The organism is Nocardioides sp. 1609 (assembly GCF_004522105.1).
Taxonomy (GTDB): Bacteria; Actinomycetota; Actinomycetes; order Propionibacteriales; family Nocardioidaceae; genus Nocardioides.
On sequence record NZ_SPUJ01000003.1, the window covers coordinates 228413 to 284524 of the forward strand.

Consider the following 56112-nt stretch of genomic DNA (forward strand, 5'->3'; position numbering starts at 1 on the left):
CGGGGGCTACGGTTCTACCGGTGGCTTCGGCCCCGACACCAGACCCTCCGAGGAGTGACGCAGTGAAGTTCCGCCGCAAGTCCGCAACCGACGTGTCCGAGGTGGGCGCCGAGGATGGCTCGACGTCGGAGCCGGTCGTCGGACCGCACGACGCCGAGCACGTCCCCGTCGACGGCATCGACCGCGTCGACCTCGGGTCGCTGCTCGTCCCGCCCTCGGCCGGCCTCGAGCTGCGGCTCCAGGTCGACGAGGCGACCAACGAGGTGAAGTCGGTGCTGCTGGCCGGCCCCGAGGGCGCCATCGAGGTCCGGGCCTTCGCGGCGCCGCGGCACGGCGACCTCTGGAGCGACGTCCGCCCCCAGATCGCGGCCGACATGGCCCAGCGCGGGGGCACCGCCACCGAGCGCGACGGTCGCTTCGGCACCGAGCTGATCTGCGAGATCCAGGTGCGTCGTCCCGAGGGCAACTCGCTGCAGCACTCGCGGATCGTGGGGATCAACGGCTCGCGCTGGCTCCTGCGGGCGACGTTCCTCGGCAAGCCCGCCCGCGACGCGGACGCCGCCGCGCAGTGGGAGGACGTCCTGACCCAGATCGCCGTCCGCCGCGGCGACGGTCCGATGCCGGTCGGCGAGCCGCTCCCGATCACCCTGCCCGAGGGCGCCCGCCGCGTGACGCCGCCCGGCAGCAGCACGAGCCCCGCACCGACCGAGGCCTGAGCGGCGGCACCGGCGCCATGGGTCACAAGAGCCGTCTGCGGCGCACCATCAGCAAGTGGGCGAACGCCGAGGAGGACTACGCCCGTGAGATGCGCGCCACCTACGTCGGCGGTGGGCACGTCGCGATCGGCGATGCGCCCGACCGCGAGCTCGTCGAGCTGCGCGGCACGGTCCGCAGCATCCTGGTGCGACCGCGCGGCGGCGTCCCGGCCCTCGAGGCAGAGCTGTACGACGGCTCGGGGGTCGTCACGATCCTCTGGCTCGGGCGGCGTCGGATCGCCGGCGTCGACCCCGGCCGCTCGCTCACGGTCCGCGGCCGGATCGGCGTGCACGACGGCGCCCGCATCATGTACAACCCGCGCTACGAGCTGATGCCGTGAGCGCGACCGACGAGCCGGGCGGCGACCACCGCCCGGAGGCTCCCGCCGCCCCCGACGCACCGCCGGCGCCGACGGTCGCGACCGTCGAGGCGATGGTGCGCCAGCAGATGTCCAAGGCGCTGGGCGGGCGGCGCGGCATGCTCGAGGCGGGCGTCCCCGGGATCCTGTTCACCGCCGTGTGGCTTCCCACCAAGGACCTGACCCTCGCACTGGTCATCAGCCTGGCCGCCGCCGGCGTCGCGCTGGTGCTGCGGCTGCTGCAGCGCAGCACCCTCCAGTTCGTCCTCAACGCGGTCTTCTCGATCGGCATCGGCTGGGTCTTCGTCCGGATCGCCGCGAGCAGCGGTGGCTCGGAGTCTGACCAGGCGCTGGCCTTCTTCCTACCCGGGATCCTGTACAGCCTGGGCTACACGATCCTGCTCTTCGGCTCCGTGGCCGCCCGGTGGCCGGCCGTCGGGTTCATGCTCGGCAGCGTCACCGGCGACCCCACCGCGTGGCACGCGGACCGTCAGGTGGTGCGCCTGTGCTCCCGGCTCACGCTGCTGCTCGGTGCCCCCGGTGCCGTCGGCGTCCTGCTGCAGGGCCCCGTCTGGCTGCTCGGCTCGCGCGACGTCATCGACGCCGACACCGCCGTCGCGATCATCGCCGGGCTCCGCTACGGACTGGGTTGGCCGCTGCGGATCGGGTCCTGGTCGGCGATGGTGTGGCTGCTGGCCCGCAACGCGACCCCGATCGAGCAGGCAGAGCCCCAGCGAGGCACGAGCTGAGGCTCGTCGGCTGCGAAGGTCGAGCGGGCCCCGCCTCGGCTGTCCCCGCCCCAGTCGGGTGGGCCGGCTGCGGTGGTCTCGACCGTCGGACGTGACGCGGGCGCGCTCGTCCCCTCGCGCTCCCGCTACGTCCTCTTCGGATGAGCGATGGGAGCGAGGAGCCGCTCGAGCTCGTCCTCACCCTCGGCCGGGACGACGAACAGCAGCTCGTCGCCGGCCTCGACCGGCTGCTCGACGTCGGGGACGTAGACCTGGCCGTCGCGCAGGATGGTGACGAGCGCGCAGTTCTCGGGGAACGGGATGAGGCCGGCCGGCTTGCCCACGTACGGCGAGTCGGCGGGCAGCGTCATCTCGACGAGGTTGGCGTTGCCCTGGCGGAACGTGAACAGCCGCACCAGGTCGCCGACGGTGACGGCCTCCTCGACGAGCGCCGACATGATCCGCGGGGTGGAGACGTTGACGTCGACGCCCCAGGCCTCGGTGAAGAGCCACTCGTTGTTGGGGTGGTTGACCCGGGCGACCGTGCGCGGGACGCCGAACTCGGTCTTGGCGAGCAGCGACGTCACCAGGTTGACCTTGTCGTCGCCGGTGGCGGCGATGACGACGTCGCACTTGTCGAGACGCGCCTCCTCGAGGGAGGAGAGCTCGCAGGAGTCGGCGAGCAGCCACTCGGCGTCCGGCACCCGCTCGGGCATCACCGAGCGCGGGCTCTTGTCGATGAGGAGGACCTCGTGGCCGTTGCCGATCAGCTCGCGCGCGATCGAGCGGCCGACGGCACCGGCTCCGGCGATGGCGACTCTCATGAGTGGTCCTCCGGGCCCTTCTTGATGACGTCCATGGCCCGTCCGGCGTTCTCCTCGCGCATCACGAGGTGGATCAGGTCGTTCTCCTGGATGACCGTGTCGCGGGTCGGGAGCATGCCCTCGCCGAGCCGGTCGATCCAGGCGATCCGGCAGCTGGTCTGCTCCTGGAAGTCGATCGTGCGCTGGCCGACCCAGACCTCGGGCACCGGCACCTGGTCGACCCGGACGGTGCCGCTGGGGTCGCGGAAGTCCGGCTCGGCGCCGGCGGGCAGGATCCGGCGCAGCACCTGGTCGGCGGTCCACTTGACCGTGGCCACGGTCGTGATGCCCAGGCGCTGGTAGACCTCGGCGCGGCCGGGGTCGTAGATCCGGGCGACGACCTGCTGGATGCCGAACTGCTCCCGGGCGACCCGCGCGGCGATGATGTTGGAGTTGTCGCCGCTGGAGACGGCGGCGAACGCGTCCGCCCGGCGGATCCCGGCCTTCTCCAGCACCTGCTGGTCGAAGCCGTAGCCGGTCACCTTCTCGCCGTTGAACGCCGGCCCCAGACGGCGGAACGCGTCCGGCTCGCTGTCGATGACGGCGACGGTGTGGTTCCGGTCCTCGAGGGAGCGCGCCAGCGTCGAACCGACGCGGCCGCAGCCCATGATCACGACGTGCACGCGCTCACCGTAGCCGCAGGCGACGCGAAGCACGCGAAAGGACCGCGCACCAGTACTGTGCGGCTCGTGGGTGTCGGTGACGTCTCCAAGCGGATTCTGCTGGGGCGCAAGCTCAGGAGCGCACAGCTGGGGGAGACGCTCCTCCCCAAGCGCATCGCCCTCCCCGTCTTCGCCAGCGACGCGCTGTCGTCGGTGGCCTACGCGCCCGACGAGGTCTTCATCATGCTGTCGCTCGCCGGCGCCTCGGCCTACGTCTGGTCGTGGAAGGTCGCGATCGCGGTCGCGGTCGTGATGGCGGCCGTGATCGCGTCGTACCGCCAGACCGTGCACGCCTACCCGAGCGGCGGCGGCGACTACGAGGTCGCGACCGTGAACCTCGGCAAGACGGCGGGCACGACCGTCGCGAGCGCCCTGCTCGTCGACTACGTGCTGACGGTCGCGGTGTCGATCTCGGCCGCGGCGCAGTACGCCGGCGCCGCCATCCCGGTGCTGCACAACCACGAGGCGACGTTCGCGTCGGTGATGGTGGTCCTGCTGACCGCGGTGAACCTGCGCGGCATCCGGGAGTCGGGCACCTTCTTCGCCGTCCCGACCTACGCCTACATGGTCGCGGTCCTCGGCATGTGCGCCTTCGGCTTCCTGCGGCTGGCCCAGGGCACGCTGCCCGACGTCGAGAGCGCGGATCTCGGCATCACGCCCGACCCGAGCTTCGACGGCTCCCTGACGACGTTCGGGCTGCTGTTCCTGCTGGCGCGGGCGTTCTCGTCGGGCTGTGCGGCACTGACGGGCGTCGAGGCGATCTCGAACGGCGTCCCGGCGTTCAAGCGGCCGAAGAGCCGCAACGCCGCCACGACGCTGCTGCTGCTCGGGCTGATCGCGATCACGATGATGGTCAGCGTCATCGTGCTGGCCAAGCAGATGGGCCTGCGGTTCGTCGACCCGGCCCAGCTCGACCGGCTCACCTACCCCGACGGCACCCCGGTCGGCGACGACTACGAGCAGAACGCCGTCATCGCCCAGATCGCCAAGGCCGTCTTCAACGACTTCCCGCCGGGCTTCTACGCCGTCGTCATCGTCACCGGGATCATCCTGGTGCTCGCCGCGAACACGGCGTTCAACGGCTTCCCGGTGCTCGGCTCGATCCTCGCCAAGGACGGCCTGGCCCCCCGGGCCCTGGGCTCGCGCGGCGACCGGCTGGCCTACTCCAACGGCATCGTGTTCCTGGCGATCATGGCGATCATCCTGATCGTCGTCTTCAACGCCGAGACGACCCGGCTGATCCAGCTCTACATCGTCGGCGTCTTCGTCTCCTTCAACCTGAGCCAGCTCGGCATGATCCGGCACTGGACCCGCCACCTGACGACGGAGCGCGACCCGGCCGCCCGGCGTCGGATGCAGCGCTCGCGGGTCATCAACACGGTCGGGCTGTCGTTCACCGCGGTCGTGCTGGTGGTCGTGCTGCTCACCAAGTTCCTGGAGGGCGCCTGGATCACCATCCTCGCGATGGTGTTCTTCTACGCCCTCATGCGCGCGATCCGCGGCCACTACGACAAGGTGACGCTCGAGCTCGAGGCCGACGAGAGCGACAACCTGCTGCCCACCCGGGTGCACGCGATCGTGCTCGTCTCCAAGCTGCACAAGCCGACCCTGCGGGCGCTGGCGTTCGCGAAGGCGTCCCGCCCGAACGTCCTCGAGGCCGTGTACGTCGCCACCGACCCGGCCGAGACCAACCTGCTCGTCGAGAACTGGGAGCGCCGCAACCTCGGTGTCCCGCTGAAGCTGCTGCACTCGCCGTACCGCGAGCTGGTGAACCCGATCGTGGCCTACGCGACCGAGATCCGCCGGGCCAACCCGCGCGGCGTCGTCGCGGTCTACATCCCCGAGTACGTCGTGGGCCGCTGGTGGGAGCAGCTCCTCCACAACCAGACCGCCCTGCGGCTCAAGGGCCGGCTGCTCTTCACCCCCGGCGTGATGGTGACCTCGGTGCCCTACCAGCTGCGGTCCTCCCAGCTCGCCGTCGAGCGCGGGGAGCGCGACCAGCAGCGGGTCCGCGCCGGCGACCTGCGGCGCGGCCAGGCCGACGACCGGTCCGACCCGCGGTCCTCCGGGCAGATCAACCGGTGAGCCCGGCCCCCCGCCGTCCGGGCGGCGCCCGCAGGGCGAGGCCGCGCAAGGCCCGCGGCGAGTCCCGGGTCGGCGAGCGCTTCGAGGTCGAGGTCGGCCCGGTCGGGCACGGCGGCTTCTGCGTCGCCCGGCACGAGGGCCGCGCGGTGTTCGTGCGGCACGCGCTGCCCGGGGAGCGGGTCGTGGTCGCCGTCACCGAGGGCACCGACGGCGACCGGTTCTGGCGTGCGGACGCCGTCGAGGTGCTGACGCCGTCGGAGCACCGGGTGCCGCCGCCGTGCCCGTACGCCGGCCCCGACGCCTGTGGCGGCTGCGACTTCCAGCACGTCGAGGTCGCCCACCAGCGTGACCTCAAGGCGACCGTCGTCGCCGAGCAGCTGCGCCGGCTCGCGGGCCTGGACGTCGAGGTGACGGTCGAGCCGGTCGCCGGCGACCTCGGCGGCCTCGGGTGGCGGACCCGCCAGCGCTACGTCTCGTTGCCGGACGGCGGCCGGGCGATGCGCAAGCACCGCTCGCACGACCTGGTCGCCGTCGACCAGTGCCTGCTGGAGTCGCCCGACCCCGCGACCCACGTCGTGCACGGCGTCCCGTTCGCCGTCGCCGACGGCGGGTTCTGGCAGGTGCACCCCGGCGCGCCCGAGACCCTCGTGGACGCCGTCCTCGACGTGCTCGCGCCGCAGCCGGGGGAGTCGGCGCTCGACCTGTACGCCGGCGTCGGGCTCTTCAGCCGCTTCCTGGCCGACCGCGTCGGTGCCACGGGCCGGGTGGCGATGGTCGAGGGCGACGTCACCGCCTCGGCCCTCTCGCTCGACAACGTCCCCGGCGCCGAGGCGACGGCCGGAGACGTCGCCCGCGTGCTGGGCGACGGTCACCCCGGCGCCTGGGACGTCGTCGTCCTCGACCCGCCGCGCGAGGGCGCGAAGCGGGCCGTCGTCGAGCAGGTCGTCGCGCGCACGCCGCGCGCGGTCGCCTACGTCGCCTGCGACCCCGCGGCCCTGGCCCGCGACGTCGCGATCTTCGCCGAGCACGGCTACCGGCTCGCGTCGCTGCGCGCCTTCGACCTCTTCCCGATGACCCACCACGTCGAGTGCGTGGCGCTCCTGCTGCCCGGGGGCGACTGACCGCCGGCGCGCGGCGCTCGTCGCGTGGGGCCGTTCCTGGTCGCGCAGTGGGGCACCTCGGCGGTGCGGTCAGCGACCGACGGCGTACACCAGCTTCTGGACGCCGTTCGCGTAGGTCTCGCTCTCGAGGACCCGCAGCGCCTGCATGTCCTTGTCGGTGTCGCTGAAGTAGCGCTTGCCGGCTCCGAGCAGGACGGGGAAGACGAGCAGGTGGAAACGGTCCACGAGGCCGGCGTCGGTGAGGTTGCGGACCAGGGTCGCGCTGCCGTGCACCGAGATCGGGCCGCCCTCGGTCTCCTTGAGTGCCGCGACGTCGTCGAGGGTGCGCAGGATCGTCGCGGGCCAGCGCGGCTCCAGGGCCGACTCGTCGAGGGTCGACGAGACGACGTACTTCGGCATCTCGTTGTAGCGGGGGAAGACGTCGCCCATGTCGGGCCAGACCGGGGCGAACGCCTGGTAGCTCACCCGGCCGAGGAGCAGGGCGGTCGCCTCCTCCTGCTCGCGGCCCTTGATCTCGAAGGCGGCGTCGTCGTGGTGGACGGCCTTGAAGGTCCAGCCGGCGCTGCGGTGGCCGGGCTCCCCGCCGGGAGCCTCGACGACGCCGTCGAGGGACATGAAGGCGGTGGCGACGAGGGTGCGCATGGTGGTGTCTCCTGGGTCGGGATCCGGTGTGGACATCCTCTCCACGAACGGGGCCGGCGCGACACGACAGCCCCCGTCGGGTTTGAGGTCACCAGTCGCCCCGCAGGATGGGAGGGTCCGCACCACCCGCCACGAAAGGGTCCCCTCGCATGCCCATCTCCCTCGACAAGGTCGAGTCCACCGCTCCCGGTCTGGTCAGCCTCGCCAAGACCGCGAAGATCAGCCTCGAGAAGCGCAACCTGTTCGGTACCCGCGCCAAGGTCGCCCTCGTCATGGACTACAGCGGCTCGATGTCGCGGGAGTACAGCTCCGGCCGGGTCCAGAACCTGACCGAGCGGATCCTGGCCCTCGCCACCCAGCTCGACGACGACGGCGCCATCGACTTCTTCGTCTTCGACTCGACCGCCGCCCACCTCGGCGAGGTCCCGCTCGACAACTACACCGGCGCCGTCAACCGGCTCACCGAGGGCCGCCGGATGGGCACCACCGACTACGCCGGTGCCTTCCGCACGGTGCGCGACCACTTCGGGTTCGCGCCGCCGAAGCTCGTGCAGCAGGCCGGCGGGGAGAAGAAGGGGCTGTTCGGTCGCAAGAAGAAGGTCGAGGGCGCGGTCGACGTCGCACTGCCCGACGGCCTGCGCCCGGCGTCCGAGCCGGTCTTCGCGATCTTCCTGACCGACGGCGCCCCGAACTCCAAGCCGCAGGCCGTCCAGGCCCTCATCGAGGTCTCCACGGCCCCGATCTTCTGGAAGTTCCTCTCCATCGGCGCGGAGTCCTTCGACTTCCTGCAGAAGCTCGACGACCTCGAGCAGCGCGTCATCGACAACGCCGACTACAAGCCGATCGGCTCGATCGACGCGCTCTCCGACGAGGCCCTCATCGACGCCCTCCTCGACGAGTACGCCGAGTACGTCACCGAGGCGAAGCGCCTCGGCCTCCTGGCCTGATCGGGGTGCGTCGGCGATAGTCCCGGCCGTTCGGGCCCTGCACAGGCCCGATCCGGGGCCCAAACGGCCGGGACTATCGCGGCGGGCGCTCAGACGTGAAAACTGCCTCGACCTCGTGTATCTTGATATCAAGAGAAACGACAGGGCCGGTTAGGTCCGCCTTACTACCGCCGGGATTCCCGGCGGCGGCAAGATGGGCGGAGGTCACACGAGCACCCACGAGGAGACGGCTGATGCCCAGCAAGGACAGCTTCGGAGCCAAGAGCACCCTCGACGTCGACGGGACGTCGTACGAGATCTTCCGGCTCGACGCGGTGAAGGGTGACGGCCTCGACGTCGACAGCCTCCCGTTCAGCCTCAAGGTGCTGCTGGAGAACCTCCTGCGCACCGAGGACGGCGCCGACATCACCGCCGACGACATCAAGGCGATCGCCGGCTGGGACGCCGACGCGGACCCCAGCAAGGAGATCCAGTTCACGCCGGCGCGCGTGATCATGCAGGACTTCACCGGCGTCCCGTGCGTCGTCGACCTCGCCACCATGCGCGAGGCGATGGCCGACCTCGGCGGCGACCCCACCAAGATCAACCCGCTCGCGCCGGCCGAGATGGTCATCGACCACTCCGTCATCGCCGACGTCTTCGGCTCCGCCGACGCCTTCCAGCGCAACGTCGAGATCGAGTACGAGCGCAACCGCGAGCGCTACCAGTTCCTGCGCTGGGGCCAGGGCGCCTTCGACGACTTCAAGGTCGTCCCCCCCGGCACCGGCATCGTGCACCAGGTCAACATCGAGCACCTGGCCCGCGTGACGATGGTCCGCGAGGTCGACGGTGAGCAGCAGGCCTACCCCGACACCTGCGTCGGCACCGACAGCCACACCACCATGGTCAACGGCATCGGCGTCGTCGGCTGGGGCGTGGGCGGCATCGAGGCCGAGGCCGCGATGCTCGGCCAGCCCGTCTCGATGCTCATCCCGCGCGTCGTCGGGTTCAAGCTCAACGGCGACCTGCCCGAGGGTGCGACCGCCACCGACCTGGTCCTCACGATCACCGAGATGCTGCGCAAGCACGGCGTCGTCGGCAAGTTCGTCGAGTTCTACGGTCCCGGCGTCTCCGCGCTGCCGCTGGCCAACCGCGCCACGATCGGCAACATGAGCCCGGAGTTCGGCTCGACGATCGCGGTCTTCCCGATCGACCAGCAGACCCTCGACTACCTCGAGCTCACCGGTCGCTCGCCCGAGCAGCTCGCGCTCGTCGAGGCCTACTCCAAGGAGCAGGGCCTCTGGCACGACCCGGCCGCCGAGCCGCGCTACTCCGAGAAGCTCGAGCTCGACGTGTCGACCGTCGTCCCCAGCCTCGCCGGGCCCAAGCGGCCCCAGGACCGCGTCGAGGTCAGCGAGGCCGGCCCGAAGTTCAAGACCGCGCTCGCCGACTACACCGACGAGCCCGACCGCACGATCGACTTCGAGATCGACGGCCAGCCGGTCACCATCGGCCACGGCGCGGTCACCATCGCGGCGATCACCTCGTGCACCAACACCTCCAACCCGTCGGTGATGATCGCGGCCGCGCTGCTCGCGAAGAACGCCGTCGACAAGGGCCTGTCCCGCAAGCCGTGGGTCAAGACGACCCTGGCGCCCGGCTCGAAGGTGGTCTCCGACTACTACGACAGGGCCGGACTCACGCCGTACCTCGACAAGCTCGGGTTCAACCTCGTCGGCTACGGCTGCACGACCTGCATCGGCAACTCCGGGCCGCTCATCCCCGAGGTCTCCGCCGCGGTCAACGAGGCCGACCTCGCGGTCACCTCGGTGCTGTCGGGCAACCGCAACTTCGAGGGTCGGATCAACCCCGACATCAAGATGAACTACCTCGCCTCGCCGCCGCTGGTGGTGGCCTACGCGCTGGCCGGCTCGATGGACCTCGACCTGTTCGGCGACGCGCTCGGCCAGGACACCGACGGCAACGACGTGTTCCTCAAGGACATCTGGCCCTCCCCGACCGAGGTCGAGCGGGTCATCGGCGAGGCGATCAGCTCGGAGATGTTCAGCGACAGCTACCAGGACGTCTTCGCCGGCGACGAGACCTGGCAGTCGCTGCCCACCCCCGAGGGCAAGACCTTCGAGTGGGACCCGGAGTCGACCTACGTCCGCAAGCCCCCGTACTTCGACGGCATGCCCGACGAGCCGACCCCGGTCACCGACATCGACGGCGCCCGGGTGCTGCTCAAGCTGGGCGACTCGGTCACCACCGACCACATCAGTCCGGCCGGTGCGATCAAGAAGGACTCGCCCGCGGGCACCTACCTCGCCGAGCACGGCGTCGCACAGCGCGACTTCAACTCCTACGGCTCGCGCCGCGGCAACCACGAGGTGATGATCCGGGGCACGTTCGCCAACATCCGGCTGCGCAACCAGATCGCTCCCGGCACCGAGGGCGGCTTCACCCGCGACTTCACCCGGGCCGACGCCCCGGTCACCTCGATCTACGAGGCGTCCGAGGCGTACGCCGCCGCGGGCACGCCCCTCGTCGTCCTGTGCGGCAAGGAGTACGGCTCGGGCTCGTCGCGCGACTGGGCTGCCAAGGGCACCTCGCTGCTCGGCGTCAAGGCCGTCATCGCCGAGTCCTACGAGCGGATCCACCGCTCCAACCTGATCGGCATGGGCGTCATCCCGCTGCAGTTCCCGGCCGGCCAGAACGCCGAGTCCCTCGGCCTGACCGGTGAGGAGACCTTCTCGATCGCGGGCATCACCGAGCTCAACGAGGGCCGCACGCCGAAGACGGTCAAGGTGACGGCGGGCGAGGTGGAGTTCGACGCCGTCGTCCGGATCGACACCCCCGGCGAGGCGAACTACTACCGCAACGGCGGCATCATGCAGTACGTCCTGCGCAACCTGCGCAAGGCCTGACCGCCGGCTCCGCCGGCTCTCTCCGCCGCCCCGACACCCCGTGGTGCCGGGGCGGTGGTGCGTCCGGATGAGAAAGTTCTCCCCGGCACCCCTCCTCCGGCCCTCGTCGTGACGTGGACGGAGGTGAGGACCGAGGAGGGCCACCCATGACGACACCGACGACGCTCGCCGACCGGCTGCGCGACCTGGCCGAGGACGCGCCCTCGCACCTGGACGGTGCGCCGCTCTGGGACGCCGGACGTCGCCACGATCGGCAGCGGCGCGTCCGCGCCCTCGCCGCGGTGGCGGCGGTCGTCGTCGCAGTGCTCGGGGTCGGCGCGACGGTGGCGTGGCCGGGTCGCGACGCGTCGCCCGAGCCCGCAGCGGCCGCGTTCAGCGATCTCCACCTCCCGCGGATGATCCACGCCCCGGACGGCTGGACCGAGGGCACCGACGAGGCCGGACCCCCCGGTGTCCTGGCCGCGGTGTCCATGAGCACCCGCATCGAGCGCGACGGGCTGCTCGGATCTCGGCGCAGCTCGAGCGTGTTCGGCGTGTCGGCGGTGGACGGGTCGACCCGGTTCCTGGACCTCCGCGGAGCGAGCGCCGACATGCTCGGCAACGGCACGGTCGTCCTGTCGCCCGACGGCACGAAGGTCGGCTACGTCCGCTACCGCGGCGAGGAGGTGGTCGGGTGGGCGGTCTACGACACCGTGACCGGCAGCACCCGCTTCCTGGACGACCCCGAGCAGGCGGTGATCCGCGGTACCGACGCCTTCGAGATCATCTTCAGCGGGGACTCCAGGTACCTGTTGACGAACTACTCGCCGTCCGGGTCCGACCGTGCCAAGGACGACGAGCTGGTCGTCTGGGACGTCGAGACGGGGGAGGCGACCAGCGCCGAGTCGCAGGGTCACTACTGGCTCCCGTCACCCGGCTCGGGTCCGTCCGGCGTCGTCTGGTCGCGCGGGCAGCGCGTGCTGCGGTTCGACCCCGAGTCGGGTGAGAGCAGCTCCGAGCGGCTGCCCCACGACGTCGTCCACGCGTCCTACGGCCCGAGCGGCGAGCTGGCCTACGTCGCCTGGGGCGAGCGGTCCCGCGACCCGTGGCGACTGGTCGCCGGTGGCCGCGACGTCGACGTCGGGTTCGAGCCGCGCACGGTGATCGGGTGGCGCGACGCCGGCCACGTCGTCGTCGGGAACCTCCGCGGGCGGGTCGCGGTCGTCGACGTCGAGACCGGGGAGGCGCGCGCCGACCGGCTCCGGACGGACACGCAGACCATGACCCCGGTCTACGCGACCGACCTGTGGGCGAACGACCTCGTGCCCGGGACCCGCCCGCCGCCGGCGGACGACCCGAGGCGCACCACCGTGGTGGCCGGTGTCGCGAGCGCCACGGTCCTCGTGCTGGCCGGTGCCTCCATCCTGTGGAGGAGGCGACGTGTCCCTCCCGCCTGACCGAGCCGGCTTCGAGGAGTTCGTGCGGGCGCGGCAGCACGCCCTGCTGCGCACGGCGTACCTGCTCACCGGCAGCCACGCCGACGCCGAGGACCTCGTGCAGGCCGCGCTGGTCAAGGCGGTGCCGCACTGGCGCAGGATCGCGGACCACCCGGAGCCGTACGTGCGCACGATCCTGGCCCGCGAGAGCGTGTCGCGGTGGCGTCGGCGGCGCTGGCGTGAGGTCGCGGCCGCCGTGCTGCCGGACCGCGGGGTGCCGGACGCGGACGTCGCCGAGCGCGAGGACCTGCGCCGCGCGCTGCTGTCGCTGGCCCCGCGTCAGCGCGCGGTCATCGTGCTGCGCTACCTCGAGGACCTCACCGAGCGCGAGACCGCCGAGACCCTCGGCATCGCCGTCGGCACGGTCAAGTCCCAGGCCCGCGACGGACTCGCCGCCCTGCGCCGGCTGCTGCCGGACCTCGACGCCGACCCGTCGGTCGACCTCCTGACGGGTCGGCCCTAGGCTCCGGAGCGGTCGCGCTGGAGCCGGTAGGCGACGGTCACCGCGTCCCGCACGGCGTCGTCGTCGCCGTGGTCGAGGACGGCCTGCACCTTCTCGTGCCGCTCCATCGACGGCGGCACCCCGAACGTGCCGGGGTGGGCGGCGACCAGCTTCTCGCGGTGCGCCAGGGTGCAGCGGATCGTCACGGTCGTGGGATCCTCGAGCCGGACGACGAGCCGGTCGGCGACGTACCAGGCCGGACGCTCGGCAGTCCCCTTGCGGCGGCAGCGCGGCAGCGACGCGCAGTGCGCGGCGAGCTCGTCCGGCGTCATCCGCCCAGCATCGCCCGCCGGGCCGCGGACGTCGAGGGGTGCAGCGCCGCGGCGCGCCGCGCGGGCCGGTTCCGCCTCGGTGGCGGCCCGACGCGCGACGATGTGGGACGTGAGCCGACTTCCCCTCGTGGCCCTGGTCGCCGTCCTCGCGCTGGGCCTCACGGCCTGTGGCGACGACGAGCCGACCGCCGACCCGACCCCCAGCGACCCGCCGACCGCGGAGACGACCACCCCGTCCGAGACGCCGTCGACGAGCGAGACGCCGTCCCAGACGCCGTCCGAGACACCGAGCGCGACGCCGTCCGAGACCCCCACGTTCACCTCGACGCCCGACCCGACACCCAGCGAGACCGTCGAGCCGTCGCAGACCACCACGCCGCCCCCGGCGCCCGGCCCCGACCCGGTGCCGACGACCTACGCCGACGCGCAGGCCAAGCTCGACGCCGCCGGCCAGGAACCGCGGACGGCGAAGCGGTTCCAGACCTCCTCGGGCATCTACTGCCTCACCCAGTCCCGCTTCGCCGTCGGCTGCGAGCTGCCCTCGGGCGGCATCCCCGACCCCGGCTACTGCGGGACCGACGGGCCGGTCCAGAGCGTGGGCCGGGTGGTCTTCGGCGAGGGCGGCGCGCCGACCGCGGAGTGCAACAGCGACACCATCCGCGAGCCCGGCGCAGCGACGGTCGCGGACGGCTCGGTCGTCGCGTCGCCGTCCGGTGCGGTCCAGTGCCTGCTCGAGGCCTCCGGCGTCACCTGCATCGACACGGTCGCCGGCAGCGGCTTCTTCCTCGGCAGCAGCTACTCCGTCTTCGGCGGCTGACCCCGGCCGGCCCGGGTGCCGGCCGTGGCGGCCCGGCCGCCGGCCGGGTGCCGGCCGGGTCGCTACCGTGGCGGGCATGATCGTGGCCTTCAGCATCAGTCCCAGCTCCGGCGACGCCGACGGGGGAGTGGCCGAGGCCGTCGCGGCCGCCGTGCGCGTCGTCCGCGACTCCGGGCTGCCGCACGAGACGAACGCGATGTTCACCAACATCGAGGGCGAGTGGGACGAGGTGATGGCGGTCGTCAAGCGGGCCGTCGACGTCGTCGCCGAGGTCTCGCCGCGGGTCGGGCTGGTGCTCAAGGCCGACATCCGCGCCGGCCGGTCCGGCGAGATGACGGCGAAGCTCGAGCGCCTGGAGACGGCGCTGGAGCGCGGCGATGCGTAGCGAGGTCCGCACCTACCGCACCGGCGGGGCGGAGCGGGTGCTCGACCTGACCGCCGACGCCGAGGCGTTCCTGGCGGACGTCGCCAGCGCCGACGACGGGCTCCTCCAGGTGTTCGTGCCCCACGCCACCGCCGGGATCGCCGTCATCGAGACCGGCGCCGGCAGCGACGACGACCTGCTGGCCGCGCTCGGCGACCTGCTGCCGGCCGACGACCGCTGGCGGCACCGGCACGGCAGTCCGGGCCACGGCCGCTCCCACGTGATGCCGGCGATCGTGCCGCCGCACGCCACGATCCCGGTCCTCGGCGGCAGCCTCGCCCTCGGGACGTGGCAGAGCATCTGCCTGGTCGACCTCAACGTCGACAATGACGTCCGCGAGGTGCGGTTCTCCTTCCTGGCGGGCTAGTCGCTCGAACAGGTGTTCGAGTAGCGTGGGGGGCATGCCCCACCCGTACGCGCCGCCCGGCTGGCCGAGCGCGGTCCGACCACCCGACGCCGAGCGCTGGGAGGGCACCGCGGAGTCGTGGCTCCTCGACGTCTGCCCGCCCGAGTACCGCACCTACCCGACCCTGCGGCGCCACGTCCTCGTGCTCGCCCGGTTCGCGGTGCTGCACGTCGAGGCGATGCAGGCCGCCTGCCGACGCGGCCTGAGCGAGGCGCGTGCCGAGCTGCGCGACGTCGCGAGCCCCGACGTCGTCGACGCCGCCGTCGACACCTGGCTCACCGAGGACGCCCGCCTCTCCGCCGTGCGCCGCGAGGTCGGGCTGGTCGAGGACGCCCTGCGCGGCACCCGGCACCGACCCCGGTTGTGACTCGCCGGTGACCCGTTCCCGAGGTGGCGGTGGCCCGAACGGGTCATGCGGTCGCCTGCGTGGGGGGTGTCGTCTGGGGACATGGCCACCGAGACCCGCTTCGCGCTCGTCCTGAACGGCGGCGTCAGCCTGGCCGTGTGGATGGGCGGCGTCGTCCACGAGCTCGACCGGCTCCGCCTGGCGTCGGTCGGTGCCGACCCTGCGGAGCCGGGCGAGCAGGCCGTCCACGACGCCTGGCGCACGATCCTCGAGCGCACCGACCGGCGCGTGGTGGTCGACGCCGTCGCCGGCACCAGCGCCGGAGGCATCAACGGCACCCTGCTCGCGACGGCGGTCGCCCGCGGCGCCGAGCTGCCGCACATGAAGGCCGTGTGGGGCGACCTCGCCGCGCTGCAGCGCGGCGCGCTGCTGCGCGACGACAACGAGGCCGCGCCGTCGGTGCTCGACGGTGACTTCTTCGCCCGCTCGGTCGCCGACGTCGTCGCCGGCATCCGCCCGCACCCGGGCGTCGAGCCGGCCGAGTGCACGCTGCTGGTCACCGCGACGGCGCTGCGACCGCAGCCCCGCCGCTACGACCTCGAGCACGGGCTCGCCGCCTGGGCGGTCGACAGCCGCCGGGTCTACCGCTTCCGCCGGCGCCACGGAGCCGACGGCGTCCTCGAGGACGACGACTTCCACCCCGATGACACCGTGGTCGCCCGGGCGGGGCGGGCCTCGGCGGGGTTCCCGGTCGCCTTCGCGCCGGTGTGGGAGAGCGCCGCCCTGCGCGAGCGTCGCCGCGACCGGCGCGACGACGACCCGCAGACGTGGCTGATCGACGGCGGCGTCCTCGACAACGCCCCGTTCGAGCCACTCCTCGACGAGCTCCGCGACCGATCCGTGGCGGCGCCGTTCGAGCGCGTCGTCCTCTACGTCACCCCGAGCACCGCCGCCGCCGGACAGCCCTGGACGAGCGGCGACCCGCCCGACGTGGCCCGGGTCATGGGCGCGGTGATCGGTGCCGTCCGCGAGCCCGACCAGCGCGCCGACATGGAGACCCTGGGGGAGTCCTTCGCCCGGGCGTCGTTCACCAGGTCGGGCCCGCACCACGTGCTGGCCGACCTGCTGTCGCCGTCGTCGGTGCCCGTGCTCGACCCGGTCGCGGGGCGCGCCGCCGCCGCGGCGTTGTTCCCGGCCTACCGCGCGCGCCGTCTCGAGGAGGCCGAGCGGTGGCTGCTCGCGCTCGGGCGGCCCGCCCAGCTGGTGCCCCCGGCGCCGCTCGAGCTCGCCGCGGAGGCCTGGCCCGTCGTCCCCGACGGGCCGGCGTTCGACCCGACCGCCTGGGCCTGGGGGTTGCCGGCCGCGGCGCGGATCCTGCGCTGGTGGGGACGCGCGCTCGTCCTCGCCGCGGCCGCCGACGCCACCCGCACCCAGGCCTTCGGCGCGGTCGACCGGGCGCAGCGGCGGGTCCGCACGCTGCGCCGGGCCGAGGAGTCGGCGCTGCTCGCCGCCGTCACCGCGACGTCGTCCCCGTCGGCCCGGTTCGCCGCGCTCACCGCCGTGCACGACGACCTGGGGGCCCGCGGGGAGGTCGCGGTGCTGCTCGCCGACGTCGTCGAGGCGATCGTCGCCACCTGGCCCGGCGCGCCGAGCGCGGCCGACCTGGCCCAGCACTCGCTCGACCTGGAGGTGGTGTCGGCGGCGCTCTCGTCGGAGTCGGGTGACCGACCGACGTTCCGCTACCGCCAGGTCACCCCGGCCGCGCCGCCCCTGGTGCCGGTCGAGGCCAGCGGCTACGGCGACTGGCCGGCCAGGAAGCTCCACGGCGAGCGGTGGAACCACTTCGGCGCGTTCGGCTCGCGCGAGGGTCGCGCCCACGACTGGCTGTGGGGCCGGCTCGACGGCGCCAGCGCGCTCTGCGAGTACCTCGTCGGTCGCGACTTCGCCGACGACCCGGCGTGCCAGGCGCTCGCGGCCGCCATCCTCGCCGCCGACGGCACGACCCCGGAGCGGCTCGAGGCGAGCGCGCTACGGGCCTACCACCAGCAGCCGGGGCAGATGCTGCGCGACATGGTGGCCGAGGACGACTCGCTCGACCTGCTGATCGACACCGTCCCGGAGGTGCTCGGCGAGATCCGGGGGGCCGGCCCGACCCTGGAGTGGGTGCTCTCGCGCCGGATCGACGACCTCGACGTCCCGCCGAACGCCGGCCTCGCCGAGCGTCTCAAGCTCCGCCTCGCCCGCGTCGTCACCACCCCCGTCCGCCTCTACCTCGACCGGGTCGTCGACCGGGCCGCCGACGACTGACGACGGGTCCGCGCGGCTGGCGTGCGGGGGCTGGCCGATCCGGTGCAATTGCCGCGATTGGCTCAGGTCTGGCTGCAGGAACTGACCAATTCGATGCAATTGCACCGAGTGAGCGGTCTCAGCGGTTGCGCGGGGTGAGAGCCGGCCAGACCAGTGCAATTGCCGCCGATTGGCCAGCTGGGGGCTGCGAGAACCGACCAATTCGATGCAATTGCACCGATGCGGGCAACTCTCAGCGGGGGAGCGGGTCGGCCGAGCCGAGGCGCCAGACGGCGAGCCCGCGGAGGTCGAGCTCCTCGGCGAGGTCGACCCGGCGGTCGTAGGAGCGGGCGTCGGACCACCAGAGCACCGTGCCGCTGGGGAGGCGGGCCGACCACTCGCCCGACCGGGCATGCCAGACCGGGTCGATGCCGGCGCGCTCGACCAGCAGCCGGGCCCGGGCGGGCGTCACCGTGTGGCCGGTGCGGCCCGGCGCCGCCGGCCAGGTGTAGCCGTAGCCGGCGACCCCGAGGTCGACCTTGCCGGCCGGGACCCGGCGCAGGACGGTCTCGACGGCGTCCCGCTGCCAGCGCAGGTCGCCGACCGGGCCGGGGCCCGACCACGTCGGCCCGTGCTGGTCGTAGGCCATCAGCTGGACGGCGTCCACGGCGCGTCCGAGCCGGGCCAGGGCGTAGCCGCGGTCGCGGTAGGAGGGCAGCGACGTCGAGGCGCTGATGTCGATGGTGACGGTCCGCTCCGCGGGCATCGCGTCCTGGAGGGCCTCGACCAGGTCGACCAGCCCGTCCGCGTCGCCACGCCGGACCAGCTCGAGGTCGACGTTGACGCCGTCCCAGCGACCGTCGGCGACGTGGGCCGCGAGCTGCCGCGCCACCCGCCGCACCGACCGGGGGTCGGAGAGGAGCCGGTGCGCGGCTCGCGGGTCGAAGTCCTCGAGCCGGTTGCTGTAGTTCGACAGCAGCAGCTCGGTGCGCAGCCCGTGCCGCCGCGCCACCCGCCCCACGCGCAGGACGTCGGCGGGCGGGCGCAGCGCCCGCCGGCCGTCGGCGGACAGGGGGGCGGCCGCGACGGTGACCGTCGTGAGCGCGTCGGCGTCGCGCGCGACCACCCGGGCGGCCAGGCTGCCGAGCGCGTACCCGGTGACCTCCGGCTCCTCGGCGCGGGCGGACGCGGGCGCGACCGGCAGGGCGAGCACGAGGGCGAGCACGAGGGCGAGCACGAGGGCGAGCACGAGGGCGAGCGCCCCACGGGCCAGGGCGGTGGGTCGGCGACCGGTCATGGCTCCAGGGTGGCACCAGCGGTGCCACTAGGTTGACGGGGTGCACCGCTTCGCCTCCGCCACCCTCGTCGACCGGCGGGGCCGGCTGCTGGTGCAGGAGCGCGACGAGCACCCGCGGATCGATCCCGAGCGCTGGGGCTTCCCCGGCGGTGGCGTCGAGGAGGGCGAGAGCTTCGAGCAGGCCGCATACCGCGAGCTGGCCGAGGAGACCGGCGTCGTCCTCGACGGCGGGCTGACGCTGTGGGGTGAACGCACCTTCTTCAGCGAGCCGTGCGGCGGGGACGACACGTTCCGCCTGTACGTCGGTCGCACCGAGCTGACCGAGGTCGAGTGCCACGAGGGCCGCCAGATGGTCTTCCTCGAGCCCGACCTGCTCCGCACCCTGCCGCTCACGACCTCGTGCGCGCTCGTCCTGGACGAGCTGCTCGCCTCCGACCTCTACCGAGAGCTGCTCCCATGACGACCGGCACGAACCGCACCCTCACCGTCCACCCCGTCCCCGGCCCGGGCGCCGAGGACGTCGTCGTGGGGCGCTCGGGCGCCGACGAGGGCGCCGTCTTCACCGGCACCGAGGACGGCTCGGTGTTCCGTGTGAGTCCCGACGGCACCAAGGTCGACCGGGTCGCGCAGACCCGGGGACGCCCCCTCGGCCTCGAGATCGACCTCGACGGGCGCCTCCTGGTCTGCGACGCGCACCGGGGACTGCTCCGCGTCGACACCCGCAACGGCGCCGTCGAGGCGGTGACCGGCGAGGTCGACGGGCGGCCGATGCGGTTCTGCAACAACGCCGCGATCGCCGCCGACGGCACGGTCTGGTTCTCCGACTCCTCCACCCGCTTCGGCATCGAGGACTGGAAGGCCGACTTCGTCCAGAACACCCGGACCGGACGGCTCCTGCGCCTCGACACCGACGGCACCGTCACCGTCGTCCTCGACGGGCTCGCCTTCGCCAACGGCGTCGCGTTGTCGCGGGACGAGGACTTCGTCGCCGTGGCGGAGACCGGCGCCCGCACCGTCGTCCGGCGCTGGCTCACCGGCCCGAACGCCGGCATGCGCGACCTCCTGTGCAGCAACCTGCCCGGCTACCCCGACAACATCGCCCGCGGCAGCGACGGCCTGGTCTGGGTCACCATCGCGAGCCCGCGCGACCCGGTCGTCGAGCGCCTGCAGACGGCACCGATGGCGCTGCGCCGGCTCGCCACGAGGCTGCCCGAGCGCCTCCAGCCGGCACCCCGGCGGACCGTGCGGGTCCAGGCCTACGACGACGACGGCCGGCTGGTCCACGACCTCGACATCGACCCGACGACCCAGCGCACGGCGTACCACATGGTCACCGGGGTCCGGGAGCACGACGGCCGGGTCTGGCTCGGCAGCCTCCACGAGCCCGCGATCGCCGTCGTCGACCTCTGAGACGACGACGCGGTCGACGCGGCGACGCGGGCGACGTGGGGGTCCTGCCGATCCCGGGGGAGGGGCTACGAGCAGGTAACCTCGACAGCATGTCCTTGCTGGAGTCCATCACCGGGCCGCGCGACCTGCGGGCCCTCGACGACGACCAGCTGGCGGCGCTGGCCGCCGAGATCCGCGACCTCCTCATCCGCACGGTCGCGACCAACACCGGTCACCTCGGCCCCAACCTCGGCGTGGTGGAGCTGACCCTGGCGATCCACCGGGTCTTCGACTCCCCGCGCGACCGCGTGGTCTTCGACACCGGTCACCAGGCCTACGTGCACAAGCTCGTCACCGGCCGCGCCGCGACGTTCGGCACCCTGCGCCGCGAGGGCGGCATGAGCGGCTACCCGAGCCAGGCGGAGTCCCCGCACGACATCGTCGAGAACTCCCACGCCTCCACCGCCCTGAGCTACGCCGACGGCCTGGCCAAGGCCTACCGGATCCGCGGCGAGGACCGGCACGTCGTCGCCGTGATCGGTGACGGCGCCCTCACCGGCGGCATGGCCTGGGAGGCGCTCAACAACATCTCGATCGCCAAGGACAGCCGGCTGGTCATCGTCGTCAACGACAACGGGCGCTCCTACACCCCGACCATCGGCGGGCTCGCCACGGCGCTCACCTCGCTCCGCACCAACCCGCGCTACGAGAACGTGCTGGACCTGGTCAAGCGGCGCCTCACCGCGGTGCCCGGGGTCGGTCCCGCGGCCTACGACGCGCTGCACGCGATGAAGAAGGGCGTCAAGGACGCGCTGGCGCCCCAGGGCCTCTTCGAGGACCTCGGCCTCAAGTACGTCGGCCCCGTCGACGGTCACGACCGCGCCGCGGTGGAGCAGGTGCTGGCCCAGGCCAAGAAGTTCAACGGGCCGGTGATCGTGCACGCCATCACGCGCAAGGGCTACGGCTACGACCCCGCCGAGCGCCACGAGGCCGACCAGTTCCACGCGCCCGGACCCTTCGACGTGCAGACCGGCGCCGAGAAGCCCAAGGGCCGGATCTGGACCGACCACTTCTCCGACGCGATCGTGGAGGTCGGGCACCGCCGCGAGGACGTCGTCGCGATCACCGCGGCCATGACCCACCCGGTCGGGCTCGACGTCTTCCAGCAGCACTTCCCGGAGCGCACCTTCGACGTCGGCATCGCCGAGCAGCACGCGGCCACGTCCGCGGCGGGCCTGGCGCTCGGCGGGCTGCACCCGGTGTTCGCGGTCTACGCCACCTTCCTCAACCGGGCCTTCGACCAGGTGCTGATGGACGTCGCCCTGCACCGGTGCGGCGTCACGTTCGTCCTCGACCGCTCCGGCGTCACCGGTGACGACGGTGCCAGCCACAACGGCATGTGGGACATGTCGATCCTCCAGGTGGTGCCGGGCCTGCGGCTCGCCGCCCCGCGCGACGTCACCCGGATGCGCGAGCTGCTCGACGAGGCCGTCGACGTCGACGACGCCCCCACCGTGGTCCGCTTCCCCAAGGGTCCGCCGCCGGCCGACATCGAGGCGGTCGGCAGGGCCGGCGGGGCCGACGTGCTGGTGCGCACCGGCGACCAGGACGTCCTGGTCGTCGCGGTCGGCTCGATGGCCGAGGTCGCCGTCGACGTGGCCGACCGCCTGGTGGCCCAGGGCATCGGTGTCACGGTCGTCGACCCGCGCTGGGTCAAACCGGTCGACCCCGCGATCGTCGAGCTCGCCCGCGACCACCGGCTGGTGGTGAGCATCGAGGACAACGGCGAGGTCGGCGGCTGTGGCGCCGTCCTGCTGCAGACCCTCAACGCCGCCGGCGTCCACACGCCCTTCCGCCTCCACGGCATCCCGCAGGAGTTCCTCGACCACGCCAAGCGGGCCGCGATCCTCGAGCGGATCGGCCTCACGCCGCAGGCCCTGGCCCTCGGCATCGTCGAGGCGATGTCGGCGCTCGGCGATCCCGCCGGGGGGACGGGCGGCATCCGGCCCGACGTCGATGCCGACCGCACGCGCTGACGTCCGGTCCCGGGCCGCGGCCGGCGCCCGCACCACTGCCCGCTCGACCGTCCGCTCGGCTGCCCGCACCACCGGTGTCGCGCTGCTGGTCCTGGCGCTCGGCGCCTGCGGTGGGGAGCCCGGCGACACGTCGCCGCCGCCGACCGACCCGGTAGCCGCCCCGACCACCCCGGCCCCGGCCCCGGCCACCACCGCGGCGCCCCCGACGCCGGGTCCCGAGCCGACGAGCGGGCCGCCCCAGGTGGTCCCGGCCGACGTCGCCACCACGCTCCAGGGCGTCCTGGACGCGCGGGCGACCGCGGTCCTGACCGGGGACCGCGAGGGCTTCCGCGCCGGTCTCGCCCAGGACGGCGACCTGCTCGCCTCCGAGGACCGCTACTTCGTCAGCATCACCCAGCTCCCCCTCACCCGGTTCTCCTACCGGCTGGCCCCCGAGAGCCTGGTCCGCACCGGCGACGGCTACTGGGGTGTCGTCGAGGTGACCACCCGGCTCGGCGCGTTCGACCAGCGCGCCGTCCACACGCTCGACCGCGTCCGGTTCGCCCGGGCCGGCACCCGGTTCGTCGTCGACTCGACCACCGACCCCGCGTGGGAGGCCGCCCACCTCGGCCTGCGCGAGCCGTGGGAGACCGGGACGGTCACGGCGGTGCGGGCCGGCGGCGTCCTCGGGGTGCTCGACGACGGCACCGCCGAGCGCGGCCCCGAGCTCGTGGCGGCCGTCGCGGCCGGCGTCGACGACGTCTCCGCCCGGGTCCCCTACGACTGGTCGCGGACCGTCGTCTTCTACGCCCTGTCCGACCCGGCGTTCCTCGCCGGGCTGGACGAGGTCCCCGGCGGCGACCCGCAGGCGCTCGACGCCGTCGCCTTCACCGTGCCCGTGGGCCCGGAGGCGGGCGACGACGCGATCGCCTCGACCCGCTTCGCCCTCAACCGGGGCGCCCTCGACCGGCTCGGCCGTCGCCGGTCGGGCGACCTGGCCCGGCTGGTGCGGCACGAGCTCACCCACGTCGCCGTCGGCGCCCACGACGACGAGGCCCCGGTCTGGCTGAGCGAGGGCGTCGCGGAGTGGTTGTCGGTCCAGGCGATCGCCCCGGAGGACCGCCGGGTGCCGGCCCGCACCCTGGCGGCTGCTCGGGCCGGCGCCCTGCGCCTGCCCGCCGAGGACGCCTTCAACGACGAGGACGCCGCCGAGCACTACGCGCTCGCGTGGTGGATCGTGGAGTGGCTCGTGCAGGCTCGCGGCGAGCAGGGCGTCTGGGACCTCCTCGACGCCTTCACCGACCGTCCCGACGAGGACGACGCCCGGGTGGTGCGCCAGGTCCTGAACCTCCCGCTGGCCGAGGTCGCCCGGCGCGGCGCCGACCTGATGGCCCGCACGTACGCGCCCGCGGTGGCCGAGCCCACCGACGGGGCCCCGCCCACCGGCCCGGCGGAGTCGTCGCCGCCCACCGGCCCCTAGGGTTGACCCCGTGAGCTCCGAGCGTTTGGTCCACATCGTCGACGAGGTCCCCGGCCTCGATGCCGTCAGCGAGGTGACCATGGTCGTCGCCCTCGACGGGTTCCTGGATGCCGGCACCTCGGCCGCGCTGGCCGCGCAGCACCTCGCGGCACTGTCCGACGGCGGCACCGTGGTGGCGACGTTCGACGTCGACCAGTTCCACGACTACCGGGCCCGGCGTCCGGCGGTGTCGTTCGTCCGCGACCACTACGAGCAGTACGACGCGCCGCGGCTCGTCGTCCGGCTGCTGCAGGACGCCGGCGGTACGCCGTACCTGCTGCTCCAGGGTCCGGAGCCCGACAACCGGTGGGAGGCCTTCGCCCGCGCCGTGCTCGAGGTCGTCGACCGCCTGGGGGTGACGCTGGTGGTCAGCATGGGTTCGGTGCCGATGGCGGTGCCGCACACCCGTCCGATCGCGGTGACCCACCACGCCAACAACCCCGACCTCGTCACCTCCGACAACCCCTGGGCCGGAGAGCTGCGGGTGCCCAGCAGCGCGCAGGGTCTGCTCGAGCTGCGGCTGGGGGAGTGGGGCCACGACGCGCTCGGCTTCGTCGCCCACATCCCGCACTACCTCGCCCAGCTGGAGTACCCGCAGGCCGCCGCCGTCCTGCTCGAGCAGGTGGAGCGCGCCGGGCGGCTGACGCTCGACCTGTCGGCGCTGCACGTCGCGGCCAGCGACCGCGAGGCCGAGATCGCCCGCTACCTCTCGGCCAACGAGGAGGTCGGCGAGGTCGTCGCCTCGCTGGAGCGGCAGTACGACTCGTTCGCCCAGGCCGAGGAGCGCGGCGCGAACCTGCTCGCCGACGACCAGCCGCTGCCCACGGGCGACGAGATCGGCCTGCAGTTCGAGCAGTTCCTCGCCGACCTCGAGGACCCCGACCCCAAGGAAGAGCAGTGAGCGACCCCGCCCCGGCGTCCCAGGACCCGGCCCGTGACCTGGTGGCGCTGCTCGACCTCGAGTACCTCGACGTCGACCTGTTCCGCGGCAAGCAGCCCGACACGACCCGCCAGCGGGTCTACGGCGGCCAGGTGGCCGCGCAGTCGCTGATCGCTGCGGCGCGGACCGTCGAGCCCGACCTCCACGTGCACTCGCTGCACTCGTACTTCCTGCTGCCGGGCGACTACTCGGTGCCGATCATCTACGACGTCGAGCGGATCCGCGACGGACGCTCGTTCGTCACCCGCCGGGTGGTCGCGCGCCAGCACGGCCGCGCGATCTACTACCAGACGCTCAGCTTCCAGCGGACCGAGGAGGGACTCGAGCACCAGGACGTGATGCCCCGGGTGAAGCCACCCGAGGAGGGCCTGGACCTCATGGACCTGATGCGCAGGCGCGGCAACGAGGAGTCCGACGCGCTCGGCAAGGAGTGGGCCGCGCTCGACGCCCGGTGGCTCGGCAGCTCGCGGCGCGGTCTCGACCCCGACCCGGACCACCCGTCGCAGTCGCGGATGTGGATCCGGATCCGTGGCGAGATGGGTGACGACCCGCTCGAGCACCTCGCGGCGTTCACCTTCGCCAGCGACGTCTCGCTGCTCGGCGCCTCGCTGGCCGCCCACGACGGCGCCGACCCGACGACGGTGCAGATGGCCTCGCTCGACCACACGGTGTGGTTCCACCGGCCGTTCCGCGTCGACGAGTGGTGGCTCTACGACCAGTGGTCCCCCTCGGCCGGCGGCGCCCGTGGCCTCTCGATCGGTCGCGTCTTCCGCCAGGACGGCGTCCTGGTCGCCACCGTCGCCCAGGAGGGCCTGATCCGCCCCAAGACCCGCTGACCGACCCGGCCCGACCCCGACCTGTCGCGGGCCGTCCCCGACCTGTCGCGGGCTGTCGGTGGGGTGTCGGTGGGATAGTCCCGGCCGTTCGGGCCCCGAGACGGCCGGTTCCGGGGCCCAAACCCCCGGGACTACCGCTCCGGAGGGTCAGGCCGGGCGGGTGCGGCCGATGAGGTGGGTGGTGCCGGTGGGGCTGGTGAGGCTGAACGCCCAGCCCGGTCCGGCGTCGTCGTCCACGCCGTCGGTGCGCTCGGTGCGCTCGAGCCGCTCGGTGCCGAGGACGACGGTGCCGGGGAGCAGGACGGGACGCTTGAAGGCGACGTCGACGCGGACGGCGTCCGGGAGCCGGTTCTCGAGCGCGGCGACGCTCCGGGCCAGGGTCCACATGCCGTGGGCGATCTGGCGCGGGAAGCCGAGCGCCCGGGCGGTCAGCGGGTAGAGGTGGATCGGGTTGCGGTCGCCGGACACCGCGGCGTACCGGCGGCCGAGGTCGGCGGGCAGCCGCCACGGGATCCCGCCGGGTCCGACCGGGGGCAGGACCGTCCCGTACGTCGCCGCAGAGTCGCCGCGGCCACGGCGCAGGTAGGCCGAGACCTCCTCCCACACGAGTTCGTCGCCGGCACGGACCTCGGTGACGAACTCGTGCACGGTGCCCCGCGGGTGTGCGACCGGCACCCCGACCCGCGCCGTGACGGTCACCGACTCGCCGACCGCGACCGGCCGGTGCTGGGTGATCGTGTTCGCCACGTGCACCATGCCGATCACCGGGGACGGGAACGCCCGGTCGCTCATCATCGCCATCTGCATCCCGAAGGCGAGCAGGTGCGGGTAGGGGAGCGGGACGACGTCCTTGGTCGGGAAGCCGCAGACGCGGGCGTACCGCTCGACGTGCGCACGGTCGATCGTGACGGGCGGGGCCGTCCGCGCGAGACCGGTAAAGGTGGACGCCGGGGCCTTGCGGACGCCGGGCAGCCGGTTGACGACCGGGAGCGACGGCAGCGCGGCCCGGAGCAGGACGGGGACGACGCTCATGCCTAGGCCCCCAGCATCATCTGGCCGCAGACCCGCACGACGTTGCCGTTGACCAGGCTGGAGGCGGGGTGGGCGTACCAGGCGATCGTCTCGGCGACGTCGACCGGCAGGCCGCCCTGGGCCATCGCGTTGAGGCGCTGACCGACCTCGCGGGTCGCGAACGGCACCGCGGCGGTCATCTGGGTGATGATGAAGCCCGGGGCGACGGCGTTGACGGTGATGCCGCGCCCCTGCTCGGCGAGCTCGTCGGCCAGGGAGTCGACCAGGCCGATCACGCCGGCCTTCGACGCGGCGTAGTTGGTCTGGCCGACGTTGCCGGCGATGCCGGCGATCGAGGCGACGCCGACGATCGAGCCGTGGTCGCGCACGAGGTCCTGGTCGAGCAGCTCGCGCGTGATCAGCTCGGGCGCGGTCAGGTTGACCGCGATGACCGACTCCCAGCGGGCGTCGTCCATGTTGGCGAGCTTCCTGTCGCGCGTGATGCCGGCGTTGTGGACGACGACGTCGACGCCGCCGTGGTGGGTGCGCAGGTGGTGGGCGATCCGCTGCGGGGCGTCCTGGCCGGTGATGTCGAGGGTCAGCCAGTCGCCGTCCAGCTCCGTCATCAGGACCTGCAGCTCGCTGGCCGCCTGGGGGACGTCGACGCCGACGACGGTCGCGCCGTCGCGGTGCAGCACGCGGGCGATCTGCTCGCCGATGCCGCGGCTGGCGCCGGTGACGAGGGCGACCCTGCCGGCCAGCGGCGCGACCAGGTCGTCGGGCGAGGCGACCGCGGGCACGTCCACGACGCCGTGCGCGCCGATCCGGACCACCTGGCCGGAGACGTAGGCCGACTTCGGCGACAGCAGGAACGCCAGGGTGCTGGCGAGGCCGGCCTCGGCCCCGTCGGCGACGTAGACGAGCTGGACGGTGCTCCCGTGCCCGATCTCCTTACCGAGGCTGCGGGTGAAGCCCTCGAGCGCGCGCTGGGCGACCCGCTCCCCGCCGCGGACCTGCTCGGGCGGCGTCCCGAGGACGACGACGCGCGCGCACGACGCCAGGCTGCGGAGCACGGGGGTGAAGAACTCGCGCAGCGCGACCAGGTCGGACGACGCCGTCAGTCCGGTGGCGTCGAGGACGAGGCCCTTGAGGCGACCCTCCTCCGGCCTGACGACGGTCACGGTGACGCCGAGCGAGCCGAGCAGGCCGGGAAGGGACTCGGCCAGGCGACCGGTGCCGCCGACGAGCACGGTGCCGTCGACGAGGGGTGCGCCCTCGGTCCAGCGCTCGAGGCGGGTGGGGTCGGGGAGTCCCAGGTTCTTGACCAGGATCTTCCCGACCGGGGTCGACGTGAAGCCCCGGTACTTGTCGCTCATGGCGGCTGCTGCCTCGCTCTCGGTGATGGTCTGACCAGGTGATGCAACTACGGGTGTAACTCGGAGTCCACCTTTCGTGACGTGGCCCTCACCGGCTTCCGTGACGCGGTGTTACCGGCCAGTATGGTCCCATGAACGAACGTACCCGCCGGGTCGCCGTCATCGGTGGCAACCGGATCCCCTTCGCCCGGTCCAGCTCCGTCTACGCCGACGCGTCCAACCAGGAGATGCTCACCGCCGCGATCGACGGGCTGGTCACGCGGTTCGGGCTCGAGGGCGAGCGGCTCGGTGAGGTCGTGGCCGGCGCGGTGCTCAAGCACGCCCGCGACTTCAACCTCGTGCGCGAGTCGGTCCTCGGGTCGAGGCTGTCGCCGGAGACGCCCGCGACCGACATCCAGCAGGCGTGCGGCACCGGCCTGCAGGCCGCGATCCAGGTCGCCAACAAGATCGCCCTCGGGCAGATCGACGTCGGCATCGCCGGCGGCACGGACACCACGTCCGACGCGCCGGTGGCGATCAGCGACAAGCTCCGCAGGAAGCTGATGAAGGTCAACGCCGCCCGCGACACCGCCTCGCGGCTCAGGGCGCTGGGTGCCATCCGGCCCGGCGACATCGGCCTGGAGGTCCCGCAGAACGGCGAGCCGCGGACCCGGTTGTCGATGGGCGAGCACGCCGCGCTGACCGCGCTGGAGTGGCAGGTCACCCGCGAGGCGCAGGACGAGCTCGCGGCGTCCTCGCACCAGAAGCTGGCGGCGGCGTACCACGCGGGGTTCCTCGACGACCAGGTGACGCCGTTCCGCGGCGTCGAGCGCGACACCAACCTGCGCGGCGACTCCACCGTCGAGAAGCTCGCGAAGCTCCAGCCGGTCTTCGGCCGGGGCGCGGCGGCGACGATGACCGCCGGCAACTCGACCCCGCTGACCGACGGTGCGTCCGTCGTGCTGCTGGCCTCGGAGGAGTGGGCGGCCGAGCGCGGCCTGCCGGTCCTCGCCTACCTGTCGGACTTCGAGACCGCGGCCGTCGACTACGTCAACGGCAGCGAGGGCCTGCTGATGGCGCCGGCGTACGCGATGCCGCGGATGCTGGCCCGCAACGGCCTGACGCTGCAGGACTTCGACTACTACGAGATCCACGAGGCCTTCGCCTCGCAGGTGCTGGCGACGCTCGCCGCCTGGGAGGACCCGGTCTTCTGCGAGCGGCGGCTCGGACTCGACGGCCCGCTCGGTCCGATCGACCGCAGCCGGCTCAACGTGCACGGCTCCTCGCTCGCTGCCGGGCACCCGTTCGCGGCGACCGGCGGACGGATCGTCAACGTGCTCGCCAAGCTGCTCGCGACGTCCGAGGGCGGCACCGGCCGCGGCGTCATCTCGATCTGCGCCGCGGGCGGGCAGGGCGTCGTGGCGCTGCTCGAGCGGGCCTGACCGGACCGGTCGCTACGGCCGGGTCAGGCCCAGCGCCGAGGCGACCAGGTGCGCCCGCACCTGGTCGGCGGTGATCGTGCCCACGGTGGGGATGCCGGGCGCGGCCTCCGCGACGAGGATGCCGACGTGGGCGAGCTGCAGGGCGCCGAGGCCGGAGGCGTAGAGCGTGTTCGCCACCAGGACGGGGTCGATCGAGTCGGCGAAGTCACCGGCGCGGACGCCGTCCTCGAGCGTCGTGGAGAGGATCGTCAGGCACGACGAGATCGCGCGGCCGAGGCGGAACAGCGCGCCCTCCGAGATCTCGTCGAGCAGCTCGTCGCCGCGGCGGCGCATGAGCGACTGCGCACAGTCGACGAACGCCGGGTGGGCGACGCCGTAGTCGACGAAGGCGCCGACGATGCCGGTCAACCGCCCCGACGGCGTGGCGGCGTCGTCGGCCGCGTCGGCGAGCGCGTCGCGCAGCTCGTCGAGGTAGCTCACCAGCGTCAGGGCGAAGAGCTCCTCCTTGCCCGTGAAGACGCGGTAGACGATCGCGCGGTTGATGCCGACGGCCGCCGCGATGTCCTCGATCTGGGCCTCGCCGGCGCCGCGGCTGTCGAAGTGGCGCCGGGTGGCGGCGATGATCTCCGCCTCGCGCACCCGGCGCCGCGCCGCCGCCGCACGCCGGCGTCCGTCGGTCTCGGGGACGCGCCTGGTGCCGGTGCTCACCACGCGATCGTAGGACAGGTGTCACACCCAGTTGCACGAGTGTGACGCGAAGGAGCCCCACCCCGCGTCGCCCGGCCGGGCACCTCGGGCCTCAGCCGAGGAACGCGCGCACGTCGTCGATCGTGTCGGCCTCGCCCGCCGTCTTGTCGTCGCGGTAGCGCAGCACCCGGGCGAAGCGGAGCGCGACGCCCCCGGGGTAGCGCGACGAGCGCTGGACGCCGTCGAAGGCGATCTCGACGACCTGCACCGGCGCGACGCGGACGACGTGCCCCTCGCGCGCGGTCTCCAGCCCGAGGAACCGCTCGGTCTGCCACGCGAGGATCTCGTCGGTCATCCCCTTGAACGTCTTGCCGAGCATCACGAAGCCGTCGGGACCGCCCTGCCGGTCGGGGTCGCGGGCGCCGAGGTGGAGGTTGGACAGCCATCCCTGGCGCCGTCCGGAGCCCCACTCGACGCCCAGCACGACGAGGTCGAGGGTGTGGACCGGCTTCACCTTCACCCACGCCGCCCCGCGCCGGCCGGCGGCGTACGGCGCCGCGAGGTCTTTGACGACGACCCCCTCGTGCCCGGCGGCCAGCACCTCGGCGACGAACGCGCCGGCCTCGTCGACGTCGGCGGTGACCAGCCGCGGCACCCGGTGCCGGGCCGGCACCAGCGCCTCCAGCGCGGCTGCCCGCTCGGACCCGGGGGCGTCGAGGAGGTCGCGGCCGTCGACGTGCAGCACGTCGAAGAAGAACGGCGTCACCACCACCCCGTCGCCCATGGCGGTCCGGGACGCGGTCTCCTGGAACGGCCGCGGTCTCCCGGCGTCGTCGAGGGCGAGCACCTCGCCGTCGAGCACGACGCGCTCGACGGGCAGCGCGCGGACCACCGCCACCACCTCGGGCAGCCGGGCGGTGATGTCGTCGAGGCTGCGGGTCACCACCACGACGTCGTCGCCGTCGCGGTGCACCTGGATCCGGATGCCGTCGAGCTTGGTGTCGATCGCCCCGGGGGCCTCCGGGGTGGCGCCGACCTTGGCCAGCGCGTCGGCCACGGACGTCGCCGACGACGCCAGCATCGGCAGGACCGGTCGGCCGACCTCGAGCCCGACCGCGGCGAGCGCCTCCTCGCCGCCGTCGAACGCCGCGGCCACGACGGCCGTGGTGGAGCCGGCCAGCATCGCCGCCCGCCGGACCGCCGCCAGCGGCACCCCGGCCGCGGCCGCGACCGCCTCCTGGACGACGGCGTCGAGCGCGCCCTGGCGCACCGCGCCGGTCACCACCGCACGCAACCAGGCCTGCTCGGCCGCCGTCGCGGCGCCGAGGAGCCGCGCCACCGCGTCCTTGCGTGCGGCCTGCGACCCGGCCCCCGCCAGCGCCGAGACCGCCTCGAACGCCGCGTCGACCCCGACCACGGTCAAGGACGGCGTGTCGGCCGGCGCCGGTGGCGTGCCGATGCCGCGCCAGCCCACGCCCGTGCGGCGCTGCCGCAGGGCGCCCCCGACGTACGCCGCGACGAGCTCGACCTCGTCGCGTCCGCAGCGGGCCAGCAGGTCGGCGATCGCGGCGGCCTTGGCCTTGCGCGACCGGGTGGCGGCGACGGCCGCCGAGGTCTCCACCACGTCATGAAGCAGCATCTCGTCATCCAACACCGCGCCACCCCCGGACGCGCCCACCCGTCGAGGTCGAACCGGCGGAACCGGGTGTCCCCGTCGCGCCCTACCCTCGACGACATGACGCAGGCGGGAGCGACGCGGGTGTGGCGACCCGACTGGCCGTGCCCGGCCGGCGCCGTCCTCGGCCAGCAGCGCCGCGGCGGCGGAGACCCCACGATGCGCCGCGACGACGCCGGTCGCACCTGGCGCGGATCCCGGACGCCGCTCGGTCCGGCCACCCTGGTGGTCGAGCCCCGGCCCGCCGACGGCGCGATCCACGCCGAGGCGTGGGGCCCCGGCGCCGACTGGGCCCTCGAGACGCTGCCCGCGCTGCTGGGCGCCGCCGACAGCTGGGAGGGCTTCGAGCCGCGACACCCGGTCCTCGCCGACGCGTGGCGTCGGCACCCGCACGCCCGGCTCGGGCGCACGGGGTTGCTGATGGAGTCGCTGGTGCCGACGATCATCGAGCAGAAGGTGACCGGGCAGGAGGCGTTCGCGGGGTTCCGTATGCTCGTCCACCGCTTCGGGGAGCGGGCGCCCGGACCGGGTGCCGACCGCCACCTGTGGGTGCAGCCGGCCGCCGACGTGCTGCGCACCATCCCGTCGTGGGAGTGGTTGCGCCTGCACGTCGACCCGGCCCGCTCCCGGGCCATCGTCACCGCCTCCCGCGTGGCCGACTCGCTCGAGCGGCTCGTCGACCTCGCGCCCGACGACGCCGACCGCCGGCTCCGGTCGCTGCCCGGCATCGGGGTGTGGACCAGCGCCGAGGTCCGCCAGCGCGCCCTCGGCGACCCCGACGCGGTCTCGTTCGGCGACTACCACGTCGCCAAGGACGTCGGCTGGGCGCTGACCGGGACGCCGTTCGACGACGACGAGCTCGCGGCCTACCTCGAGCCGTGGCGGCCGCAGCGCGGCCGGGTGCCCGCGCTCGTCGCCCTGGCCAGGCTGCACCGCCCCCGCCACGGCGCCCGGATGGCGCCGCGCGGGCACCTTCCCGGGGGCTCGGTGTCGCCCGGGCAGCGCCGCGGCGGAACCTGAGGCCAGGTTGTTACCAAGGTCTGCACCAGACGTGACCTGCGTGTGGACCGCGCGTGCCGTGAGCGGCCGTAATGTTCTTCTTGTCGCGAGGTTCCGGGGGGAGCCGAAGCGACGACGCCGGGCCAGAAGGTGCGCTGATCTCGATCTGGGGGGATCGCAGCGCACCAGGCCCGCGCCGATGAAGCACCGAGGACGACCCGCTCATTGCTCCTGGGGAGGAGCAGATCGAGTGGGTCGTCCTGTTTTTCGTGCCTCTCGCCGCGACGCCCGGCCCGGACGGCGGGCCCTCAGCCCAGCGCCCGTTCGCCGCGCACCGGCACCAGCGCGACGGCGACCACCGGGAACAGCGCGGCCAGCGCGAACGTCGTGGCGTACCCCGCGTGGGTGACCGCGAGCCCGCCCAGCGGCGGCACCAGCGCCGCGGTGAGGAACTGGGCGGTGTTCTGCAGCCCGAGCGCCCGTCCCGACCAGTGAGGGCCGGCCCGCTCGGCGACCGCCGTGAACGCGAGTCCGTTGTCGGCGACGGTGAGCGCGGTCGCGACGACCAGCAGGGGCACCGCGACCCCGGAGTCCAGCCCGGCGGCCAGCCCCAGCAGCGCCATCGCGGCCGCCGCCGCGACCGCGACCCACCGCAGCGGGCGGGTGCGCGAGCCGACGACGTCCGAGAGCTGGCCGGCCGCGATCCGGCCGAACGCGGCGACCACCTGGGCGACGGCCACGAGGGCACCGGCCGCGGCGGGTGACCAGTCGCGGTCCTGCACCAGCCAGACCAGCGCGAAGGTCCACACCACGAACTGCGGGACGACGAGCAGCATCGAGACGCCGTGCACCCGGGCGAGGAAGCCGTCCTCGCGGTAGGGGTTCGGGGCCGGGCCGTCCTTCGCGGGCGGCCGGGGTGGGTCGAGCACGACGAGGACGACGACGACCGCGGCGACGGCGGTGGCGATCGTCGGGACCCACAGCGCGGCGCTGACGCCGTGCCGGTCCGCGACGGTCGCGATGCTGACGGCGGCGACGCCGACGCCCACCGGCTGCGCCATCTGCCGGATCCCCATCGCCAGCCCCCGCCGGTGCGGCGGGAACCAGCCCACGACCACCCGGCCCGACGCCGCGGCGCTGCACGCCGAGGCGGCCCCGCCGAGGAAGAGGGCGAGCGTCAGCGGCACCAGCCCGTCGACCAGGACGGCGGCGAGCCCGGCGAGCGTGGTCAGGACGAGGCCGCCGACCAGGACCAGGCGCTCGCCGCGGCGGTCGGTCAGCAGTCCCCAGGCGACCAGGGTGAGCATCACCCCGACCGTCGGCGCCGCGGCGACGACGCCGGCCTCGGTGAGGCTCAGGCCACGCTGGTCGTGCAGCGCGGGGATGAGGAACGCCGGCCCGTGCGCCATCACCGCGCACGCCGCCTGCGCGAGCGTGCTCGCCGCGAGCATGGCCCAGCGCCGGGCGGTGCCCACTCCTGCGGGGCGGACGGCGACGGTCACCCGGGAGATTCAACGGGGTCGGCGGCGCCCGCGCCCCGTCGGTCCGCACCGTGACCTGTGCCGTGACCTGTGCCGTGGCCCGTGAGGTGTCCCGTGAGGCGTCCCGCGTGGGCCGCCGGCCGGTCGTCCGGCTCAGGCTAGGTTGACGTCGTGCGGATCGACGTGGAGCGGCTGATGAGGCAGGCCCGGCGCACCCTGCTGACGATCCTCGGCCTGCAGCTCGCGATCGCGGTGACGATGTCGCTCGTCGACTCCTACCGCCGCCGCGGCAAGACGCCGAAGGCGTTCCCGACGACCCCGCCGCGGACGGTCGACATCGACGAGAGCGCGGTGACGACGTACACCTTCGGGCGAGACCTGTACGACGACATGCTCGCCGCGATCGAGGGCGCCCAGCGTCAGGTGCTCTTCGAGACCTACATCTGGAAGGGCGACGCGACCGGCGAGCGGTTCAAGAAGGCGCTGGCCGACGCCGCCGACCGGGGCGTCGAGGTCTACTGCATCTACGACGGCTTCGCCAACCTCGTCGTCTCGCCGGTCTTCAAGCACTTCCCGGCCAACATGAAGGTGCTGAAGTACCCCGTCTGGTCGGCCGGCTGGCGGTTCTTCGACCTCCGCCGCTACGGCCGCGACCACCGTAAGATCCTCGTCGTCGACGACACGGTCGGGTTCGTCGGCGGCTACAACATCGGCGACGCCTACGAGACCGAGTGGCGCGACACCCACGTGCGGATCAGCGGCCCCGGTGTCTGGGACCTCAAGCGGGCCTTCGCGGACTTCTGGAACCTGCACCGCCGGCGCCGCGTGCGCCACAGCGAGCGCCCCCTGCTGCTCGAGACGGCCTCGACGTGGGAGCCGCGGATCCGGGTGCAGCGCAACGTGCCCCGGCTGTGGATGTTCCCGATCCGCTCGATGTACCTCGAGGCGATCAACCGCGCCAGCACCAACGTCTGGATCACCACCGCCTACTTCATCCCCGACCAGGACTTCGTCGACGCCATGAAGGACGCCGCCCGCCGCGGCGTCGACGTCCGGCTGCTGATCCCGCTGAAGTCCAACCACATCGTCGCCGACTGGATCTCGCGCGGGTACTTCTCCCAGCTGCTCGAGGCCGGCGTCAAGGTGCTGCGGTTCCGCGGCGCCATGGTGCACGCGAAGACCGCCACGGTCGACGGCACCTGGTCGACCGTCGGCACCGCCAACATCGACCGGCTCAGCCTGACCGGCAACTACGAGATCAACGTCGAGATCATCGACGCCGGCCTCGCGGCCCAGCTCGAGGAGATCTTCCGCACCGACGAGTCCAACACCGTCGAGCTGACGCAGGGGGAGTGGGAGGCCCGCGACCTCCACCGCAAGTTCACCGAGGCCTTCCTGGCCCCGCTGCGCCCGCTGCTCTGACGGCGTGCCCCGACCGGTCCCCGACCGGTCGGCCGACCGGTCGCTCGACCGTTCGTCGGGAGGTTGTCGGTGGCCGGTCGTAGGCTCGTCGCATGCGCCCTGTCACCGACCTCCAGCGCCGCCTGGCCCCGTTCAAGGTCATCTCCGACTACTCCCCGTCCGGCGACCAGCCGGCCGCCATCAAGGAGATCACCCGCCGGGTCGAGGGCGGCGTCAAGGACGTCGTCCTCCTCGGCGCCACCGGCACCGGCAAGACGGCCACGATCGCGTGGGTCGCCGAGCAGGTGCAGCGCCCGATGCTCGTCCTGCAGCCCAACAAGACGCTGGCCGCGCAGTTCGCCAACGAGCTGCGCCAGCTGTTCCCGGAGAACGCGATCGAGTACTTCGTCTCCTACTACGACTACTACCAGCCCGAGGCCTACGTCCCGCAGACCGACACCTACATCGAGAAGGACTCCTCGGTCAACGAGGAGGTCGAGCGGCTGCGGCACTCGGCGACCAACTCGCTGCTGACCCGGCGCGACGTCATCGTGGTCTCGACGGTGTCGTGCATCTACGGCCTCGGCACCCCCCAGGAGTACGTCGACCGGATGCTGCGGCTGCGCGTCGGCGAGGAGCGCGACCGCGACTCGATCCTGCGCCAGCTCGTCGAGATCCAGTACACGCGCAACGACATGTCGTTCACGCGGGGCACGTTCCGCGTCCGTGGCGACACCCTCGAGATCTTCCCGGTCTACGAGGAGCACGCGGTGCGCATCGAGTTCTTCGGCGACGAGATCGAGCGGCTGATGACGCTGCACGCCGTCACCGGCGAGGTCCTCACCGAGGACAAGGAGCTCTACGTCTTCCCGGCCACCCACTACGTCGCCGGTCCCGAGCGGATGGAGCGCGCGATCCGCGGCATCGAGGAGGAGCTGGTCGAGCAGTTGGCCTCCTTCGAGCGGCAGGGGAAGCTGCTCGAGGCCCAGCGGCTGCGGATGCGCACGACCTACGACGTGGAGATGATGCGGCAGGTCGGCTCGTGCGCCGGCATCGAGAACTACTCGATGCACATGGACGGCCGCACCCGCGGCAGCGCGCCCAACTGCCTGCTCGACTACTTCCCCGAGGACTACCTCGTGGTGGTCGACGAGTCCCACGTCGCCGTCCCGCAGATCGGCGGCATGTACGAGGGCGACATGTCCCGCAAGCGCAACCTCGTCGACCACGGGTTCCGGCTCCCGAGCGCGATGGACAACCGGCCGCTGCGCTGGGAGGAGTTCCTCGACCGCGTCGACCAGTCCATCTACCTCTCGGCGACCCCGGGCAACTACGAGCTCGACAAGGTCGGCGGCGACGTCGTGGAGCAGATCATCCGTCCCACCGGCCTGATCGACCCCGAGGTGGTCGTCAAGCCGACCAAGGGCCAGATCGACGACCTGATCCACGAGATCCGCACCCGCACCGAGAAGGACGAGCGGGTCCTGGTCACGACGCTGACCAAGAAAATGTCCGAGGACCTCACCGACTACCTGCTCGACGCCGGCATCCGCACCCGCTACCTGCACTCCGAGGTCGACACGCTGCGCCGCATCGAGCTGCTCCGCGAGCTGCGGATGGGCGAGTACGACGTCCTGGTCGGCATCAACCTGCTCCGCGAGGGCCTCGACCTGCCCGAGGTGTCGCTGGTGGCGATCCTCGACGCCGACAAGGAGGGCTTCCTGCGCTCCGACAAGTCGTTGATCCAGACGATCGGCCGCGCGGCCCGCAACGTGTCGGGCCAGGTCCACATGTACGCCGACAAGATCACCGCGTCCATGGAGTCGGCGATCGAGGAGACCAACCGGCGCCGCGAGAAGCAGGTCGCCTACAACAAGGCCGCCGGCGTCGATCCGCAGCCGCTGCGCAAGAAGATCGCCGACATCACCGAGATGCTCAACCGCGACAGCGAGGACACCGAGGCGCTGCTCCAGACCTGGGCCGGCACCGCGGCCAAGGGCCGGGCCGGGGGAGTCAAGGCCCGCCAGACCGTGCCGGTGCTGGGTGACAAGGCCAGCGGTCACCACGCCAAGGACCTCGCCGGGCTGCCCAGCTCCGAGCTGGCCCAGCTCATCCAGGACCTCACCGACCAGATGAAGCAGGCCGCGGCCGAGCTGCAGTTCGAGCTGGCCGGGCGGCTCCGCGACGAGATCAACGACCTCAAGCGCGAGCTGCGCCAGATGATGGAGGCCACGAAGTGAGGGCGGGCGCCGAGCGCGGGACGAGCCCGGGCGATCCCGACGAGCGGGAGGGAACGCCGACGACGGCGTGACGGTGCCGCGGTCGTAGGGTGACCGGAGTGACGACGACCGCGCTCCCGCTCGGTGGGCGACGGGCCTGGAGCGTGTGGGCGGTCGCCCTGACGGTCTACTTCGTCGCCGTCTTCCACCGCAGCTCGCTCGCGGTCGCCGGGATCGCGGCCACGGAGCGGTTCGACCTGTCGGCGGCCCAGCTGGCGACGTTCACGATGCTCCAGCTGCTCGTCTACGCCGCGATGCAGGTCCCCGTCGGACTGCTCGTCGACCGGTTCGGGCCGAAGGCGGTGATGCTGCTCGGCACCGTGCTGCTCACCGGCGCCCAGGCAGGTTTCGCGCTCGCCGAGTCCTACCCGGCGGCGGTGGCGGCACGGGTGGTCGTCGGGATCGGCGACGCGCTCACCTTCATCTGCGTGCTGCGGCTGGTGAGTCGCTGGTTCGAGCCGAGGCGGGTCCCGCTGATCACCCAGGTCACCGGCACGCTGGGCCAGGCCGGGGCGGTGGCGGCCGCCGTGCCGATGACGTTCGCGCTGCGCGAGTTCGGCTGGACCGGGACCTACCTCGCGGCGGCCTCGGTCGGGATCGCGCTGGTGGCCGCGCTCCTGCTGGTGGTCCGCGACGCGCCGTCCCAGCGGCGCGAGGTCGGGGCGCGGCTGTCGCTGGACGTCGTCCGGTCCAGCCTCGCGGCGTCCTGGGCGCACCCCGGCACGCGCCTGGGCTTCTGGATGCACTTCACGTCGCAGTTCAGCGCGACCACGCTCAGCCTGCTGTGGGGCTATCCCTTCCTCGTCCAGGGCGAGGGTCTCTCGGAGGCGACCGCAGGGGTGCTGCTGACCCTGATCGTCGTGGCGATCATGTACGCCGGCCCGCTGCTGGGGTTGCTCGTCGGCCGGCACCCGTGGCACCGGTCCTCGATGGTGCTGGTCATCGTCTGGTCGATCGTGCTGGTGTGGACCGCCGTCCTGGCGTGGCCCGGGCAGGCTCCGCTGTGGCTGCTGGTGCTGCTCACCCAGGTCGTCGGGCTGGGCGGGCCCGCCTCGATGATCGGCTTCGACATGGCCCGCACCTCCAACCCCGCGGAGCGGCTGGCCAGCGCCACCGGGATCATCAACCAGGCCGGCTTCGTGGCCAGTCTGATCCTCGTCGTGACGGTCGGTCTGATCCTCGACTGGCGGACGCCGGGAGCCTCCACCGACTACTCGCCCGAGGCGTTCCGCTGGGCGATGAGCGCGCAGTACGTGCTGTGGGGTGTCGGCCTCCTGCAGATCTGGCGCTGGCGCCGTCGGGCCCGGCGGGTGATCGACCGGTCCACCCTCGAGGCCGGCGTGGCGACGGGGCAGGCGACGTGAGCCCCGAGCACACCGACGACGGCCGCTACGTCGTCATCGACGGACGACGCTGGCGCGCGACCGACCCGGACATCCCCGACGACCGGCGCGCCGAGCTCCAGAAGGTGCTGATGGCGTGGCGTCGCGACGTGAAGCGGACCCGGGGCACCGACGAGGAGGCGCGCTCCCGCGCCGGCGTCCAGGCCGCCAAGGTCGCCCTCGGTGAGCGCGGCACCCCGTGGTGGGAGCAGAGCGCCGACGAGCGGCGCGCGCGCTGGGAGGCCGTGGTCGAGGGTCCGTGACGGCGTGGGCGACGGGCCGTCGTGGGTCTCAGGCGCGGGCCGCGGCCAACGCCTGCTCGAGGATCGTCGCGGCATCCGCGAACGCGGCGGGGTTCGGCCCCGCGTAGCTCAGCCGGAGGTACGGCGCCGGCGGCTCCGCCGGGAACCACTCGGCACCCGAGGCGAGCACCAGCCCTCGGCGCTCGCAGTCGAGCACGACGGCGTCGAGGTCGGTGTGGTCGGGCAGCCGCAGCCACAGGTTGAGCCCGCCGGGCGGCAGCTGGTCGACCTCGACGCTCGGCGCGTGCTCCCGCAGCGCCGCGGCGAGCAGGTCGCGGCGTGAGCCGAGCTGGTCGCGCAGCGCGCGGAGGTGGGTGCGCCACCCGGGCTGCGTGACGACGTCGAGGGCCGCGGTCTGGAGCAACCCGCTGACGTACATGGTCTCGGCGGCCTGGTCGGTGAGGACCCGGGCCCGCGCCGGGCCCCGCACGACCAGCGCGGCCACGCGCAGGGCGGGCGAGACGCTCTTCGTCAGGGAGCGGAGGTAGACCACGTGGCCGCCGTCGTCCTGGGCGGCCAGGGGCACCGGGGTGGTGGCGATGCCGAAGTCGTGGGCCCAGTCGTCCTCGACCAGGAAGGCGCCGTGGGCTCGGACGACGTCGAGGATCCGTGCCGCGACGGTGGGGCTCCACTGGGCGCCGGTGGGGTTGGCGTAGTGCGGCTGGGCGTAGAACACCCGTGCGCCGGTCTCCGCGAACGCGCGGGCGACGTCGTCCGGGTCCGGGCCGCTCGGCCCGGTCGGGACCGGCACGAGTCGGACCCCGGCGTGCGCGGCGGCCTGGATGGCACCCCAGTAGGTGGGGGACTCGGTCAGCATCGCCTGGCCGGGCGCCACGAGGGCCCGGAAGACCGAGCCGAGCCCGCTCTGGCTCCCGGGCACGACGACGACCTCGTGCGCCGCGGGCGGCGTCGTCCCGGACGGCGTGTGCTCGGCCAGCTCGGCGGCGAACCACGCCTGGAGCGCCGGGAGGCCGGCCGTGGGGGCCCGGCTCACCGCGGCGTCCGAGCGGGCGGCCCGACCGAGGGCCGACCGCACGAGCCGCTCGGGTAGCAGGTCGCGGTCGGGATAACCGGCGTGCAGGGCGAGGACGTCGTTCGGGACGGTCCGCAGCGCCGTCGCGGGGCCCCGGGCGCTGGTCGGCGGCGAACGCAGCGCGTTGGTCTGCCAGGCGTGGTCGACCGACCGGGCGCGGCGAGCGACGCGGGCGAACGTGCCGACGCCGGGGCGGGTCTCGACCAGGCCCAGGGTGGTCAGCGAGCGCAGCGCCCGTTGCACCGTGACCGGGCTCGCCCGGTGCTCGGCGGCGATGGACCGGGTCGACGGCAGCCGGGCGCCTGAGGGCGCCGTCTCGAGCCACGCGCGCAGGCTCTCGGCGATCCGGGTGCTGCTATCGTCGTTCATGAACCAGAAGGATAGCGCTACTCCCCAGGACCGCTCGGCGCTACCCGGGACGGGCGCCGGTCTCCGATGGGGGCTCGTGGGGGTGGTCGCCTTCTCCTTGACGGTGCCGATGACCCGGGTCGCGCTCGGCGGGCTGTCACCGCTGTTCATCGGCTCGGCGCGGGCCGTCGTCGCCGCCGGGCTCGCCGTCGTGTGCCTCGGGCTGGCGCGCCGGCAGGTCCCGCGCGGGCGCCAGTGGGCCAGGCTCGTGGTCGTCGGGGCCGGCGTCGTGGTCGGGTTCCCGCTCCTGACCTCCTACGCCCTGACCACCGCGCCGGCGAGCCACGGCGCCGTCGTCATCGCCATGCTCCCCGCCGCCACCGCGGTGACCACGGTCGTGCGGACCGGCGAGCGTCCGCGTCCCGCGTTCTGGGTGGCGGCCGCCGCCGGGGCCGTCGCGGCGCTGGTCTTCGCCTCGTTCCAGGGCGACGGCTTCGGCGGGCTGCACCGGGCGGACCTGCTGCTCGTGGGTGCGGTGCTGGCCGCGGCCGTGGGGTACGCCGAGGGCGGGCTGCTGTCGCGCGAGCTCGGCGCCTGGCAGACGGTCTCGTGGGCGCTGGTCGTCTGTGCACCGCTCATGCTGGCGCTCCTGCTGGTCGCGGTCCGGGCCGGGGCGCCGGACGCCACGACGGCCCAGTGGGCGGCGTTCGGCTACCTGGGCGTGGTCAGCATGTTCCTCGGCTTCCTCGCCTGGTACCGAGGCCTCGCCATCGGCCCGATGTCCTCGGTCAGCCAGGTCCAGCTCGCCCAGCCGGTCCTCACCATCGCGTGGGCCGGTCTCCTCCTCGGGGAGCCGATCACGGCCGTCACGGTCCTCGGCGGCCTCGTCGTGGTCACCTGCGCGGCCAGCGCCGTGCGCGTGCGGCTGGTGGGCGCCCCGCCACCCGCCGCGCAGCCGACCGAGCGGGACGTCGTCGCCCTACCCTGAAGGGATGGACGTCGAGCGGCTCACGCAGCACTGCCTGGCCAAGCCCGGCGCCTGGCTGGACTGGCCGTGGGGCGGACCCGACGCCGACGGCGGTCACGAGCACCCGGCGGTGAAGGTCGGTCCGGTCGACGGCGGCAGGATCTTCGCGTTCCTGCGGGGCGACGGCGTCGGAGTGAAGGCCGGGGCGACCCGCGAGGTCGCCGACGAGTGGCTCGAGCGCTACCCGGACGCCGCCGGCGTGATGCGCTACATCGGCCGGAGCGGCTGGAACGACCTCGCCTACGCCGGCATCCCCGACGACGAGCTGCTCGAGGCCGTCGACGTCTCCTACGACCTGGTCGTCGCCAGGCTCCCGCGCCGGCTCCGCCCGACCTGACCCGGACCCGGACCCGGACCCGTCGAGGGACCGCCGGGATCGGGTCGGTCAGGCGCGGCGGGCGGTCAGGCCGACGAGGCGGGCGACGACGAGGGCGACGTAGAAGACGCCGGTGAGCTGCTCGATCATCACCAGGGAGCGGGCGTGGTCGTCGATCGGCGCGACGTCGGACAGGCCGACCGACGTCAGCGTGGTGAACGACAGGTAGAGCAGCTCGAACCACGGGCGGGGGCCCTCACCGCCGTGGGCGATGAAGGACTCGGGCCAGACGACCTGGGCGCCGGCGTAGACGTAGGCGAAGGCCCAGGCGACGACGGTGAAGGCCGCGCCGGTCGCGAACAGCTCGTCGCGGGTCACCTTGTCGTCGTGGAAGAGGTAGCGGATCAGCGCGTAGGAGACGAACAGGTAGAACGGCACGTGCAGGAAGGCCGAGACCAGCACCACCCAGCTGGTCTGGGAGACGAAGGCCTCCAGCACGCTGAACACCACCGCCGGCGCCCCGAACAGGACGGCGACCCACGACAGCGTCGGGGTGCGTCGCACCGCCCAGGTGGCGGCGAGCACGACCGAGACCTGGACCGCGCCGAGCACCGCCCGGCCGGAGGTCGAGGCGTCGAGGAACGGGTAGGCCAGGATGACGAGGAGCTGGAGACCCAGCAGCAGCGCCGAGGGGTGACCCTGGACCGCGCGGACGGAGCGCTGCATCACGCCAGGCCCTTCGGCCAGCGCTGCTGGCGGGCCTGCTTCTTCTCGAGGCGGGCGAGCTCGTCGCGGACGATCGCGTCGCGCGACGTCGAGGTGCGGACCAGGTTCAGCAGCGTGACGGCGTTGACGATCAGCGGCCACGGGAACGCACCGCCGTCGGTGCCGAGGTAGATCGCCAGCCAGATCGCCCAGCAGACGACGGCGGAGCCGACGAACGCCGAGACGGCGTTGCGCCGCCGGTCCCGCCACTCGTCGACGGCGCGCCGCTGCAGCTCGTCGTGGGACACCCCGACGAGGGACTTCGTGGGGCGCGCGGGCGGCGTCCTCAGCGGCACCAGGTCCGAGACGATCGGCGGCAGGTCGCCGAGCGTCCGCGCCGAGCCGACGGCGTCGAGACGCTCCTCGAGCTCCTCGGCGTCGAGCTTGCCGACGCTGAACGCGCTGCTCAGCTCGGTCCGGATCAGCTCGCGGTCCTCGTCGGAGGCGCGCAGCCCGGCGTGGGCCTTGTCGCGCGGGTCGAGCGGGAACGACGACCACAGGTCGACCACGCTCGCTCCTCCCTCCAGAAGGTCCAGGTGCCACCGGGTGCTGACTGCCGACATCCTAGAGAGCGGGCCATGGACGCCGGACCTCGCGCGGGGGAGGATCCGGACGTGACCACCGTCGACGTCGACCTGCTCATCATCGGGGCCGGGCCCACCGGGCTGTTCGCCACGTACTACGCCGGGTTCCGCGGGCACCGGGTCGCCGTGGTCGACTCGCTGCCCGAGCTGGGCGGCCAGGTGACCGCGATGTACCCGGAGAAGCAGATCCTCGACGTCGCCGGCTTCCCCAGCGTCAAGGGACGCGACCTCGTCGAGGGGCTGGTCGCGCAGGCCAACACCGCCAAGCCGGAGTACCTGCTCGAGCGCACCGCCACCACCTTCGCCGAACGCACCGGCGACGACGCCGGCGTCACCGTCGGGCTCGACGACGGCACCGTGGTGCGGGCCGGTGCGCTCCTCATCACCGCCGGCATCGGCAAGTTCTCGCCCCGCGCCCTTCCGGCGGGCGCCGACTGGGTCGGGCGCGGGCTCGAGTTCTTCGTGCCCAGCTTCGCGCCGTACGCCGGCAAGGACGTCGTGATCGTCGGCGGCGGCGACAGCGCGTTCGACTGGGCCCTGCACCTCGAGCCGATCGCGCGCTCCGTGACCCTGGTCCACCGCCGCGAGGCGTTCCGCGCCCACGAGCGCACCGTCGAGCAGGTCCGCGCGTCGAGCGTCGAGATCGTCACCCGGGCCGAGGTCACCGCGCTGCGCGGCCGGACCACGGTCGAGGAGGTCGACCTCGTCGTCGACGGAGCGACGAGCACGCGGCCGTGCCAGGCCGTCGTCGCCGCGCTCGGCTTCATCGCCGACCTCGGGCCGATCCAGGGGTGGGGGATCGAGGTGTCGAAGCGGCACGTCGTCGTGGACGCCGCGATGCGGACCAACCTCCCGCGGGTCTTCGCGGCCGGCGACATCACCGAGTACGACGGCAAGGTGCGCCTGATCGCGGTCGGGTTCGGCGAGGCCGCCACGGCCGTCAACAACGCCACCGTCGCCATCGACCCCAGCGCGCACGTGTTCCCCGGCCACTCCTCCGAGGCGCCCTGACCCGGGCCGACCCTCGTGGGGCCGGGCGCCGGAGCTGGTGACCCACCGGTAACCCATAATGGGGCCGGAAGCACCCACGTACGCGCGGCCGAGTGTCGTCGCCCCGGCACCGAGAGTCGAGCCGCCCATGCGCATCGCCATGCTGTCGTACCGCAGCAAGCCCCACTGCGGGGGACAGGGCGTCTACCTGCGCCACCTCAGCCGCGAGCTGGTCGCCCTCGGGCACGAGGTGGAGGTGCTCTCGGGGCAGCCCTACCCCGAGCTCGACGCGGGCGTCGTCCTGACGAAGGTGCCGAGCCTCGACCTCTACCGCGAGCCCGACCCGTTCCGGGTGCCCCGGCGCGGGGAGTTCCGCGACCTGATCGACGTCGAGGAGTTCGCGACGATGTGCGTCGGCGGGTTCCCCGAGCCGCGCACGTTCAGCCGGCGGATCAGCCGCATCCTGAAGGAGCGGGCCGGCGACTTCGACGTCGCCCACGACAACCAGGTGCTCGGCACCGGGCTGCTCGACGTCGAGGGCTACGGGCTGCCGCTCGTCACGACGATCCACCACCCGATCACCTTCGACCGGCGTATCGACCTGGCCCAGACCCGCAGCCCGTGGCGCAGGCTCACCCTGCGGCGGTGGTACGGCTTCCTGCGGATGCAGGGCAGGGTCGCCCGCCGGGCGCGGCTCGTCATCACGCCGTCCGAGGCCTCCAAGCGCGACATCGCCCAGGACTTCGGCGTCGACCCGGCCCGGATGCGGGTGATCCTGCTCGGTGTCGACGACATGTTCGTCCCGCCGACCCGGCCCCGCGTGCCCGGCCGGATCATGGCGATGGCCAGCGCCGACGCCCCGATGAAGGGCATCTCGACCCTGCTCGAGGCCTTCGCCAAGCTGCGCACCGAGCGCGACGTCGAGCTGGTGCTCGTCTCCAAGCCGGCGCCCGGCGGCCGCACCGAGAAGCTCATCGAGCGGCTCGGCATCGGTGACCGGGTCCGGTTCGTGCACGGCGTCAGCGACGCCGAGCTGGTCGAGCTGATGGGCTCCGCCGAGCTGGCGTGCGTGCCGTCGCTCTACGAGGGCTTCTCGCTGCCCACCGCCGAGCTGATGGCCTGTGCCACCCCGCTCGTGGTCTCCCGGGCCGGCGCGATCCCCGAGGTCGTCGGTGCCGACGGCGACTGCGCCGACCTGGTCACCCCCGGCGACGTCGAGGAGCTCAAGCAGGCCGTCGGTGCCCTGCTCGACGACCCCGAGCGCCGCGACCGGATGGGCGCGGCCGGACGACGTCGCGTCGAGGAGCTGTTCAGCTGGCGCGCCGTCGCCGTCAAGGTGGCGCAGGCCTACGAGGACGCGATCACCGACTTCCAGGACGACCAGAAGGAGCGCCCCACCCGTGCTGACCGTTGACTTCGACCGCCTGGGCCTCACCGCCGGTGACCGCGTCCTCGACATGGGGTGCGGCGCCGGCCGGCACGCCTTCGAGATGTACCGCCGCGGTGCCGACGTGGTCGCCTTCGACATGGACGCCGACGAGCTGGCCGGCGTCCTCGACCTCTTCGGCGCGATGAAGGAGGCCGGTGAGGTGCCCGAGGGCGCCCAGGCCGACATCAAGCAGGGCGACGCGCTCGAGCTGCCCTTCGCCGACGACGAGTTCGACCGGGTCGTGGCCTCCGAGGTGCTCGAGCACATCGCCGACGACACCCAGGCGATCCGCGAGCTCGTGCGGGTGCTGCGGCCCGGCGGCACGATGGCGGTCACCGTGCCGCGGTGGCTGCCCGAGGTCATCAACTGGAAGCTGTCCGAGGAGTACCACAACGCCGAGGGCGGCCACATCCGGATCTACACCGACCACGAGCTGGTCGACAAGGTCACCAAGGGCGGCCGGTTCAACGACGGCAACCCGGGCGACGCGATGCTCTTCGAGGGCAAGGACTACGCGCACGGGCTGCACACGCCGTACTGGTGGATCAAGTGTGCCGTCGGCGTCACCAACGACGACCACCCCGCCGCGCGGGCCTACCACAGGCTCCTGGTCTGGGAGATCATGAAGCAGCCCAAGGCCCTGCAGTACGCCGGCAAGGTGCTCGACCCGCTCATCGGCAAGAGCATGGTGCTGTACTTCCGCAAGCCCGCCGCGTCCCGGGCCTGAGGTGGCCCAGCTCCCGTACGTCCACGACGTGCTGAGTCCGGGACAGGTCGCCGAGACCGCCGCCTCGATCGCGTCGATGCAGGAACCCGGCGGCGCCGTCCCCTGGACGACCGGCGAGCACGTCGACATCTGGAACCACGTCGAGGCCGCGATGGCCCTGCTCGTCGGCGGCGAGGTCGAGGCCGCCGAGCGCGCCTACGACTGGGTGCCGACGATGCAGCGCGCCGACGGCTCGTGGCCGATGAAGATCGTCGGCGGCCAGGTCGACGACGACCGCGGCGAGGTCAACATGAGCGCCTACCTCGCGGTCGGGGTCTGGCACCACTGGCTGGTGCGCCACGACATCGGCTTCGTCCTGCGCCTGTGGCCGTCGGTGCGCGCCGGCCTCGACTGGGTGGTCGCCCAGCAGCAGCCGTTCGGCGGGATCGGGTGGACGCCGACCGAGTCGTTCGCCCTGCTGGCCGGGTCGTCGTCGATCTACCAGTCGCTGCGCGCCGGCGTCGCGCTCGCCGACCTGCTCGACGACCCCCAGCCCGAGTGGGAGCTGGCCGGCGGCCGGCTCGGCCACGCCGTCCGCCGGCACCGCAACCGGTTCGAGGACAAGTCCACCTACTCGATGGACTGGTACTACCCGGTGCTCGGAGGGGCGGTGCGCGGCCCCGAGGCCCTGGAGCTGCTCGCGCCCCGCTGGGACGACTTCGTCGTGCCCGGACTCGGCATCCGCTGCGTCGACACGAACCCCTGGGTCACCGGGGCCGAGACCTGCGAGCTCGTGATGGCCCTCGACGCCGTCGGCGACCGCCGCCGCGCGCTCGGGCTGCTCACGGACATGCAGCACCTGCGCGGCGACGCCGGTGGCTACTGGACCGGCTGGGTCTACGAGGGCGAGAACCCGGACGTCTACTGGCCCGTCGAGCACACGACGTACACGGCTGCCGCGGTGATCCTCGCCGTCGACGCCTTAGGGGAGACCTACGGCCACGGCACCCCGGGCTCCGGCATCATGCGCGGCACCTCCCTCGCCCCGCACTTCGCCGAGATCGCCCTCGAGTGCGGCTGCGCCCCGTCCCGCACCCCCTGACCCGTCACCCATGGGTGACGGGTCAGCGTCGGATTCGGGTCGACCCGTCAGCGATAGGTGACGGGTCAGCGTCGGAATCGGGTCGAGCCGTCACCTATAGGTGACGGGTCAGCCGACGGGGTCGCCGGCGGCGCCGGTCGTGCGGCGGAGCACCCGCATCGAGCCGAGCGCCTCGACCTCGGTGAACGCGCCGCCCTCGAGGGCCCGCAGGAACACGTGGTACGGCGGGCGGCCACCGTCGGCCGGGTCGGGGAAGACGTCGTGGATCACCAGGAGGCCGCCGGTCATCACCCACGGCGCCCAGCCGGTGTAGTCGTTCTGGGCGTGCTCCTCGGCGTGGCCGCCGTCGATGAACAGCAGGCTCAGCGGCGTGCGCCAGTGGGCGCTGACGGTCGTGCTCCGGCCGACCAGCGCGACCACGAGGTCCTCCAACCCGGCCTCGGCGATGGTGCGCCGGAAGACGGGCAGGGTGTCCATCAGGCCGAGGTCGGGGTCGACCAGGGTCGGGTCGTGGTGCTCCCAGCCGGCCTGGTTCTCCTCCGAGCCGCGGTGGTGGTCCACGGTGAGGACGACGGCGCCCGGCGCCCCCGAGTCCCGGGCGGCCGCGCCGAGGTAGACCGCCGACTTCCCGCAGTAGGTCCCGACCTCCAGCAGCGGACCGTGGGCGACCCGCTCGACGGCGTACCGGTGCAGCAGCAGGCCCTCCGCGGGCGGCATGAAGCCCTTCGCGGCGAGCGCGTGGGCGAGCAGGTCGGCGGGCATCTCGGCGGGCATCTCGGGGGGCACGCCGGGCACCCTACGGCGCCTCAGCCGGCGCCCGGCTGCGGGTCGCTGACCTGGTCGTCGTGGTCGAGCCCGGCGCGCCAGGTGTTCCAGTGCCAGTGCAGGTACCGCTCGATCGCGCGGACGACCTGCGTCGAGCGGATCGACGGGAAGATGTCGAAGGCGTGCTGGGCGCCGGGGAGCTCGGCGTACACGACGCTGCGGCGGGACTGGTCGCGCAGCCGCCGCACGAGCTCGCGGGCCTGGTCGACGCCGACCATCGTGTCGGCGGTGCCGTGCAGCACGAAGAAGTCGGGGGCGTCCGCGGTGATCCGCAGGACCGGTGAGGCGGCCTCGAACGCCTCGGGCTCCTCGGCCCACCGCTTCCGCAGCACCGTCGGCGCCAGGAACCGGTCGCGCATCAGCTCGGCGCTGCGCAGGCCGGTGGCGCCGGCGAAGTCGTAGACGCCGTAGTGCGGGACGGCGCACTGCACCGAGGTGTCGGCGTCCTCGAAGCCGGGCTGCCACGACCGGTCGCCGGCCGTGAGCGCGGCGAGGGCGCACAGGTGGCCGCCGGCCGAGCCGCCGGTGATGGCGACGTACGACGGATCGCCGCCGTGGTCGGCGATGTGCTCCCTGATCCAGGCGATGGCCTGCTTGACGTCGATCACCTGCGCCGGGAACGGGTCGCGCGGCGCGAGGCGGTAGTTGATCGCGACGCAGACCCAGCCCCTCGACGCCAGGTGCTGCATGAGGGGAAGACCCTGCCGGTCCTTGGTGCCGACGACCCACGCGCCGCCGGGCACCTGGAGGAGCACGGGTGCGCCGCCCTCGGGCACGCCGCCCGCGGGTCGGTACACGTCGAGGAGTCCGCGGCTGCCGTGGTCGTTGTAGGCGATGTCACGCTCGACGACGAAGCCGGCGCGGGCCTGCTCGGTGAGCCGGAACGGGTTGAGCAGCGGGCGCCACGGGACGGCGAGGTCGGCCGGGGTCGACTGGGTGTCGAGCTGGTCGCGGTACTCCGGTCCCAGCGCCTCGGCGAGCGCGTCCTCGGCCACCGCGCCGGCGCGCCGGGCCTGGACGACCAGGAACGCCAGCCCGGCCGCGCTCGCCCCGGCCACGGCGAGCGCGCGGGGGTCCCGCCGGCCGCGCGCGAGCTGGGCGGCGGTGTCGGCCGCGGTGAGGGCGAGCAGGTGCGGAGCGAGCTCACCGGTGAGCCAGCCGGCGAAGAACGCCGGGAGACCGAACCGGAACCCGGGCAGCGGCCGGATCGCGTTCGCGGTGAGGGCGGCGGTCAGCAGGCGGCGTCGGAGGAACCCCATGGGATCCACGGTAGGCGGGCGGCTGGGCCCGGGCGCTCCGGGCCCAGGGGGCGCGCGGGCTCCGCGGTGAAGTCGATCGCTTCATTCGGAGCAAATGAAGGTATCGTGTTCACATGAGCGGAATGAACCACGTGGTGGTCATCGGTGACGTGGTCGGCTCCCGCGCCGCCGCCGACCGGCCCGGCCTCCACCGTGCCCTGGGCGCGGCCGTCGCGGCGGTGAACGGGCGCCGCGGGACCGACCTGCGGATCACCGTCGGCGACGAGTACCAGGGGACCGTCCCCAGCCTCGGGGTGGCCACCGCCGTCGCGCTGGACCTGCGGGTGACGCTCCTCCCGGCCCACGACGTGCGGCACGGGATCGGGCGCGGGCCCACCGCCGTCCTCGACCCCGCCGCGGGGATCGAGGACGGGCCCGGCTGGTGGGCGGCGCGGGCCGCGATCGAGGCCGTCAGCGGGCGAGCCTCGCGCGCGGCCACCCGCGGTGCGCGGACGGCGTACCGCTCGGCCGACGTCGAGGAGCCGGCGGGCGCGGTCGAGGCCGCGCTCCTCGCGCGTGACGAGCTCGTCGGGCGGCTCGACGAGCGGTCGCTGTCGGTGCTGCGTGGTCTGCTGGACGGACGGACGCAGCGCGAGCTCGCCACGGAGCAGGGGGTCTCGGCCTCGGCCGTCTCGCAGCGCGTCCGTCGCGACGGCATCGGCGTCGTGCTGGCGATGAGCGAGTGGTTGGAGGACCTGGCGTGACGTGGCTCGGACTGCTGCTGGTCGGGGTCGGCCTGACCGACCTCGTCTACTCCTGGACCCGACGCCCCCGCGTGGCCGAGGCGGCCGCGGCCGCGGCGGTGGTCGCCCTCGGGCTCGTCACCGGGGCCGGCTCGCTCGGCCCGGCCGGGGCCGGGGGAGCGGTCGGCGTGCTCGCGGTCGCCGTCGCGGCGGTGGCCTGGGGCGAGAGCGTCACGCACGGGTTCGGTGCGCGCCGCTACGGCCGTCCCCTGCTCGTGCTGGCGCTGGCGGTGGCCGGCGCCCTGCTGGCCTCGGCCGCGCCGGCACCGACCGGAGGGGTCCTGGCCGACTGGCTCGACGCCTCCGCCTTCCCGCTCCTGTCCGGCCTCGCCGGCGACCCGGGGCGGGCCGTGCTCGTCGCCGGCGTCCTGCTCGTCCAGCTGTCGACCGGCAACGTCGTGGTCCGCCTGGTGCTCGGCGCCACCGGCACCACGCACCCGCTGCGGTCCACCGCGGGCGCGGCACCGGCGCTCAAGGGCGGGCGCCTGCTCGGCCCGATGGAGCGGGTCTTCATCGTCGGTCTCGGGATGGCCGGCGAGGTCACGGCCGCCAGCGTCGTGATCGCGGCGAAGGGCCTGCTCCGGTTCCCGGAGCTGCAGGCCTCCCGCGACCCCGCCGCCCGGGCGCGCGGCGGCGGCACCGCCCCGCCGGAGCCGGGCATCCACGAGGTCACCGAGTACTTCCTCGTCGGCAGCTTCGTGTCGTGGACCGTGTCGCTCGTCTCGCTCGCCCTCGCGGCGGCGTGAGCCGGCACCGGCAGGTCCTCGCCGGCGCGAGGATCGGGTCGGCGACCTGGTCGACCTGCCGCCGCTCGGGGTGACCTGGTCGGAGCCGCCGCTCGCTACGGTCGCGGCATGGCCGACCGACCCGTGCGCCTCGTCCTCCCGCACCAGCTCTTCGAGACCCACCTCGACGCCCCGGCGGGGACGACGTTCGTGCTGGTCGAGCACGACCTGCTGTTCCGCCAGTACCGGTTCCACCGGCAGAAGCTGGTGCTGCACCGCGCGTCGATGGTGCGGTTCGCCGAGCGGCTGCGCGGCCGCGGGCACGAGGTGGAGCACCTGCGCACCGACGCCGCCACGACGTCGCGGGCCGCCCTGGCCGGCACGCTGCGCGCGCTGGGCGCCACCGAGGTCGGCGTGCACGACGTCGTCGACGACTGGCTGGGCCGCGACCTGGTCGCCGCCGTCGGCGACGCCGGGTTGACCCTCAGCGCCGACGACGTGCGCGAGACGCCGAACTTCCTCACCACCCGCGCCCAGCTCGCCGCCCACTTCGAGGGACGACGCCCGCGGATGAGCAGCTTCTACGAGTGGCAGCGGCGCCGCCTCGACGTCCTGATGGACGGCGACGGCCCGGTCGGCGGCCGGTGGTCCTTCGACGAGGACAACCGCAGGAAGCTGCCGCGGAACCACCCGGTGCCCGAGGCGCTGCCGCCCGACCGGCACCCCGCCGTCGACGACGCGATCGCCTGGGTGGACGAGGCGTTCCCCGACAACCCGGGCAACGCGGCGGCGTTCGCCTGGCCGACGAGCCACGCCGAGGCCTCGGCCGGCCTCGAGCAGTTCCTCGCCGAGCGGTTCCACGAGTTCGGTCCCTACGAGGACGCCCTGTCCACCGAGCACCCGTTCCTGTTCCACTCCCTGCTCACCCCCGGCCTCAACATCGGCCTCCTCAGCCCGCGCCACGTGCTGACCCGGGCCCTCGAGGTGGGCAGGGCCAACGACGTGCCGATCGCCAGCGTCGAGGGCTTCGTGCGGCAGGTCATCGGATGGCGGGAGTACATGCGGGCGACGTACGTGCTGCACGGACGCCGCCTCCGCAGCCGCAACCACCTCGCACACGCCCGCCCGCTGGCGCCCGGCTGGTGGACCGCCGAGACCGGTCTCGCGCCGGTCGACCACGTCGTCGGACGGGTGCTGGAGAACGGCTACGCCCACCACATCGAGCGGCTGATGGTGCTCGGCAACGCGATGGCCCTGCTGCGCACCGACCCCGAGGCCGTGCACGAGTGGTTCATGGAGATGTTCGTCGACGCCTACGACTGGGTGATGGTGCCCAACGTGCACGCGATGAGCCAGTTCTCCGCCGGCGCGGCCATCACGACCAAGCCCTACGTCTCGGGCAGCAACTACCTGCGGAAGATGGGTGACTACGGCTCGGCCGGCTGGGGGAGCGACTGGGCCGCCGACTGGGACGCCCTCTACTGGACCTTCGTGCGCGACCACCGTGAGGTCTTCGAGGGCAACGCCCGCGCGCACTTCGTGACGAGCGCCTACGACCGGATGGACGCCGCGACCAAGGCGGTCCACTCCCGGCGGGCGAAGCGGTGGCTGTCGTGACCCCCGCGGCCGGGGGTGCCTGATGCCGCGCCTGCACGCCCTCGAGCTGGTCCCGGACGCCGCCGGGGACGCCGCCGTCCGCGCCGACTGGCAGCGGCTCCGCGACGCCGGGCTGCCCTCGATGCTCGACCACCGCGGCACGACGAACGCGCCGCACGTCACGGTCGTGGCGGTGCCGGCGATCGCGGACCCGGACGAGGCCCGCGCCGTCGACCTGCTCGGCGCCCTGCTCCCGCTGACCGTGCGCGCGTCGGGGTTGGCGCTGCTCGGCGGCGTCCAGGTCACGGTGGCGCGCCTGCTCGACGTCGACGACGCCGTGGTGCGCGCGGTGCTCGACCTGCGCGCCTCGATGGCGACGTCCCCCGAGCGGCACCGGGGCTGGCTGCCGCACGTCAGCCTCGCGCGCCGGGTGCCGCGCGAGCGCACCCAGGAGGTCGTCGACGCGCTCGGCCCCGGCGAGGTGGCGCTCACCCTCACCACGCTGCGCCGCTGGGACCCCGAGGCGGGGACGGTGCGCACGCTCGCGGCGGCGCACTAGTCTGCGTCGCGTGAGCGACCTTCCCGTCCTGACCGCCGAGGAGCAGCGCGTCCTGGGGGTGCTCCTGGAGAAGGAGGTCACCGTCCCGGCGTCGTACCCGATGACCGTGAACGCCGTCCGCACCGGCTGCAACCAGTCGAGCAGCCGCGAGCCGGTGACCGACTACGACGAGCGGGTCGTCCACGAGACGCTGCGCACGCTCAAGCAGGGCGAGCTGGCCGCCGTCACGTGGGACGACAGGGGACGGCGCACCCTCAAGTACGTGCAGACGCTGAGCGTCCGGCTCGACCTCGCCGACGACGAGCGGGCCCTGCTCACGGTGCTGCTGCTGCGCGGCGCGCAGCCACCGGGTGCGCTGCGCAGCCGCACCGAGCGGCTGCACCCCTTCGCCGACCGCGACGAGGTCGCGGCCTGCCTGCAGCGGATGGCCACCCGGGAGCAGCCGCTGGTCGAGCAGCTGCCGCGCCAGCCCCGTGAGCAGGACGCCCGGTGGGTGCACCTGCTCGGTCCGGTCGACCAGGTGTCGGCGGCTCCGGTCGGGGCCGCACCCGACGTCGACCGCGACGTCGTGATCGCGGGCGGCGCGGACGTCCGGGACGCCAAGGTGCGGGCGTCGTACGGCGCGATCGCCGCGTCGTACGCCGACGCGCTCACCGACGAGCTGGCGGACCTGCCGTTCGAGCGCTGGCTGCTCGACCGGGTGGCCGCGCACGCCGGCACCGACCCCGTGGTCGAGGTCGGGTGCGGGCCGGGACACGTGACGGCGTACCTCGCGGACGCGGGCGCGGACGCCACCGGGATCGACCTCACGCCCGAGATGGTCGAGGAGGCCCGGCGCCGCTTCCCCGACGGCGTGTACGAGGTCGGCGACCTGCGCGCCCTGATGCGGCCGCTGAACGGTTCGGGGTGGGCCGCCGTGCTCGGCTGGTACTCGCTGATCCACCTCGCGGCCTCCGAGCTGCCCGGTGCCGTCGAGGCGCTGGTGCGCCCGGTCCGGGGCGACGGGTGGCTGGTGCTCGCGCTGCACGCCGGCGCGGAGGTCAGGACCAACAGCTCCTGGTTCGACCAGGAGGTCGACCTCGACTTCGTCTTCCACGAGCCGGCGGACGTCGTCGCCGTGCTCGAGCGGGCCGGGCTGGTCGACGTCGAGTGGTACCGCCGCGGGCCGGTGTCGGCCCGCGGCGAGTCCACGGAACGGCTCTACGTCCTCGGTCGCAAGCCGTAGCGAACCCCGCGGGATGGGGAGCCGGTTAGGCCTCGAGCGAGGCCTCGAGGGTGATCTCGACCCCGGTGAGCGCCTTGCTGACCGGGCAGCCCTGCTTGGCGGTCTCGGCGGCCGCGCGGAAGCCGGCCTCGTCGAGCCCCTCGACCTCGCCGACGACCTTGAGGGTGATCCCGGTCAGCCGGAAGCCGCCGTCGGGGTCCGGGCCGAGCGTCACGTCGGCGGTCACGTCGAGTGCCTGCGGGGTGCCGCCGGCGGTGGCGATCTCGTTGGACAGGCTCATCGCGTAGCACGCGGAGTGGGCAGCGGCGATCAGCTCCTCGGGGCTGGTGGCGCCCCCGGCGTCGTCGGCCGCGCGCTTCGGGAACGAGACGTCGTAGGTGCCGGCCCGGGAGCTGGTGAGCTCCACCTGGCCGGAGCCCTCCTGGAGCGAGCCGTTCCAGGCGGTGCGGGCGGTGCGTGTGGGCATCGGGGTGTCCTCTCGAGGTGGTGAGCAGTTCTGTCGTACACAAGATACTTGCGAACACGTAATATTCCAGGCATGCCCGACGACGACCTCGACGACTTCCTCTGCTTCGACCTCTACGCCGCCTCGCGGGCCGTGACGGCCGCGTACCGTCCGATCCTCGGCGAGCTGGGCCTGACCTACCCGCAGTACCTCGTGCTCGCGGTGCTGTGGGAGCGCGACGAGCGGCGGATCAAGGAGCTGTCGACGGTGCTGCGCCTCGACCACGCCACCCTCACCCCGCTGCTGCGCCGCCTCGAGTCGGCGGGGTTGCTGACCCGTCGGCGCAGCGCGGACGACGAGCGCGCGGTCGTCGTCGCTCTCACCGCGGACGGACGTGCGCTGAGCGCGCACGCCGAGGACGTCCGCTGTCGGATCGCGGAGGCCGTGGGCCTTCCGCTCGAGGACGTCGAGGTCCTGCGCACCCTGCTGCGCCGGGTGTCGGCCGCGGTCAGCCCCGCACCGGCGGCCCCGCGCCCGTAGGGGGACCCGACGGTGCGAAGGTGGGGTCATGACGCTGCCCGACCCGAAGGACACCCTCGTCGAGTACCTCCAGACCGCCCGCGAGGCGCTGCTGTGGAAGCTCGACGGACTCGACGAGCACGACGTACGGCGCCCGCTGACGCCGACCGGCACCAACCTGCTCGGCCTGGTCAAGCACGTCGCCAGCGTCGAGCTCGGCTACTTCGGCGACACCTTCGGTCGCCCGAGCCCGGTGCCGCTGCCCTGGCAC

General features: G+C 73.6%; 56 protein-coding genes (2 of these 56 only partly in view). 40 read left to right on the forward strand and 16 right to left on the reverse strand.

Going from position 1 to position 56112, the window contains the following annotated elements; genetic code table 11:
- The 4 genes in view from dut to E4623_RS07360 are tightly spaced (at most 17 nt apart) and all read left to right on the forward strand, a layout consistent with a single transcriptional unit that may run on beyond the window.
- Nucleotides 1–58, forward strand: the end of a protein-coding gene (gene dut / locus E4623_RS07345) for a dUTP diphosphatase (protein ID WP_134765874.1). It extends 413 nt beyond the left edge of the window; 58 of the gene's 471 nt are visible here — the last part of the coding sequence; the start codon falls outside the window, past its left edge; it ends in the stop codon at nt 56–58.
- Nucleotides 59–62: 4 nt separating this feature from the next.
- Nucleotides 63–716 carry a DUF3710 domain-containing protein gene (locus tag E4623_RS07350; protein WP_134765875.1) on the forward strand — a complete coding sequence of 218 codons (654 nt, stop codon included), beginning with the start codon at nt 63–65 and terminating at the stop codon, nt 714–716.
- Nucleotides 717–733: 17 nt separating this feature from the next.
- Nucleotides 734–1096 carry an OB-fold nucleic acid binding domain-containing protein gene (locus tag E4623_RS07355; protein WP_134765876.1) on the forward strand — a complete coding sequence of 121 codons (363 nt, stop codon included), beginning with the start codon at nt 734–736 and terminating at the stop codon, nt 1094–1096.
- Nucleotides 1093–1863 carry a DUF3159 domain-containing protein gene (locus E4623_RS07360; protein ID WP_245154955.1) on the forward strand — a complete coding sequence of 257 codons (771 nt, stop codon included), beginning with the start codon at nt 1093–1095 and terminating at the stop codon, nt 1861–1863. The genes E4623_RS07355 and E4623_RS07360 overlap by 4 nt, the downstream gene beginning before the upstream one ends.
- Before the next feature lie 125 nt (nt 1864–1988).
- On the opposite strand, the gene E4623_RS07365 is transcribed toward E4623_RS07360, so the two are convergent.
- Together E4623_RS07365 and E4623_RS07370 are read right to left on the reverse strand one after the other, a co-directional pair.
- Entirely contained in the window at nt 1989–2666 is a 678-nt protein-coding gene (locus tag E4623_RS07365; RefSeq protein ID WP_134765877.1) for a TrkA family potassium uptake protein, read from the reverse strand.
- A complete protein-coding gene (locus E4623_RS07370) occupies nt 2663–3328 on the reverse strand; it encodes a TrkA family potassium uptake protein (RefSeq protein WP_134765878.1) in 666 nt (221 codons plus the stop codon). Before E4623_RS07370 ends, E4623_RS07365 begins: the two co-directional genes overlap by 4 nt.
- A gap of 66 nt (nt 3329–3394) precedes the next feature.
- Between E4623_RS07370 and E4623_RS07375 the strand changes: the two genes are divergently transcribed.
- Together E4623_RS07375 and E4623_RS07380 are read left to right on the forward strand one after the other, a co-directional pair.
- A complete protein-coding gene (locus E4623_RS07375) occupies nt 3395–5452 on the forward strand; it encodes an APC family permease (RefSeq protein ID WP_167736518.1) in 2058 nt (685 codons plus the stop codon).
- On the forward strand, nt 5449–6573 hold the full coding sequence (locus E4623_RS07380) for a TRAM domain-containing protein (protein ID WP_134765879.1): 1125 nt from the start codon (nt 5449–5451) through the stop codon (nt 6571–6573). The genes E4623_RS07375 and E4623_RS07380 overlap by 4 nt, the downstream gene beginning before the upstream one ends.
- 69 nt (nt 6574–6642) lie before the next feature.
- Here the strand turns inward: E4623_RS07380 and E4623_RS07385 are convergent, their stop codons facing one another.
- Complete coding sequence (locus E4623_RS07385; RefSeq protein WP_134765880.1) at nt 6643–7215, reverse strand: dihydrofolate reductase family protein; 573 nt, start codon at nt 7213–7215, stop codon at nt 6643–6645.
- Nucleotides 7216–7364: 149 nt separating this feature from the next.
- Here E4623_RS07385 and E4623_RS07390 point away from each other — a divergent pair, with 149 nt between their 5' ends.
- The 4 genes from E4623_RS07390 to E4623_RS07405 all read left to right on the forward strand — a co-directional run bounded on the left by E4623_RS07390 (nt 7365) and on the right by E4623_RS07405 (nt 13006).
- Complete coding sequence (locus E4623_RS07390) at nt 7365–8162, forward strand: VWA domain-containing protein (RefSeq protein ID WP_167736519.1); 798 nt, start codon at nt 7365–7367, stop codon at nt 8160–8162.
- 233 nt (nt 8163–8395) lie between these two features.
- Nucleotides 8396–11068, forward strand: a complete 2673-nt coding sequence (acnA, locus tag E4623_RS07395) for an aconitate hydratase AcnA (protein WP_134765882.1) — start codon at nt 8396–8398, stop codon at nt 11066–11068.
- A gap of 146 nt (nt 11069–11214) precedes the next feature.
- Nucleotides 11215–12504, forward strand: a complete 1290-nt coding sequence (locus E4623_RS07400; protein WP_134765883.1) for a hypothetical protein — start codon at nt 11215–11217, stop codon at nt 12502–12504.
- On the forward strand, nt 12488–13006 hold the full coding sequence (locus E4623_RS07405) for a SigE family RNA polymerase sigma factor (RefSeq protein WP_134765884.1): 519 nt from the start codon (nt 12488–12490) through the stop codon (nt 13004–13006). Before E4623_RS07400 ends, E4623_RS07405 begins: the two co-directional genes overlap by 17 nt.
- Here the strand turns inward: E4623_RS07405 and E4623_RS07410 are convergent.
- On the reverse strand, nt 13003–13317 hold the full coding sequence (locus E4623_RS07410) for an MmcQ/YjbR family DNA-binding protein (protein ID WP_134765885.1): 315 nt from the start codon (nt 13315–13317) through the stop codon (nt 13003–13005). The two genes, E4623_RS07405 and E4623_RS07410, sit on opposite strands and share 4 nt — an antisense overlap.
- 109 nt (nt 13318–13426) lie before the next feature.
- On the opposite strand from E4623_RS07410, the gene E4623_RS07415 reads away from it, so the two are divergent.
- The 5 genes from E4623_RS07415 (at nt 13427) to E4623_RS07435 (ending at nt 17617) form a co-directional block, all read left to right on the forward strand.
- Nucleotides 13427–14134, forward strand: coding sequence for a hypothetical protein (locus tag E4623_RS07415; RefSeq protein ID WP_134765886.1), 708 nt, complete (start codon nt 13427–13429; stop codon nt 14132–14134).
- Between the two features lie 76 nt (nt 14135–14210).
- Nucleotides 14211–14519 carry a thiamine-binding protein gene (locus E4623_RS07420; protein ID WP_134765887.1) on the forward strand — a complete coding sequence of 103 codons (309 nt, stop codon included), beginning with the start codon at nt 14211–14213 and terminating at the stop codon, nt 14517–14519.
- A complete protein-coding gene (locus E4623_RS07425) occupies nt 14512–14925 on the forward strand; it encodes a YjbQ family protein (RefSeq protein ID WP_134765888.1) in 414 nt (137 codons plus the stop codon). The genes E4623_RS07420 and E4623_RS07425 overlap by 8 nt, the downstream gene beginning before the upstream one ends.
- 34 nt (nt 14926–14959) lie before the next feature.
- On the forward strand, nt 14960–15331 hold the full coding sequence (locus tag E4623_RS07430) for a hypothetical protein (protein ID WP_134765889.1): 372 nt from the start codon (nt 14960–14962) through the stop codon (nt 15329–15331).
- An 81-nt stretch (nt 15332–15412) separates the two neighbouring features.
- Nucleotides 15413–17617: a DUF3376 domain-containing protein gene (locus E4623_RS07435; RefSeq protein ID WP_167736520.1), complete on the forward strand. Its 2205-nt coding sequence runs from the start codon at nt 15413–15415 to the stop codon at nt 17615–17617.
- A 232-nt stretch (nt 17618–17849) separates the two neighbouring features.
- Here the strand turns inward: E4623_RS07435 and E4623_RS07440 are convergent, their stop codons facing one another.
- On the reverse strand, nt 17850–18893 hold the full coding sequence (locus tag E4623_RS07440) for a glycosyl hydrolase family 18 protein (RefSeq protein ID WP_134765891.1): 1044 nt from the start codon (nt 18891–18893) through the stop codon (nt 17850–17852).
- A gap of 40 nt (nt 18894–18933) precedes the next feature.
- Between E4623_RS07440 and E4623_RS07445 the strand changes: the two genes are divergently transcribed.
- The 6 genes from E4623_RS07445 (at nt 18934) to E4623_RS07470 (ending at nt 25592) form a co-directional block, all read left to right on the forward strand.
- Nucleotides 18934–19353: an NUDIX domain-containing protein gene (locus E4623_RS07445; RefSeq protein ID WP_134765892.1), complete on the forward strand. Its 420-nt coding sequence runs from the start codon at nt 18934–18936 to the stop codon at nt 19351–19353.
- Complete coding sequence (locus E4623_RS07450) at nt 19350–20303, forward strand: SMP-30/gluconolactonase/LRE family protein (protein ID WP_134765893.1); 954 nt, start codon at nt 19350–19352, stop codon at nt 20301–20303. Before E4623_RS07445 ends, E4623_RS07450 begins: the two co-directional genes overlap by 4 nt.
- Nucleotides 20304–20392: 89 nt before the next feature.
- Complete coding sequence (dxs, locus tag E4623_RS07455) at nt 20393–22318, forward strand: 1-deoxy-D-xylulose-5-phosphate synthase (RefSeq protein ID WP_134765894.1); 1926 nt, start codon at nt 20393–20395, stop codon at nt 22316–22318.
- Nucleotides 22299–23777 (forward strand): hypothetical protein, encoded by a 1479-nt coding sequence (locus E4623_RS07460; protein ID WP_134765895.1) that lies wholly within the window; start codon nt 22299–22301, stop codon nt 23775–23777. The genes dxs and E4623_RS07460 overlap by 20 nt, the downstream gene beginning before the upstream one ends.
- Nucleotides 23778–23787: 10 nt before the next feature.
- Entirely contained in the window at nt 23788–24717 is a 930-nt protein-coding gene (locus E4623_RS07465; protein WP_167736521.1) for a PAC2 family protein, read from the forward strand.
- The gene (locus E4623_RS07470; protein WP_134765896.1) at nt 24714–25592 is read left to right on the forward strand and encodes an acyl-CoA thioesterase II; all 879 of its coding nucleotides are present in this window, start codon (nt 24714–24716) and stop codon (nt 25590–25592) included. Before E4623_RS07465 ends, E4623_RS07470 begins: the two co-directional genes overlap by 4 nt.
- Nucleotides 25593–25739: 147 nt before the next feature.
- Here the strand turns inward: E4623_RS07470 and E4623_RS07475 are convergent, their stop codons facing one another.
- Nucleotides 25740–26624 (reverse strand): MaoC/PaaZ C-terminal domain-containing protein, encoded by an 885-nt coding sequence (locus E4623_RS07475; RefSeq protein WP_134765897.1) that lies wholly within the window; start codon nt 26622–26624, stop codon nt 25740–25742.
- Between the two features lie 2 nt (nt 26625–26626).
- Entirely contained in the window at nt 26627–27979 is a 1353-nt protein-coding gene (locus tag E4623_RS07480) for a 3-oxoacyl-ACP reductase (protein WP_134765898.1), read from the reverse strand.
- Between the two features lie 131 nt (nt 27980–28110).
- On the opposite strand from E4623_RS07480, the gene E4623_RS07485 reads away from it, so the two are divergent.
- On the forward strand, nt 28111–29400 hold the full coding sequence (locus tag E4623_RS07485; RefSeq protein WP_134765899.1) for an acetyl-CoA C-acetyltransferase: 1290 nt from the start codon (nt 28111–28113) through the stop codon (nt 29398–29400).
- A gap of 12 nt (nt 29401–29412) precedes the next feature.
- On the opposite strand, the gene E4623_RS07490 is transcribed toward E4623_RS07485, so the two are convergent.
- The gene (locus tag E4623_RS07490) at nt 29413–30108 is read right to left on the reverse strand and encodes a TetR/AcrR family transcriptional regulator (protein WP_134765900.1); all 696 of its coding nucleotides are present in this window, start codon (nt 30106–30108) and stop codon (nt 29413–29415) included.
- Between the two features lie 91 nt (nt 30109–30199).
- Nucleotides 30200–31726 (reverse strand): ATP-dependent DNA ligase, encoded by a 1527-nt coding sequence (locus E4623_RS07495; protein ID WP_134765901.1) that lies wholly within the window; start codon nt 31724–31726, stop codon nt 30200–30202.
- A 96-nt stretch (nt 31727–31822) separates the two neighbouring features.
- Between E4623_RS07495 and E4623_RS07500 the strand changes: the two genes are divergently transcribed.
- Entirely contained in the window at nt 31823–32782 is a 960-nt protein-coding gene (locus E4623_RS07500) for a DNA-3-methyladenine glycosylase 2 family protein (protein ID WP_134765902.1), read from the forward strand.
- Nucleotides 32783–33069: 287 nt separating this feature from the next.
- Here the strand turns inward: E4623_RS07500 and E4623_RS07505 are convergent, their stop codons facing one another.
- On the reverse strand, nt 33070–34263 hold the full coding sequence (locus E4623_RS07505) for an MFS transporter (RefSeq protein ID WP_245154956.1): 1194 nt from the start codon (nt 34261–34263) through the stop codon (nt 33070–33072).
- A 150-nt stretch (nt 34264–34413) separates the two neighbouring features.
- Here E4623_RS07505 and E4623_RS07510 point away from each other — a divergent pair, with 150 nt between their 5' ends.
- The 4 genes from E4623_RS07510 (at nt 34414) to E4623_RS07525 (ending at nt 39567) form a co-directional block, all read left to right on the forward strand.
- Nucleotides 34414–35664 carry a phospholipase D-like domain-containing protein gene (locus E4623_RS07510; RefSeq protein ID WP_245154957.1) on the forward strand — a complete coding sequence of 417 codons (1251 nt, stop codon included), beginning with the start codon at nt 34414–34416 and terminating at the stop codon, nt 35662–35664.
- A 92-nt stretch (nt 35665–35756) separates the two neighbouring features.
- Nucleotides 35757–37883: an excinuclease ABC subunit UvrB gene (uvrB, locus tag E4623_RS07515; RefSeq protein ID WP_134765903.1), complete on the forward strand. Its 2127-nt coding sequence runs from the start codon at nt 35757–35759 to the stop codon at nt 37881–37883.
- A 98-nt stretch (nt 37884–37981) separates the two neighbouring features.
- Entirely contained in the window at nt 37982–39286 is a 1305-nt protein-coding gene (locus E4623_RS07520; protein WP_245154958.1) for an MFS transporter, read from the forward strand.
- Complete coding sequence (locus E4623_RS07525) at nt 39283–39567, forward strand: hypothetical protein (protein WP_134765904.1); 285 nt, start codon at nt 39283–39285, stop codon at nt 39565–39567. The genes E4623_RS07520 and E4623_RS07525 overlap by 4 nt, the downstream gene beginning before the upstream one ends.
- A gap of 28 nt (nt 39568–39595) precedes the next feature.
- Here E4623_RS07525 and E4623_RS07530 read toward each other — a convergent pair whose 3' ends face one another.
- Nucleotides 39596–41008, reverse strand: coding sequence for a PLP-dependent aminotransferase family protein (locus tag E4623_RS07530; RefSeq protein ID WP_134765905.1), 1413 nt, complete (start codon nt 41006–41008; stop codon nt 39596–39598).
- On the opposite strand from E4623_RS07530, the gene E4623_RS07535 reads away from it, so the two are divergent.
- Nucleotides 41007–41975, forward strand: a complete 969-nt coding sequence (locus E4623_RS07535) for a DMT family transporter (RefSeq protein ID WP_134765906.1) — start codon at nt 41007–41009, stop codon at nt 41973–41975. The genes E4623_RS07530 and E4623_RS07535 overlap by 2 nt on opposite strands.
- A gap of 4 nt (nt 41976–41979) precedes the next feature.
- Complete coding sequence (locus E4623_RS07540) at nt 41980–42351, forward strand: MmcQ/YjbR family DNA-binding protein (protein WP_134765907.1); 372 nt, start codon at nt 41980–41982, stop codon at nt 42349–42351.
- A gap of 48 nt (nt 42352–42399) precedes the next feature.
- Here E4623_RS07540 and E4623_RS07545 read toward each other — a convergent pair whose 3' ends face one another.
- Together E4623_RS07545 and E4623_RS07550 are read right to left on the reverse strand one after the other, a co-directional pair.
- Nucleotides 42400–43056, reverse strand: coding sequence for an ion channel (locus E4623_RS07545; protein ID WP_134766427.1), 657 nt, complete (start codon nt 43054–43056; stop codon nt 42400–42402).
- Nucleotides 43056–43604, reverse strand: coding sequence for a DUF1707 domain-containing protein (locus E4623_RS07550; protein WP_167736522.1), 549 nt, complete (start codon nt 43602–43604; stop codon nt 43056–43058). Before E4623_RS07550 ends, E4623_RS07545 begins: the two co-directional genes overlap by 1 nt.
- Before the next feature lie 105 nt (nt 43605–43709).
- On the opposite strand from E4623_RS07550, the gene E4623_RS07555 reads away from it, so the two are divergent.
- From E4623_RS07555 to E4623_RS07570, 4 genes are all read left to right on the forward strand, one after another.
- A complete protein-coding gene (locus E4623_RS07555) occupies nt 43710–44690 on the forward strand; it encodes an NAD(P)/FAD-dependent oxidoreductase (protein WP_245154959.1) in 981 nt (326 codons plus the stop codon).
- 127 nt (nt 44691–44817) lie between these two features.
- On the forward strand, nt 44818–46083 hold the full coding sequence (locus E4623_RS07560; RefSeq protein WP_134765910.1) for a glycosyltransferase family 4 protein: 1266 nt from the start codon (nt 44818–44820) through the stop codon (nt 46081–46083).
- The gene (locus tag E4623_RS07565) at nt 46070–46825 is read left to right on the forward strand and encodes a methyltransferase domain-containing protein (protein WP_134765911.1); all 756 of its coding nucleotides are present in this window, start codon (nt 46070–46072) and stop codon (nt 46823–46825) included. Before E4623_RS07560 ends, E4623_RS07565 begins: the two co-directional genes overlap by 14 nt.
- Nucleotide 46826: 1 nt before the next feature.
- Entirely contained in the window at nt 46827–47906 is a 1080-nt protein-coding gene (locus tag E4623_RS07570) for a prenyltransferase (protein WP_134765912.1), read from the forward strand.
- Between the two features lie 108 nt (nt 47907–48014).
- Here the strand turns inward: E4623_RS07570 and E4623_RS07575 are convergent, their stop codons facing one another.
- Complete coding sequence (locus tag E4623_RS07575) at nt 48015–48692, reverse strand: class I SAM-dependent methyltransferase (RefSeq protein WP_245154960.1); 678 nt, start codon at nt 48690–48692, stop codon at nt 48015–48017.
- A 20-nt stretch (nt 48693–48712) separates the two neighbouring features.
- On the reverse strand, nt 48713–49990 hold the full coding sequence (locus E4623_RS07580) for an alpha/beta hydrolase (RefSeq protein ID WP_134765913.1): 1278 nt from the start codon (nt 49988–49990) through the stop codon (nt 48713–48715).
- A gap of 113 nt (nt 49991–50103) precedes the next feature.
- Here E4623_RS07580 and E4623_RS07585 point away from each other — a divergent pair, with 113 nt between their 5' ends.
- The 5 genes from E4623_RS07585 to E4623_RS07605 all read left to right on the forward strand — a co-directional run bounded on the left by E4623_RS07585 (nt 50104) and on the right by E4623_RS07605 (nt 54877).
- Nucleotides 50104–50733 (forward strand): SatD family protein, encoded by a 630-nt coding sequence (locus tag E4623_RS07585; protein WP_134765914.1) that lies wholly within the window; start codon nt 50104–50106, stop codon nt 50731–50733.
- On the forward strand, nt 50730–51518 hold the full coding sequence (locus E4623_RS07590) for a hypothetical protein (protein ID WP_134765915.1): 789 nt from the start codon (nt 50730–50732) through the stop codon (nt 51516–51518). The genes E4623_RS07585 and E4623_RS07590 overlap by 4 nt, the downstream gene beginning before the upstream one ends.
- Before the next feature lie 108 nt (nt 51519–51626).
- Nucleotides 51627–53114, forward strand: a complete 1488-nt coding sequence (locus tag E4623_RS07595; RefSeq protein ID WP_134765916.1) for a cryptochrome/photolyase family protein — start codon at nt 51627–51629, stop codon at nt 53112–53114.
- 22 nt (nt 53115–53136) lie between these two features.
- Nucleotides 53137–53652 (forward strand): 2'-5' RNA ligase family protein, encoded by a 516-nt coding sequence (locus E4623_RS07600; RefSeq protein ID WP_134765917.1) that lies wholly within the window; start codon nt 53137–53139, stop codon nt 53650–53652.
- A 10-nt stretch (nt 53653–53662) separates the two neighbouring features.
- On the forward strand, nt 53663–54877 hold the full coding sequence (locus tag E4623_RS07605; protein WP_134765918.1) for a DUF480 domain-containing protein: 1215 nt from the start codon (nt 53663–53665) through the stop codon (nt 54875–54877).
- A 25-nt stretch (nt 54878–54902) separates the two neighbouring features.
- Here E4623_RS07605 and E4623_RS07610 read toward each other — a convergent pair whose 3' ends face one another.
- The gene (locus tag E4623_RS07610) at nt 54903–55343 is read right to left on the reverse strand and encodes an OsmC family peroxiredoxin (RefSeq protein ID WP_134765919.1); all 441 of its coding nucleotides are present in this window, start codon (nt 55341–55343) and stop codon (nt 54903–54905) included.
- A gap of 72 nt (nt 55344–55415) precedes the next feature.
- Here E4623_RS07610 and E4623_RS07615 point away from each other — a divergent pair, with 72 nt between their 5' ends.
- Entirely contained in the window at nt 55416–55862 is a 447-nt protein-coding gene (locus E4623_RS07615; protein WP_134765920.1) for a MarR family transcriptional regulator, read from the forward strand.
- Between the two features lie 28 nt (nt 55863–55890).
- A protein-coding gene (locus E4623_RS07620) for a DinB family protein (protein ID WP_134765921.1) crosses the window boundary here: on the forward strand, nt 55891–56112 show its start. The gene runs 375 nt beyond the window's last position; the window shows 222 of its 597 coding nt (coding positions 1–222); the start codon lies at nt 55891–55893; its stop codon lies off the right edge, out of view.

What these genes read in the sequence shown, in the direction of transcription:
- E4623_RS07355 (WP_134765876.1), top strand. Translation starts at nt 734, where the DNA reads ATGGGTCACAAGAGCCGTCTGCGGCGCACCATCAGCAAGTGGGCGAAC.
- E4623_RS07365 (WP_134765877.1), bottom strand. Translation starts at nt 2,666, where the DNA reads ATGAGAGTCGCCATCGCCGGAGCCGGTGCCGTCGGCCGCTCGATCGCG.
- E4623_RS07385 (WP_134765880.1), bottom strand. Translation starts at nt 7,215, where the DNA reads ATGCGCACCCTCGTCGCCACCGCCTTCATGTCCCTCGACGGCGTCGTC.
- E4623_RS07390 (WP_167736519.1), top strand. Translation starts at nt 7,365, where the DNA reads ATGCCCATCTCCCTCGACAAGGTCGAGTCCACCGCTCCCGGTCTGGTC.
- acnA (WP_134765882.1), top strand. Translation starts at nt 8,396, where the DNA reads ATGCCCAGCAAGGACAGCTTCGGAGCCAAGAGCACCCTCGACGTCGAC.
- E4623_RS07400 (WP_134765883.1), top strand. Translation starts at nt 11,215, where the DNA reads ATGACGACACCGACGACGCTCGCCGACCGGCTGCGCGACCTGGCCGAG.
- E4623_RS07410 (WP_134765885.1), bottom strand. Translation starts at nt 13,317, where the DNA reads ATGACGCCGGACGAGCTCGCCGCGCACTGCGCGTCGCTGCCGCGCTGC.
- E4623_RS07420 (WP_134765887.1), top strand. Translation starts at nt 14,211, where the DNA reads ATGATCGTGGCCTTCAGCATCAGTCCCAGCTCCGGCGACGCCGACGGG.
- E4623_RS07425 (WP_134765888.1), top strand. Translation starts at nt 14,512, where the DNA reads ATGCGTAGCGAGGTCCGCACCTACCGCACCGGCGGGGCGGAGCGGGTG.
- E4623_RS07430 (WP_134765889.1), top strand. Translation starts at nt 14,960, where the DNA reads ATGCCCCACCCGTACGCGCCGCCCGGCTGGCCGAGCGCGGTCCGACCA.
- E4623_RS07435 (WP_167736520.1), top strand. Translation starts at nt 15,413, where the DNA reads ATGGCCACCGAGACCCGCTTCGCGCTCGTCCTGAACGGCGGCGTCAGC.
- E4623_RS07440 (WP_134765891.1), bottom strand. Translation starts at nt 18,893, where the DNA reads ATGACCGGTCGCCGACCCACCGCCCTGGCCCGTGGGGCGCTCGCCCTC.
- E4623_RS07450 (WP_134765893.1), top strand. Translation starts at nt 19,350, where the DNA reads ATGACGACCGGCACGAACCGCACCCTCACCGTCCACCCCGTCCCCGGC.
- dxs (WP_134765894.1), top strand. Translation starts at nt 20,393, where the DNA reads ATGTCCTTGCTGGAGTCCATCACCGGGCCGCGCGACCTGCGGGCCCTC.
- E4623_RS07460 (WP_134765895.1), top strand. Translation starts at nt 22,299, where the DNA reads ATGCCGACCGCACGCGCTGACGTCCGGTCCCGGGCCGCGGCCGGCGCC.
- E4623_RS07475 (WP_134765897.1), bottom strand. Translation starts at nt 26,624, where the DNA reads ATGAGCGTCGTCCCCGTCCTGCTCCGGGCCGCGCTGCCGTCGCTCCCG.
- E4623_RS07480 (WP_134765898.1), bottom strand. Translation starts at nt 27,979, where the DNA reads ATGAGCGACAAGTACCGGGGCTTCACGTCGACCCCGGTCGGGAAGATC.
- E4623_RS07485 (WP_134765899.1), top strand. Translation starts at nt 28,111, where the DNA reads ATGAACGAACGTACCCGCCGGGTCGCCGTCATCGGTGGCAACCGGATC.
- E4623_RS07495 (WP_134765901.1), bottom strand. Translation starts at nt 31,726, where the DNA reads ATGCTGCTTCATGACGTGGTGGAGACCTCGGCGGCCGTCGCCGCCACC.
- E4623_RS07500 (WP_134765902.1), top strand. Translation starts at nt 31,823, where the DNA reads ATGACGCAGGCGGGAGCGACGCGGGTGTGGCGACCCGACTGGCCGTGC.
- uvrB (WP_134765903.1), top strand. Translation starts at nt 35,757, where the DNA reads ATGCGCCCTGTCACCGACCTCCAGCGCCGCCTGGCCCCGTTCAAGGTC.
- E4623_RS07535 (WP_134765906.1), top strand. Translation starts at nt 41,007, where the DNA reads ATGAACCAGAAGGATAGCGCTACTCCCCAGGACCGCTCGGCGCTACCC.
- E4623_RS07530 (WP_134765905.1), bottom strand. Translation starts at nt 41,008, where the DNA reads ATGAACGACGATAGCAGCACCCGGATCGCCGAGAGCCTGCGCGCGTGG.
- E4623_RS07540 (WP_134765907.1), top strand. Translation starts at nt 41,980, where the DNA reads ATGGACGTCGAGCGGCTCACGCAGCACTGCCTGGCCAAGCCCGGCGCC.
- E4623_RS07545 (WP_134766427.1), bottom strand. Translation starts at nt 43,056, where the DNA reads ATGCAGCGCTCCGTCCGCGCGGTCCAGGGTCACCCCTCGGCGCTGCTG.
- E4623_RS07560 (WP_134765910.1), top strand. Translation starts at nt 44,818, where the DNA reads ATGCGCATCGCCATGCTGTCGTACCGCAGCAAGCCCCACTGCGGGGGA.
- E4623_RS07580 (WP_134765913.1), bottom strand. Translation starts at nt 49,990, where the DNA reads ATGGGGTTCCTCCGACGCCGCCTGCTGACCGCCGCCCTCACCGCGAAC.
- E4623_RS07585 (WP_134765914.1), top strand. Translation starts at nt 50,104, where the DNA reads ATGAGCGGAATGAACCACGTGGTGGTCATCGGTGACGTGGTCGGCTCC.
- E4623_RS07595 (WP_134765916.1), top strand. Translation starts at nt 51,627, where the DNA reads ATGGCCGACCGACCCGTGCGCCTCGTCCTCCCGCACCAGCTCTTCGAG.
- E4623_RS07600 (WP_134765917.1), top strand. Translation starts at nt 53,137, where the DNA reads ATGCCGCGCCTGCACGCCCTCGAGCTGGTCCCGGACGCCGCCGGGGAC.
- E4623_RS07610 (WP_134765919.1), bottom strand. Translation starts at nt 55,343, where the DNA reads ATGCCCACACGCACCGCCCGCACCGCCTGGAACGGCTCGCTCCAGGAG.
- E4623_RS07615 (WP_134765920.1), top strand. Translation starts at nt 55,416, where the DNA reads ATGCCCGACGACGACCTCGACGACTTCCTCTGCTTCGACCTCTACGCC.